Genomic DNA, 56,420 nt, shown 5'->3' on the forward strand with positions numbered 1-56,420 from the left:
GGCCGCGCGCCGTCGGGCCGGCGGCCGAGCAGGCCGATGCGCGCATGCGTGCCGCCCACGTCCGCGGCGAGCAGCAGCGGCTCCTGCGCCGCGTCGCGCGCCGCCGTCTCTCCGTGCCCGGCCAGATCCGCCACACCCATGCCCGTGTTCTCCCCCGTCACGCGCCTGCATGACCATCGAATGACGGCGGCATATGGCCATAGCATGACAACGTTGTCAACACGACTTTTTGAGGTCGCCGCAAAATCCGGCGAACGGCCATGGAAGGCCGCCCGGGCAAGGCCGGCCGGACCACGCACCAAGCCTTATTCAACAAGGCTTGCACCCTCAATGATCCACACCAGGTGGCGGCGCCTTGTGCATGCTGCGATGCCGCACCGGAGCCGCCCTACCGGTTCCCGCCGCAGACCTTATCGAAAGTTCTTTGCAGAAAAAATTGACAACGTTATGCCTCCCGCTCCATAAAGCCGCCACGGGGAGTGCCGGCAGCGGCACCAGGGATCACATCACGCGGGGAGCTTGACCATGTCATCCACGACGCTCGCCACCGGTACGTCGCGCACGGCCCTCGGGCCGATGCTGATCATCGGCCTGCTGTTCTTCATCTTCGGCTTCGTTACTTGGCTCAACGGGCCGCTGATCACCTTCGTCAAGCTCGCCTTCCAGGTCTCGGACACCTACGCCTTCCTGGTGCCGTTCGCGTTCTACCTCTCCTACTTCTTCCTCGCCCTGCCGGCCTCGGCGGTGCTGCGCCGCACGGGCATGAAGAAGGGCATGGGACTGGGCCTGTTCGTGATGGCGATCGGCGCGGTGATGTTCGGCCAGTTCGCCACCATGCGCCTGTTCGGCGGCACCCTGGTCGGGCTGTTCGTGATCGGCGCGGGCCTCGCGCTGCTGCAGACCGCCTCCAACCCGTACATCAGCATCGTCGGGCCGATCGAGAGCGCGGCGCAGCGCATCGCCTTCATGGGCATCTGCAACAAGGCCGCCGGCATCCTCGCCCCGCTGGTGGTCGGCGCGCTGGTGTTGCGCGGCATCGGCGACCTCGACCAGCAGGTGAAGGCGGCGGCGACGCCGCAGGCGCGCGAGGCCCTGCTCGACGCCTTCGCGGCCAAGGTGCACGTGCCCTACCTCGCCATGGCCGGGCTGCTGGCGCTGCTCGCGGCGTGGGTGGTGCGCTCCTCGCTGCCGGAGGTGAAGCCGGCCGGCGACAACCGCGAGGAGACCATCGGCCACCGCGACGGCAGCCTCTTCTCGTTCCCGCACGTGTGGCTGGGCGCGCTGTGCATCTTCGTCTACGTGGGCGTGGAGGTGATGGCGGGCGACGCCATCGGCACCTACGGCGCCGGCTTCGACCTGCCGCTGGACCAGACCAAGCTGTTCACCGCCTTCACCCTGGCCGCGATGCTGGTGGGCTACGTGGCCGGCCTGATCCTGATCCCACGCTTCGTCTCGCAGCAGCGCTACCTCGCCATCTCGGCGGTGCTCGGCGTGCTGTTCACGCTGGGCGCCTACGTCACCCACGGCTACGTGTCGGTGGGCTTCGTAGCGGCGCTGGGCTTCGCCAACGCGATGATGTGGCCGGCGATCTTCCCGCTCGGCATCCACGGCCTGGGCCGGCACACCGAGGCGGGCTCGGCGCTGCTGATCATGGGCATCGCCGGCGGCGCGATCATCCCGCAGCTGTTCGTGCACCTGAAGCAGCACCTGGACTTCCAACTGGTGTTCGCGCTGCTGATGGTGCCCTGCTACCTGTACATCCTCTACTACGGCCTGCGCGGGCATCGCGCGGGCACCGCGCGCGCGTGACCGATGCCGGCTGTGACCTTACGACACACTGCCCTCTCCCCCGGCCGGCCGGCTACGATGGCCGGTCGAGTCACCGGAGTGCCTGCCGTTGCAAGCTGTCACCATCAAGGAGGTCGCCCAGCGCGCGGGCGTGTCGCTGAAAACCGTGTCGCGCGTGATCAACCGCGAGGCCTCGGTACGGCAGGACACGCGCGAGAAGGTGCAGCGCGCGATCGACGCGCTGGGCTACCGCCCCAACCTCTCCGCGCGCAGCCTGCGCAGCACGCACTCCTACGCGATCGGCCTGGTCTACGACAACCCGAACGCGCACTACGTGATCAGCATGCAGGACGGCGTGCTCTCGGCCTGCCGCGAGCGCGGCTACGGTTTGCAGATCCATCCCTGCGATTCGGATTCGCCCACGCTGGCGCAGGAGCTGGTGGCGCTGGTGCGCCGTTCGCGCCTGGCCGGGCTGGTGCTGGCGCCACCGATGTCCGAGCAGGCGGAACTGATCGCCGCGCTGAAGGCGCAGAAGATCGCCTTCGTGCGCATCATCGCCGCGCGCACCGACCCGGAGGACGGCTCGCCCTGCGTGTGGGTGGACGACCGCGACGCGGCCTACGCCATCACCGAGCACTTGATCCAGCTCGGCCACGCGCGCATCGGCTTCCTGTGGGGCGACCCGCACCACCGCTCCAGCCCCGAGCGCTACCAGGGCTACGCCGATGCGCTGAAGGACTACGGCCTGCCGCTCAACAAGAAGCTGGTGCTGCCCGGCCGCTACGCCTTCGACGACGGCTTCCGCGGCGCGCGCAAGCTGCTGGCGCTGAAGGAGCCGCCCACCGCCATCTTCGGCAGCAACGACGAGATCGCCGCCGGCGTGCTGGCCGCGGCGCGCTCGGCGGGGCTGGACGTGCCGTGGGATCTCTCCATCGCCGGCTTCGAGGACAACCCGTTCTCCAAGCAGGCCTGGCCCGCGCTGACCACCGCGCGCCAGTCCACCAGCGAGATCGGCCGCCACGCCGCGCTGCGCCTGATCACCGCGCTGCATCAGCCCGAGGACGGCTCGGCGCCGATCGCCAACGAAGGCTTCGTGCCGGAGCTGGTGGTGCGCGGCTCCACCGCGCCGCCGCGCAAGGGCTGAGCGGCGGCGCGCCGCGCGCCGCGTCCCTCGCCCGACATCTCCTCGCCGTACCGACCCGCCGCGCCGCTGCGCGGCAGCGCCGGCGCGCGCCCTTTGCCATCCCCCGCCCCCTAGCCGGGCCCAGGCCTCGCGCCGGCCCGCGGACCTTGCCATGACCGAACCCAGCAGCACCCTGATGTACCAGGAGGCGCACGCCAGCGCCGAGGTGATCACCCGCCAGCTCGAAGCCAACGCGCCCATCGCCGCCGCGCTCGGCGAGCGCCTGCGCGCCAGGCCGCCGCGCTTCATCGTCACCTGCGCGCGCGGCAGTTCCGACCACGCGGCGGCCTACGCCAAGTACGTGTTCGAGACGCACCTGGGCCTCGTCACCGCCTCCGCCTCGCCGTCGGTGGCCTCGATCTACGACAGCCGGCTGCAGCTGGAAGACGCGCTGTTCGTGGCGATCTCGCAGTCCGGCAAGAGCCCGGACCTGCTGCGCAGCGCGCAGGCGGCGAAGGAGGCCGGCGCCCACGTCGTGGCCCTGGTCAACGTGGAAGATTCGCCCCTGGCCGCGCTGGCCGACACCGTGCTGCCGCTGCGCGCCGGCCCCGAGCGCAGCGTGGCGGCGACCAAGAGCTACCTCGCCACGCTGGCGGCGATCCTCCAGCTCACCGCGCACTGGCGCGGCGACGACGCCGTGCACGCCACGCTGGCGCAGCTGCCCGAAGCGCTGCGCCAGGGCTGGGACGCCGACTGGCGTTCGCTCGGCGAGGGCCTGCGCGGCGCGCACAACCTGTTCGTGGTGGGCCGCGGCTATGGCTTGGGCGCGGCGCTGGAGGCCGCGCTCAAGCTCAAGGAAACCTGCGGCCTGCACGCCGAGGCGTTCAGCGCCGCGGAGGTGAAGCACGGCCCGATGGCGCTGATCGGCGAAGGCTTCCCGGTGCTGTTCTTCGCCCAGGACGACGGCACGCTGGACAACACGCTGAAGGTGGCCGAGGAGTTCCGCGCCCGCGGCGCCCGCGTGTGGGTGGCCGCGCCCGGCGTCGACGGCGTGGACGCGCTGCCGCTGGCCGCCGGCCTCGCGCCGGTGGCGACGCCGCTGCTGGCGGTGCAGAGCTTCTACCGCGTCGCCAATGCACTGGCGCTAGCGCGCGGCTACGATCCGGACGTGCCGCCCAGCCTCAACAAGGTCACGGAGACGATGTAATGAGCGAGACGCTGCGCGCCCTGGTCAATGCGCGCGTGATGACCGACGCCGGCCTGCGCCGCGACCTCGCCGTGCTGGTGCGCGGCGCGCGCATCGAGGCGCTGGCCGCGGGCGACGACGCGCGCCTGGCCGGCGCCCCGGTGCACGATCTCGGCGGGCGCCTGCTGCTGCCCGGCTTCATCGACGTGCAGGTCAACGGCGGCGGCGGCCTGCTGTTCAACGACGCGCCCACGGTGGCGACGCTGCGCGGCATCGCCGCCGCCCACCGCCGCTACGGCACCACCGGCCTGCTGCCCACGCTGATCACCGACACCGCGCAAGCCATGCACGCGGCGCTGGAGGCGGTGGACGCGGCGATCGAGGCCGGCGTGCCCGGCGTGCTCGGCATCCATCTCGAAGGGCCGTTCCTCGCGCCCGCGCGCAAGGGCATCCACGACGCTCGGCTGTTCCGCCAGCCGAGCGCCGAGGAGATCGCCGACATCGCCCGCCGCCACCGCGGCGTGGTGATGCTCACGCTCGCGCCCGAGCAGGTGCCGCTGGCGGCCATCCGCAGCCTGGCCGAGGCCGGCGTGATCGTCTGCGCCGGCCACACCGCCGCCGACTACGCCACCACCCGCGCCGCGCTGGACGCCGGCGTGCGCGGCTTCACCCACCTCTACAACGCCATGACCCCGCTGGGCAGCCGCGAGCCCGGCGTGGTCGGCGCCGCGCTGGACGACGAGGCGAGCTGGTGCGGCCTGATCGTGGACGGCCACCACGTGCACCCGGCCAGCCTGCGCGTGGCGATCGCCGCCAAGGCGCGCGGCAAGAGCGTGCTGGTCACCGACGCGATGCCGCCGGTGGGCAGCGCGCGCGCCGACTACGTGCTCAACGGCCAGACCATCGTGGCGCGCGAGGGCATCTGCCAGAACGAGGCCGGCGTGCTCGCCGGCTCCGCGCTCGACATGGCGACCGGCCTGCGCAACCTGGTGCAGCGAGTCGGCCTGCCGCTGGAGGAAGCCTCGCGCATGGCCAGCGCCTACCCCGCCGCATGGCTCGGCCTGGCGGCCACGCACGGGCGCATCGCGCCGGGGCTGCAGGCGGACTTCGCGGTGCTGGACGACGGGCTGGTGGTGCGCGAGACGTGGATCGGCGGCGTGGCGTATCCGGCGGGTTGAAGGGCTTCGCGTCGCGGCGACGGGTGCGAGCAATCGGTCCCTCGATGCGGAAAGCAGACGAAGCCCGCCCGCCCCAAGCCACCGCAACCTGCTCCCTCTCCGCGTGCCCCGACGGAGAGAGGAGGCAAAGCTCGACACGCCTTGGCCTCGCTGAATCCGCGCACGGCTTTCCCACTGCCACCAAACCGCAAACTCCGTCGGCCACCATGGCGAGCTGCTCACGCCCCGATCGAGGTCGCCCATGCCCATCCGCCCCCGCCTGCCGCGCCGCGCCGTCGCCGCGCTGCTGCTCACGCTCGCCGCTGCCACGCCGGCCCTCGCCGCCAAGCGGGTGATCGTATTCGTGTGGGACGGCATGCACCCGGACGCGATCAGCGCGGAGGACACGCCCAACCTGCTCGCACTCTCCCGGCGCGGCGTCACCTTCGAAGACAACCACGCCACCTACCCCACCTTCACCATGGCGAATGCGTCGAGCTTCGCCACCGGCGCGTTCCCGGGGCCGCTCGGCTTCTACGGCAACCGCTTCTGGGCACCGCACGGGGAAGGGCTGGACGCCAAGGGCGGCGCGGTGGATTTCCGCCAGCCGGTGTACACCGAGGACTACGCCCTGCTGCGCGACCTCGACGCGCACGAGGACGGCCACGCCCTGCTGGAACTCCCCACGCTGTTCGCCGCCGCGCACAAGGCGGGCCTCAGCACCGCGCTGGTCGGCAAGTCCGGCCCGGCCTTCCTGCAGGACTACCGGCTCGCCAACGACGGCCGCGGCGAGGGCGTGCTGCTGGACGAGAACACCGCGCTGCCGCGGTCCTTCGCCAGGGCGCTGCAGCAGGCCGGCTACCCGCTGCCGGCCCGCGTCGTGCACACCTATGGCGCGGGCCTGATCAGCCTGCGCGAGGACAACGGCGAACCCACCGCGCAGGGCAAGGCCGCGTGGCTCAAGGACGGCGTGAGTTCCGACGCCACCGCCGCCGGCGACACCACGCCCGAGGCGGCCAACGCCTGGATGATGAAGGTGTACCTGGACGAGGTGCTGCCCAAGCGCCGGCCCGACCTCAGCATCGTGTGGCTGCGCAACCCCGACACCACCGAGCACGTCTACGGCGTGGGCTCGCCCGAGTTCCACCGCGCACTGCAGGCGCAGGACGCGCTGCTCGGCGAACTGCAAGCCAAGCTCGAGGCGCTCGGCATGGCCGGCGACACCGACCTGGTCGTGGTCTCCGACCATGCCCACAGCAACGTGGCCGGCCCGCGCGACCTGTTCCCGCTGCGCCAGATCAACGACGGCCGCGTGGCCGGCGTGGATCCCGAATGGGGCTACTCCGTCTCCGGCGGCGTGCGCCTGGCCGACGAACTCACCCGCGCCGGCTTCGCCGCCTTCGACGGCTTCGGCTGCATCTATGCGCCGGTGATGAGCGGCCTGCGCGCCGACGGCAGCCCGCTCCGCCCCACCCGCTACGACGACGACGGCCGCCTCTGCGGCAAACCCGGCCCCTACACCACGCCAGGCTACAAGGTGCCCGACGAACTGCCCAGGGGCGCGCTGGTGATCGCCCCCAACGGCGGCACCGAATACCTCTACCAGCCCGAGCACGACGCGGCCACGGTGAAGCGCGCGGTGCGTTACCTGCAATCGCGCGAATACGTGGGCGCGATCTTCGTGGCGCGCCGCTACGGCAAGCTTCCCGGCACGCTGCCGGCGGAGGACGTGCACCTGGAGAACGCCGCGCGCGGGCCGGACATCATCCTGAGCTACGCCTGGGACGCGGACGCGCTGATCCAGGGCTTCCGCGGCACCGAGTACGAGAGCCTCTCGAACGAGCGCGGCCAGCACGGCAGCTTCAGCCCCATCGACGTGCACAACACCCTGCTCGCCGCCGGCCCGGGCTTCCGCGGCGGCTTCCGCGACCCGCTGCCCAGCGGCAACGTGGACGTGGCGCCCACCGTCGCCGCCCTGCTCGGCCTGCCGCTGCCCACCGCACAGGGCCGCGTGCTGCGCGAGGCGCTGCGCGGCGAGGCCGGCCGCGCGCTGGACGCCTACCGCGTGGCGCCGGCGGCGCTGCGCCCGCGCGAGGCGGCGGCGGGGCTGCGCACGCAGCGCCTCGACGGCAGCGCCCTGCCCGCCACGCGCTACAGCTTCCGCGTGCAGCTCAAGCGCCTCACCGTCGAGGGCAGGACCTACACCTACTTCGACTACGCCGCACCGGAGCGGCACTGAGCCACCGGCGCGCCAGAGCGGCACGTCCAGGCCCGCTCATCGGGCAAGGGCGGCTGCGCACCGCCACCCGGCCCCGTGTAAGGAGCGCGCTCGCGCGCGACCGCCACGTTGCCGCGTCATCGCTGCGTAGGCTTTTCGCGCACAAGGTGCGCTCCTACTGGAACACGTGCAGGTGGCCGAAGATCCAGGCGTGGTAGGAATCGAGCAGCCCCGGCACCGGGCAGCCGGTGTAGCGGCCGTCGCAGCGCTCGCGCAGCGCGTCGGCGGCGGAGAAGTACGGGTCGGCCGGCAGCCCCGCCGCCTGCAGCACCATGCCGGGCAGGTAGGCGATGTCGAGCGCGGGGTAGGTCGGCAGCGGCGCGCCGGCGAAGTTGCTCTTCACCATGTAGTAGGTGAGGTAGTGCTGCAGCGGCTGCAGCGCCGGCGGCCAGGTGCGCGGCAGGCTGCGGATGCGCCCGTCGAAGGACGGCTGGTGGTCGCCGAAGTGCACCAGCACGGTGGGCTGGCCGCGGTCGAGGAAGTCGTGTTCCAGCTGCTGCATGCCGCGGTCGGAGGCGCGCAGCTGGGCCAGGTAGGTGCTCACGTTGAGTTCGGTCTGCGCCGGCAGGCCGGGCACGATGCCGCGGTTGAACGGCGGCGGCAGGTTCTCCAGCGGGTCGAGGTCGTGCGGGCCGTGCTGGTTGATGGTGAGCACCATCAGGAATACCGGCTGGCCAGGCTTCTTCACCTTGTCGTAGACGCGCTTGGCGGCGGCGAACATCTGCGCGTCGCTCTCCTCCCACGGGTCGAGGCCCAACTCGTCGGCGTCGTGGAACTGGCTGAAGCCGTAGGCGGTGTAGGCGTTGCGGCCATTCAAGAAGGCGCCGTTGGTGGGATACACCGCCACCGTGAGGTAGCCCAGCCGCTCCAGCTGCTGCGCCAGCGCGTCGCGCATGCGCGGTGCCAGCACGTAGGGCGCGTACATGCCGCCGGGGCCGAAGACGTCCTGCGGCAGGCCGGTGAGCGCGGCGAACTCGCTCACCCAGGTGCCGCCGCCGAAGGTATGCACGCGCAGCACGCCGTGGCCGCGCGTGCGCGCGTCCGGCTCGAACAGGTGCGGCGCGCGGCACTCGGGCAGGCCCTGGCACATGGCGAAGTTGGAGGGGTCGAAGGTGCTTTCCTCCAGCACCTCGACGATGTCCGGGTACGGGGCCGTGGCCACGCTGGCGCGGCCTGGGGCGGTGGCCGCCCAGTCGCGCTCGGCCTGCGCGGCACCGGCGAGCGGCGGCAGCCGCACGCCCGAGTCGTAGAAGTAGACGAAGAAGTTGGTGAGCAGCGCATCGTCGGAGAACTTCTCCCACGCGCTGCGCGCATACACGCGCCCGTACGGCCCCGCTGGCAGCAGGCACAGCCAGAACGCCAGCGCGCACAGCGCCACGCCGCCCAGGCGCAGGCCGAACGTGCGGCCCCGCCGCGCCCCGGTGAACAGGCGCCGGTCCAGCCACCAGGTCAACCCCAGCAGCAGCGGCACGCTCAGGCATACGGCCAGCCCCAGGCCGTACAGGTGCGGGTAGCGGCGCAGCGTCTCCAGCAGGCTGCTGTGCGTGTAGTAGACGAAGTCCTGCGGCATCAGCCCCGAGTCGAGGTATTGCAGCTTGAGCGCGGAGACGAAGCGCAGCCCGAGGAAGGCGCCGCCGCTCGCCACCAGCGTCAGCGCCGGACGGCCGGTGACGAACAGCAGCACGCCGCTGGTGCACAGCATCAGGCTCAGCACGAAGGCGCGCTGCAAGGGCTGCGGCTCGCTCCAGGCGGAGAAGGCGACACAAAGTACGAAGACGGCCAGCGCGCAGGCCAGCACTACGGCGCGCGGGCGCACGGAACGGAACGGACGAAACGACATGAAGACTGCTAGCCCCCTGAGGCCGGCGCGAAAGGGTGCGCCATCTTAGAGCCTGCCAGCCGTCGCGGCGCTTTCGCTCGCCAACGCCATGCAGCGCCACCGCATCGCCTGCCGCGCCGGCCCGCGGCATCGGATCGCCACGACGATCTGCTAGGGTGCCCGCCATTGTTTTGCGCACCGATGGAACGCCGATGTCCCTCCGCCTCGCCCCGCTGGCCCTCGCCGCCGCCCTGCTCGCCGGCTGCGCCGGCCAGACCTTCCGGCCCGGCCAGCTGCCCGACGGCGCGCGCGCCGACGTGGCGATCCTGGAAACCACCGACGTGCACGCCAACGTGCTCAGCTACGACTACTTCAAGCAGAAGGCCGACGCCTCGCTGGGCTACGAGCGCACCGCCACCCTGATCCGCCGCGCCCGCGCGGAGTTTCCCAACACCGTGCTGCTGGACAGCGGCGACACCATCCAGGGCACCGTGCTGGCCGACTGGCAGGCCAGGGTGAAGCCGGTCGGCTGCGGCGAGGAGCTGGCCATCTACAAGGCCATGGACGCGCTCGGCTACGACGGCGGCACCGCCGGCAACCACGAGTTCAACTACGGCCTGCCGTTCCTCTCCCAGGTCACCGGCACGCCGATGAACGTGGACGGCGGCGTCGCGCAGCGCTGCGCCGGACCGCATTTCCCGCTGGTGCTGGCCAACGTGTACAGCGCCCGCGACGGCCAGCCGATCTTCCCGCCGTGGACGGTGATCACCAAGACCGTCGCGGCCTACACGCCCGACGGCAGCAAGCTCGAAGTGCCGCTGAAGATCGGCCTGATCGGCTTCACCCCGCCGCCGATCCTGCAGTGGGACCGGCAGAACCTCGCCGGCAAGGTCACCGTGAGCGGCGTGGTGGAGGCGGCGAAACGCTACCTGCCGCCGCTTCAGGCCCAGCACCCGGACCTGATCGTGGCCGTGCTGCACGGCGGCCTCGACACCCACCCCTACGACGGCGGCATGGAGAACGGCGGCTGGTACCTCGCCGGCCTGCCCGGCATCGACGCGCTGCTGCTCGGCCACGCCCACACCGAATTCCCCGGCCCGCACTACGCCGGCCTGAAGGACGTGGACGCCACGCGCGGCTTCGTGCGCGGCACGCCGGCGGTGATGGGCGGCTTCTTCGGCAAGGACCTCGGCGTGATCAAGCTGGCGCTGGAACGCCACGGCGGCCGCTGGACGGTGGACAAGGCCGACACCCACAGCGAGGTGCGCCCGATCTGCCCGAAGAAGAACGACTGCGTACCGGCCGACCCCGCCATCGCGCCGCTGGTGGCCCCGGCGCACCGGGCGGCGATGGCCTATGTCGACACGCCCATCGGCGAGAGCGCGCTGCGCCTGTCCAGCTACTTCGCCGACGAAGGCGACAGCAGCGCGCTGGCCGCCGTCAACGCGGCGCAGGCCGACTACGTGCGGCGCGAGTTGCCCAAGTTCCACCCGGAGCTGGCCGGCATGCCGGTGCTCTCGGCCGCCGCCGCCTTCCGCACCGGCTTCGGCGGCCCGGAGGACTACACCGACGTGCCGCCCGGCCCGCTCACCCTGCGCAACGCGGCCGACCTGTACTTCTATCCGAACACGCTGAGCGCGGTGAAGGTGGACGGCGCCGGGCTCCGCGCCTGGCTGGAGAAGGCCGCCGAGCGCTTCAACCGCCTCGACCCCGCGCAGGCCGGCGAGCAGCCGCTGATCGGCAAGGACCTGCCCGGCTACAACTTCGACCAGTTGCAAGGCGCGGGCCTGGCCTACGTGATCGACCCCAGCCGGCCGGCCGGTGCGCGCATCACCGCGCTCACCTGGCAGGGCCGGCCGGTGCCGGCGGCGCAGACCTTCGTGGTCGCCACCAACAACTACCGCGCCAGCGGCGGCGGCAACTTCCCGGGCCTCGACGGCCGCAACGTCGTGCTGGCCGCGCCCGACGGCGCGCGCGAGATCCTGGCCGCCTGGCTCAAGCGCCAGGGCCGCCTCGACGCCGCCGCCCTGCCCCCGCGCGCCTGGCGCTTCGCGCCGCTGAAGACCCGCGGCCCGGTGGTCTTCACCAGCGCCAGCGGCAAGCAGGCCATCGCCCGCGCGGCCGGCCTCGAAGGCATCCGCCAGCTGCGTGACCACGGCGACGGCACCGCCACCTACGCGATCGACCTTTCGCGCTGAGCCTCGCCAGGGCCGGCCGGGGCATCCTCGGGCGGCCCCGAAAAAAATTTTCCGGCGGAGGTAGGGGGGTAGGCGGGGTCCCGCGTTTTACTGGTCAGGGAGATGCGTACCGCATCCGTTTTTACCGGGTCGATCCCTGCTCGACCCGGGCCCCGTGCCAGGACGTGCCGGACCAAAGCCTTCCGCAAGGATGCGGAAGCACCCACTTCCATGTCCGCGTTACATGCCGTTACGTTATCGTGGCAGCATCTAGACCGGGCAGCACACGGCGGTAGTGCAATGGAATGGGGTACGGCCGAGCGCGACGACTCCGCGCTCCCATCGAGCAACCAGCGGGAATTCGAAGCGTTCGTGCGCGGGCAACGCGAGACGCTGGTGGGCTTTCTGCGCCGGCGCTTGCCCTCGGAAGACGATGCCCAGGACATCGCGCAGGAAAGCCTGGTGCGCCTGATGCGCTACCGCGGCCAGCCGCCGGAAGCGTGGACGGCGCTGCTGTACCGCATCGCGCTCAATGCCATCAACGACCGCGCGCGCCGCGCCCTCACGCACCACGACGCGCGCCACGTCAGCCTCGACGACGGCATGGCCGAACTGATGTCGCCGGAGCCGACGCAGGAGCAGCGGCTGGCCACGCAACAGCAACTGGCCCTGCTGCAACGCGCCCTGCTGGCCTTGCCGACGCGCTGCCGCGAGGTGTACCTGCTGAACCGTATCGAAGGCCTGAGCTACACGGAAATCGCCCGCCACTGCGGCATCAGCGTAAAGGCGGTGGAAAAGCACATCGGCAAGGCGCTCGCACTGTTGCGGCGGAGCCTGGCCGCCACGGACACGGAGACGTCACGGCCATGAATGCCCCCTCGCTCGATACCTCACCCCGCCTTCCCGATAGCGCCGAAGCCTGGCTGGCGCGCCTGCATGCGCCCGATTGCAGCACGCAGGACCGCGCCGCCTTCGAACACTGGCACGCCGCCAGCCCCGAGCACGCGCGGGCCTACGCCGAGGTCGAGCGCCTGCATGCCAGTGCCGCCCTGCTGGCCGGCGATCCCCTGCTGCGCGCCGCGGCGCGCGCGGCCGCCCGCCGCGGCGCACGGCGGCGCCGGCTCGCCTGGCTGGTGCCCTCGGCGGCGGTCGCCGCCGGCGCGTTGCTGGCGCTCGGCCTGCTGCAGCGCCCGCGCGATCCCGCGCCGGTCGCGCAGCATTTCGCCAGCGGTACCGAGGTGCTCGAGGTCGCCCTCGGCGACGGCACGCAGCTCAAGCTCGACGCCGACGCCGCGCTGACGGTGCGCCTCGGCACGGACCGGCGCGAGGTGCAGTTGGAACGCGGCCGCGCCGAATTCCACGTGGCCCACGACGCGCGGCGGCCGTTCGCGGTGCAGGCCGGCACCAGCCTGGTCCGCGACCTCGGCACCGTGTTCCAGGTCAGCCGCGCCAGCGACGGCGTCACCGTGGGCCTGCTCGAAGGCCAGGTAGCGGTCAGCGGCGGCCAGGGCGGGCAGGCCTGGAGCCGCCCGCTGCAACCGGCGCAGCAGCTGCACGTCGACCCGCACGGCAAGGCCGGCGCCGTGGCGCCGCTGGATCTGGCCGCCGCGCAAGGCTGGCCCGCGGGCGAGCTGGTGTTCCGCGAGCGCGCGCTGGGCGACCTGGTCGAAGACATGAACCGCTATGCCTCGACCAAGCTGCGCCTGGGCGATGCGTCCCTGTCCACGATCCGCGTCAGCGGCAGCTTCCATGCCGGCGACCAGGAGGCCCTGGCGCGCGCGCTGGAACACGGCTGGCAACTGCGCGCGGTGCGCACCGATCCGGCCATCATCCTGCTCTTGCCACCCCATACCGCAGGACGGCGCTGACGACACGTGCCGGCAGGGGGGCGCTTCAGGCACGCAAGGATTCAACCGGGACGGAACCGCCGGACCTGGCTTGGCCTATGCCTGCTCGCCCTCTGCCTCGGCGCCCGCGCCGCCACGCCCGCCGGCGAACGCCCGTACCACATCGCCGCCGGCAGCCTGGACGAGGCGCTGCGCGCCTTCGCCCGCCAGAGCGGCGTGCAGCTGCTGTACGCGCCGGCCCTGACCGCCGCGCGCCGCACCGCCGGCCTGGACGGCCGCTTCGACGCCCCGCACGCCCTGGCGCGGCTGCTGCGCGACAGCGGCCTGCGCGCCGAGGCGGTCGACGGCGGCACCTTCGTGCTCGAGCACGCGCCGGCGCCGGCGCCGGCCGGCGCCACGCCGCTGCCCGCGATCCCCGCCCCGACGGCGCCCACCGAACTCGGGCCGGTGGAGGTCACCGGCACGCATCTGCGCCGCACCCGCCTGGAAGCGGCCGGCCAGCTCAGCGTGATCGACCGCGGGCAGATCGAGCGCAGCGGCTACCAGACGCTGTACGACCTGCTGCGCACGCAGCCGGGCATCCGCGTCAGCAACGCGCCGGTGGCGATCAGCGACGGGCCGCTCTACCTGCGCAACGGCCTCTCGGGCGCCACCGGCGCGGCGGCGGTGGACCTGCGCGGGCTGGGCTCCTCCGCCACGCTGTTCCTGGTCGACGGCCAGCGCCTGGTCAGCTACGGCATGGCGCAGGGCGAGTTCGGCGTGGTGCCCGACCTCAACAGCATCCCGCTGGCGCTGATCGAGCGCATCGAGATCCTGCGCGACGGCGCCTCGGCGGTGTACGGCTCCGACGCCATGGCCGGCGTGGTCAACATCATCCTGCGCAAGCGCTTCGACGGCGTGGAGGTGAGCGGCAACAGCGGCATCTCCGAGCGCGGCGACGCCGCCCAACGGCGCGCCTCGGCCACCTTCGGCGGCGCCCTCGGCCGCGGCCACGCGCTGCTCAGCGTGGACTACTTCCAGCGCGACCCGCTGCTCGGCCGGCAGCGCGGCTGGGCCACCTCCGGCTACGACCAGGGCAACGGCATCTACTACCTGAACGAAGGTCAGATCAAATACGCCAGCGGGGTGGGCTGCCGCCACTTCCGCCAGGACGACGCCTGCGACACCAACCCGTACACCTGGAGCAGCCTGCAGACCGGGCTGCTCAGCCGCTCGCTGCTCGGCCACCTCGACCAGCCGCTGGGCAACACGGTGCAGTTCGACCTCGACCTGCGCTGGACCGGCCTGCGCCAGCGCCAGCAGGCGGCGCCGCCCGCCGAGCAGCTGCTGGTCACCACGCCGGGCGGCGTGAGGCCACTGCTGTACTCCTTCGATGACATCGGCCCGGTGCAGGACCGCATCGCCTCGCGCACCGGCCAGCTCACGCTGGGCCTGCGCAACACCGCGGGCGACTGGCACTGGCAGGTGCGCCTCGACGGCCAGCGCAACCGCAGCGACGAATACCTGCGCGGACCGCTGCGCAACGACGTGATGAACGCGGCCCTGCGCAGCGGCGCCTACCAGCTCGGCGTCGACGACAACCCGCCCGCGCTGCTGGCCGCGCTGGCGCCGCCCCTGCGGCGCCACGGCGATGCCGGCCAGACCGGCTTCAACGCCCACCTCGACGGGCCGCTGGCCACCTGGCCCGCCGGCGACGTGCTGCTGGCGGCGGGGGTGGAGAGCTACCGCGAGTGGATCAGCGACCACCCCGACCCGCTGCTGGTCGGCAACCAGGTGTTCCAGTTCCAGCCGCCCTACACCCGCCGCGGCAGCCGCCGCATCTCGGCCGCCTACGGCGAACTGGAACTGCCGCTCGCCAACCGGCTCAGCGCCAACCTGGCGGCGCGCGTCGACCACAGCAGCGGCTACGGCAGCGCCGTCTCGCCGCGGCTGGGCCTCAAATGGGACCTCGCCGACAGCTTCAGCCTGCGCGGCACCTGGACGCGCGGCTACCGCGCCCCGACGCTGCCGGAACTGAGCCGGCCGCTGGCGCCCTCGGCCAACAACTTCCTGCTGGTGACGCCGACCGCCCTGCTGCCCTGCCACGTCGGCATCCCCAACGGGTATGGCTCCGTGCTGTGCCTGCTGCGGCTGGACAGCAGCGGCAATCCGTCGCTGCGCCCGGAGACCTCGCACAGCTTCACCGTCGGCGCGGTGTGGGCGCCGCTGCCCTCGCTCGGCATCACCCTCGACCTGTACCAGGTACGGCGCAGCAACGAGATCACCCAGCTGCCGCTGTCCTATGCGCTGACCCACCCCCAGGCGTTCCCGCAGCTGTTCGTGCGCGATGCGAACGGCGTGCTGGTCGCGCTGCGCCAGCAGCCGGTCAACCTCGGCCATACCGTGCTGCGCACCATCGACTTCGACCTGCGCTACCGCCTGGGCACCGCCCGCTACGGCAGCTACACCTTCAACCTCGGCTTCGACTGGCTGGCCGCGCTGCGCCAGCGCATCGTCCCCGGCGAACCGGAGTCGTCCTACGCCGGCTACGCCGACCAGCCGCGCCTCACCGCCCTGGCCGGCGCGGTGTGGAACTACCGCCGCTGGAGCGTCGCCGCCAACCTGCGCTACACCGGCGGCTACACCTACGCCGCCTATGCCGACAGCATCCTCACCTGCCCGACCGTGCAGAAGCAGCACGGCCACTGCAGCACGCCGGGCTTCGTGCTGCTCGACCTCGACCTGGGCTATGCGGCCAATGCGCACTGGTCCTTCGGCTTCAACGTGCACAACGCGCTCGACCACCGCCCGGTCTACTACGCCAACTCCACCGTGCCCTACAGCCCCGCCTTCGACGACATCGCCGGCCGCTACTTCCTGCTCAGCTTCCGCTACCGGCATTAGAGCCTGTCAACGTCTTGCCGTTGACGTGGCTTGGCGCCTCTCCCTGCTTGCAGGGGGAGGCGGGGAGGGGGTGAAGTCTGGCCTCGAGGCAAGGGTTTACTCTTCCCCAACCCTCCCCTGCACGCAGGGGAGGGTACAGGTGAGACTTTGAACAGGCTCTTGGAGCCTGGACTTCGCTCCGGGTTGACAAGCCCCGCCGCGCCTGCTTATCGTCGGCGTCTATGTCGCCGCATTCGCCAGCCCGCATGCCTTTCGCCCCGGTTCTCGCCGGGCGGCTGCCGTTGGCCGCCGACATGGCTCTCACCCTCGCGACCACCACCATTTCCATTACCACCACGACTCCGTCGGGGTGGGTGTCGGTGCGCGACTAGGTTTCACGAACGCAACGGCCCGCCCTCGACGAGGCGGGCCGGCCTGCGACTCCCCGGTACCGCCAGCGAGCAAGGGCCTCAACTCGGAGGCTCCACATGGACATCGCTGCATCGCCCCTCGCCGAACCGCCGCTGCGGCGCCGGCCCTCGCTGGCCGCCGCTCCCGCCGCGGCGCCGGTCCGCCGCCTCGCGGTGGGCCTGGTCGGCCCGGGCCGCGTCGGCGGCGCCCTGCTCGAGCAGCTGCGCCAGGCGCAGGAACGGCTCGCCCGCGATGGCGGGCTGGAGCTGCTGCTCTGCGGCGTGGCCGCCAGCCGCCGCATGTGGCTGGACTGCGACGACCCCGAACTCAACGCCCGCCACGACGGCGCCCAGACCTGGCGCCCCACCGACCTCGACGCCTTCGCCGCCCACGTGCGCGGCAGCGACGGCCGCCACGCCCTGCTGATCGACTGCAGCGCCAGCGACTCGGTGGCCGCGCACTACCCCCGCTGGCTCGCCGCCGGCGTGCACGTGGTGACGCCCAACAAGCTCGCCGCCAGCGGCCCGCTGGCGCGCTGGCAGGCGATCCGCGCCGCCCGCGCCGGCGGCGGCCGGCTACGCTACGAGGCCACGGTGTGCGCCGGGCTGCCGGTGGTGCAGACGCTGCGCGACCTGCTCGACACCGGCGACGAGTTGCTCGGCATCGAGGGCATGTTCTCCGGCACCCTGGCCTGGCTGTGCAACCGCCACGACGGTGCCCAGCCCTTCTCCGCCCTGCTGCGCGAGGCGCATGCGCTGGGCTACACCGAGCCCGACCCGCGCGACGACCTTTCCGGCATCGACGTGGCGCGCAAGCTGGTGATCCTGGCCCGCGAGGCCGGCCTGCCGCTGTCGCTGGACGACGTGGACGTGGACAGCCTGGTGCCGCCCGCGCTCGCCGGCCTGCCGCTGGAAGCGTGCATGGCGCGCCTGGACGAGTTCGACGCGCCCATGGCCGCCCACCTCGCCGAGGCCCGCGCCCACGGCGGCGTGCTGCGCCACGTGGCGCGCCTGGACCGCGACGGCCGCGCCAGCGTGAAGCTGGCCGTGCTGCCGGCCAGCCACGCCTTCGCGCACACCCGCCTCACCGACAACGTGGTGCAGTTCACCACGCGCCGCTATTGTGACAACCCCCTCCTGGTGCAAGGGCCCGGCGCGGGCCCCGACGTCACCGCCGCCGGCGTGTTCGCCGATCTGCTGCGCATCGCCGAAGCGCTGGAACCCAACGCATGAATGCCCAATGGCTGGAACCCCTACGCATGACCCAACCGCACGCCGCCCAGCGCGCCCTGGCCTTCGCCCCTGCCGGCGTGGGCAACGTGGGCGTGGGCTTCGACATCCTCGGCCACGGCCTGGCCGGCGCCGGCGATCGCGCCGAGGTGCGCCGCATCGCCGAGCCGGTGGTGCGCATCGCCGGCATCCACGGCACCGTGGTCGACCTGCCCACCGACCCCACCCACAACACCGCCGGCGCCGCGCTGCTGGCGCTGCGCAAGGCGCTGGGCCTGAGCCACGGCTTCGAGCTGGTGCTGCACAAGGGCATCGCGCTCGGCTCCGGCATGGCCGGCTCGGCCGCCTCCTGCGTGGCCGCGCTGGTGGCCGCCAACGCACTGCTGCCCACGCCGCTCGCGCTGGAGGATCTCTACAGCTTCGCCCTCGACGGCGAGGCGGTGGCCAGCGGCGGCCGCCACGGCGACAACATCGGGCCGATGCTGCTCGGCGGGCTGGTGCTTTCCACCGCCACGCGGCTGGTGCCGATTCCCGTGCCGGCGCACTGGCATTGCGCGCTGGTGCACCCGCACTGCGTGCTGGAGACGCGCCAGGCGCGCGCCGCGCTGGCCGGCCACTACCAGCTCGGGGAATTCGTGGCGCAGAGCGCCAACCTCGCGCTGGTGCTGGCCGGCTGCTACCGCGGCGAGGCCGCGCTGGTGCGCGAGGGCCTGAAGGACGTGCTGGTGGAACCGCGCCGCGCCCCGCTGGTGCCGCAGTTCGCCCAGGTGAAGCAGGCCGCGCTCGACCACGGCGCGCTCGGCGCCAGCATCTCCGGCGCCGGCCCCAGCGTGTTCGGCTGGTTCGAGCATGCGGCCGAAGCCCGCGCCGCCGCCGAAGCGATGCGTGCCGCCTTCGCCGCGGGCGGGCTGGACAGCGACGTCTTCGTCTCCCCCATCGCCGGCCCCGCCGCGCACCTGCTCGAAGTGGACGGCCGCGAGGTGCGCGCATGAGCGCGGCCGTGCGTTACCTGAGCACCCGCGGCGGCGCGCCCGCGGCAGGCCTGTCGCAGGCGATCGCCGCCGGCCTCGCGCCCGACGGCGGTCTCTACGTGCCCGAGCAGCTGCCGCAGCACGATCCGGCCGCGTTCGCTCCCGCCGGCTCCCTCGCCGACACCGCCGCCACGCTGCTGGCGCCGTTCTTCGCCGGCGACCCGCTGGCCGCCGAGCTGCCGGCGATCTGCGCCGAGGCGTTGGACTTCCCGGTACCGCTGCGCCCGCTGACGCGCCCCGACGCGCAGGTGCTGGAGCTGTTCCACGGCCCCACCGCCGCCTTCAAGGACGTCGGCGCGCGCTTCCTCGCCGCCTGCATGCGCCGGCTGCCGCGCGCGGACGGCCGCCCGCTCACCATCCTGGTCGCCACCTCCGGCGACACCGGCGCCGCGGTGGGCGCCGCCTTCCACCACCAGCCGGGCGTGGAGGTGGTGATCCTCTACCCCGACGGCCGCGTGTCGCCGCGCCAGGCGCACCAGCTCGGCAGCTTCGGCGACAACGTGCAGGCGCTGGCCGTGGCCGGCCGCTTCGACGACTGCCAGCGCATGGTGAAGGCCGCGCTCAACGACGCCGCGCTGCAGGCCGGGCGTCCGCTCAGCTCCGCCAACAGCATCAGCCTCGGCCGCCTGCTGCCGCAGATGAGCTACTACGCGCACGCCGCGCTCGGTTGGTGGCGCGAGCACGGCACGCCGCTCGACTTCATCGTGCCCACCGGCAACCTCGGCAACGCGCTGGCCGCCGTGTGGGTGCGCGCGATGGGCCTGCCGGTGGGCCGCGTGATGCTCGCCTGCAACGCCAACGCCACCCTGCCGGAATTCTTCGCCGGCCAGGACTACGCCCCGCGCGAGGCGCTGGCCACCATCGCCAACGCCATGGACGTGGGCGCGCCGAGCAACTTCGAGCGCCTGCGCTGGACCTACCCCGACGCCACCGAACTGCGCCGGGTGCTGAGCGCCCGGAGCGTGGACGACGCCACCATCCGCGCCACCGTGCTGCGCCACGCCGCCGACGAGGGTGAGCTGTTCTGCCCGCACACCGCCACCGCGCTCCACCTGCTCGACCAACTGCCGCCACGCACCGACGGCGGCGCCTGGGCGGTGGTCGCCACCGCCCACCCGGCCAAGTTCGAGACCGTGCTGGAACCACTGCTCGGCCGTCCGGTGCCGGTGCCGCCATCGCTGGCGGCGATGCTGGCCCGCCCCGCCCGGGCCGCGCCGCTGGCGGCCGAAGACGAGGCCTTGCGCACGTGGCTGCGCGCGCCGGCGGAGCGGCTCAGCCTCAGCGCCTGAGGCTCGGCGCGGCGGCACGCCCCGCTTCCTCGCCGGGCCTGATTGGCACCGCGTCCAGTCAACCTTCATGCACGACGCGCTGCGGCGCCCGTGCCCGCGAAGACCTCGGCAATGGCCGCGACCGGCCTGCGCAAGAGGGTCTCGTTGATGGTTATCTGCAATTCGCCGTGCTGGATCGGGCCGATCACGATGCCGGCCTCCTTCAGCCGCGCCGCCAACCCCTGCTGGACGCGCCCGTCCAGTTTCAGGAAGGCGATGTTGGTGCCGTGCGGCACGCGGCGGACCTCGATGCCGGGCACCTTGTCCAGCAGGTCAAGCAACGCCGTTCCCGCCTGCCGGGCCCTGGCGAACCGCGCCTCGAAACCGTCGAGGGAGGCCGACGCAATCAGCGCGGCCATCCAGCCATGGAAAATCGTGCCGCCCAGGATGTGCCGCAGGTCGCGCGCCTTGGCGGCGAACGAGGCGTCGCCAGCGAGGAGGGCGCCGAAAGGCGCGCCGAGATACTTGTAGAGCGACACGTAGACCGTGTCGAAGCAGGCGCCATAGCGGCGCAGGTCGAAGCCCGCGCCATCGCTCATCAGGAGGAGTCGCGCGCCGTCGAGGTGCATCCCGGCCCCGTTCTGCCTGGCGAGCGCCGAGATTTTCCTCACGGTATCGAGCGGCAGGGCCGCGCCATCGAGCCGCCGGACCGGGCTTTCCAGCGAAATCGCGCCGATCTCGACCGGATAGGCATCCTCGGTGGTCTGCTGGAACGCCTCGGCGACGGCCCGGTACAGATCGTCCGTCACGCCGCCCTCGAGCGGCACGGGGTTGATCCCGCTCAGGATGGAAACGGCATCGCTTTCATCCCGGTAGACATGGCTCTCCTGCTGCAATAGGAGATGCCTGCGCTCCCCGCACAGCAGGCGGATGGCGACCTGATTCGCCATCGTGCCGGTGGGAAAGAAGACCGCGGCCTGCTTGCCGACCCGCCCGGCGAACTGCGCCTCGAGCCTCTCGACGGCACCTTCGGCCAGATAGAAATCGCCGACATCGGTTTGTGCGGCCAGGAGCTTCCCGAGTTCGACCGGGTAATGGCCGATCCGGACGGGCACGTTGTCGCCGATCAGGGCGACCAGTCGATCGAAAGCCGCCGGGTCCGACGTGGGCGAGTCCGCCGCATGAGCCAGCCGCAAGGGAAAGCCGGCGGCGGACAGGGACAACGAGGCGAGAGGAATCGAACGGATGAACTCACGACGGCTCACCATGGCGCTCGCCTCCATTCTCCGACGGGAGAACGGATGCTAGAGGCCGCACCCGCAGCCCCGCAGTGCCAGGAGTCATGGGGCTACGTGACCGCCATGCCATTCTGCCCGATGGCCGGGGACGCCGCATGCCCCGGTCCCCGGCCTGGCCCCATCGCCGACGCCAGCCCGAAACCGGCGGACGGCCGGCCGTTTACGCCAGCAGATCGAGGATCGCCTCGGTGGAGCGCACCCGACCCAGCCGCGGGAAGATGTGCGCCAGCGCGAAGCCATGCTGCTCCGCATTCGCCGCGCTCATCGCGTCCTCGGCGAACACCACGCCGTAGCCGTGTTCCCACGCGGCACGGGCGGTGGATTCCACGCCGATGTTGGTGGAGATGCCGCCCAGCACGATCTGCGCGACGCCCCGGCGGCGCAGTTGCAGGTCGAGCTCGGTGCCGTAGAAGGCGCCCCACTGGCGCTTGGTGATGTGGATGTCGCGCTCGCCCGCCGCCAGCTCGTCGGCGTAGTCCCACCAGTTCGCCGGCAGGCCGTCGGGCGGCAATGCCGCGGGGCGGTCCACCGGCTGCTTGAGCGCATCGCCGAAGCCGGCCGACCAGCCCACCCGCACCAGCACCACCGGCGCGCCGGCCTCGCGAAAGCGGGCGGCCAGGCGGCCGGCGCGGGCGAACACGTCGGCGGCGGCATGCGGACCGCCGGCGAAGGGTGCGATACCCTTCTGCAGGTCGATCAGCACCAGCGCGGTGTCGCGTGCATCGAGCTTTTCCACGTCTTTCTCCGTTTTCTGGAAAGTGAGCCCACCCTCGCTTTGGAGTTTATGAGGATGTCCTCGCAAAACACAAGCGCCGCCCGGCGCGTTCCGCAGCGCCGGCGCGGTCACGAGCGCGTCGCCGCCCTGCTCGACGCCGCCGACGCCTGCTTCGCCGAGAGCGGCTACGACGCCGCCACCATGACCGCCATCGCCGCCCGCGCAGGCGCCGCGATCGGCTCGCTGTACCAGTTCTTCCCGACCAAGGAGGCGGTGGCCGAGGCGCTGCTGGCGCAGCACACGCAGACCCTGCTCGCCCGCCTCGCCGCGCTGCGCGGGCGCCTGGCCGGCGGCGATCTCGACCAGGTCGCCGCCGGGCTGGTGGGCTTTCTGGCCGATTTCCGCCGCCGCCATCCGGCCTACGTGGTGCTGCTCGAATCGACCGGCTTCGCCGACCGGCGCGGCGACGCCATCCGCCAGCAGCTGCGCGCGGAACTCTCGGCCCTGCTGGCCGAGCACCTGCCGGCGCACCCCGCCCCCGTCCTGCGCGCCGCGACCCTGGTGGTGCAGCAGCTGATGAAGGCCGCCGTGGCCCTGCAGGCGCAGGCCCCCGCCGCCGACCGCCGCGTCGCGCGGGCCGAACTGGAACGGGCGTTGCGGCTCTACCTGCACGACCTCGCGCACCGCCCCGCTGGGGACTGACGGCGGCGGCGCGCGGCAATCCGGACGGCCAGACGTCCATACGCGGGCGACTGCACGGCATGCACGCGATTTCAGACGAAACTGTTGACAGGCCCGAACGACCTGCTTTACGGTCGATGGCATGTCGCATCGCACCAGCCAGCGCCGCATCGCCGAAAGCAGCCGTCTCCTGACGGTCGCCGGCCTGCGCTCGCTGCGCGGCACCCTCCTTCTTGCCCTCGTACTCGTACTCCTTATTACCAACGGAGGTGCGGGCTGAGGCGTATCCAGGTGTAGCTGAAAAACACCCAGATAACCCGAAGAACCCCGCACCCGGAAACGGATGCGGGGTTTCTTTTTGCCTCGTCAACGCACCCAACGGAGCCAGACATGAACCGAGAAACCCCGCCCCAGCACGACGTAGCCGCCGCCGACGACGCGGCCGGCCACGTACGCATCTTCGACACCACCCTGCGCGACGGCGAGCAGGCGCCCGGCTTCTCGATGGACCGGCGCGCCAAGCTGCGCATGGCGCAGGCGCTCGAGGCGCTGGGCGTGGACGTGCTCGAAGCGGGCTTCCCGCAGGCCTCCCCGGACGATTTCGCCGCCGTGGCGGAGATCGCCCGCACTCTGAAGACCACCACCGTGTGCGGCCTGGCGCGCTGCCAGCGCGGCGACATCGAGTCCGCCGGCCGGGCCCTGGAAGAGGCGCATCGCTCGCGCATCCACGTGTTCCTGTCCACCAGCCCGCTGCACCGCGAGCACAAGCTGCGCATGAGCAAGCAGCAGGTGATCGACACCGCCGTGACCGGCGTCGAGCTGGCGCGCGGGCTGTGCCACGAGGTGGAGTTCTCGGCCGAGGACGCGCTGCGCACTGAGCCCGAATTCCTGGTCGAGGTGTTCAGCGCCGCCGTGGCCGCCGGCGCCACCACGCTGAACGCCCCGGACACGGTGGGCTACACCACCCCGGCCGAGATCGCCGAGCTGTTCGCCTACCTGCGCCGCCACGTCGCGGGCGCGGACAAGGTGGTGTTCTCCAGCCACTGCCACGACGACCTGGGGCTGGCGGTGGCCAACAGCCTGGCCGCGGTGGGCGCCGGCGCGCGCCAGGTGGAGTGCACCATCAACGGCATCGGCGAGCGCGCGGGCAACGCGGCGCTGGAGGAGATCGTGATGGCGCTGAAGGTGCGCGGCGCCTACTTCAACGCCGACACCCGCATCGACACCCGCAAGCTCTACCCCACCTCGCGCCTGCTGACCCAGCTGACCGGCCAGGCGGTGCCGCGCAACAAGGCCATCGTGGGCGAGAACGCCTTCGCGCACGAGTCGGGCATCCACCAGCACGGCATGCTCAAGCACCGCGGCACCTACGAGATCATGCGCCCGCAGGACGTGGGCATCGGCGAGACGCGCCTGGTGCTGGGCAAGCACTCCGGCCGCGCCGCGCTGCGCGCGCGCCTGGAAACGCTGGGCCACACGCCCGACGAGACGGCCATGGACGGCATCTTCGCCCGCTTCAAGGCGCTGGCCGACAAGAAGCGCGAAGTGCACGACGAGGACCTGGAAGCGCTGGCCCTGGGCCTGGACCCGGAAGCCACCGGCCCGTGGCGAATCGTGCAGCTGACCACCAACACCCACCTGGGCGGCGCCTCCGCCTCGGTCGCACTGGCCCACGCCGACGGCCGCGAGGCCGCCGAGGCGGCGCTGGGCGACGGCCCGGTGGACGCGGTGCTGCGCGCCATCGAGCGCGCCACCGGCCACCCGCTGGAGCTGACCGATTTCAACGTGCGCGCCATGAGCGCCGGCGGCGACGCCCAGGGCCAGGCCCGCCTCGCCGTGCAGCACGACGGCCGCAGCTGGAACGGCCACGCCGCCAGCACCGACATCGTCGAGGCCACCGCGCAGGCCGCGCTGGCCATCGTCAACCGCATCGAGCGCCAGACGCCCGCCGCCGGCGCCTCCCCACGCGACACGCAACCCTTCGAGACCCAAGGAGCCTCCGCATGAGCAACACGCCCTTCCTCTGGCACAACGGCCGCATCAAGCCCTGGGCCGAGGCCACCGTGCACGTGAGCGCGCACGCGCTGCACTACGGCTCCTCGGTGTTCGAGGGCGAGCGCGTGTACGCCACCCCGCGCGGCCCGGCCTACTTCCGCCTGGCCGAGCACACCCGCCGGCTGTTCGAGTCGGCCAAGGTGTACGAGATCGCCATCCCCTACACCGAGGCGGAGATCAACGCCGCCTGCCTGGAAGTGATCCGCGCCAACAAGATGGCCTCCGCCTACGTGCGCCCGATCGTGTTCCGCGGCGCCGGCGGCCTGGGCGTGCTGGCGAAGGAAGGCTCGCCGGTGGACGTGACCATCATGGCGCTGGAATGGGGCGCCTACCTCGGCGAGGCGGCCGAGCGCGGCGCCGACGTGTGCGTGTCCTCCTGGAACCGCGCCGCACCCAACACCTTCCCGAGCTGGGCCAAGGCCGGCGGCAATTACCTCTCCAGCCAGCTGATCGGGCAGGAGGCGCGCCGCGGCGGCTACGACGAGGGCATCGCGCTGGGCTACAACGGCCTGCTGAGCGAGGGCGCCGGCGAGAACCTGTTCCTGGTCAAGCGCGGCAAGCTGCTGACCCCGACCTCCAGCGCCGGCATCCTGGCCGGCATCACCCGCGACACGGTGATCGAGCTGGCCCATGACTTGGGGTTGCCGGTGGAGGAGCGCGACCTGCCGCGCGAGGCGCTGTACACCGCCGACGAGGTGTTCATGACCGGCACCGCCGCCGAGATCACCCCGGTGCGCTCGGTGGACCGCAAGAGCGTGGGCAACGGCCAGCCCGGCCCGATCACCCGCGCACTGCGCGAGGCCTTCTTCGGCCTGTTCGACGGCCGCACCCGCGACCGCTGGGGCTGGTTGACGCCGGTATCGACGGCGGTCGTCCATGACCGCGAAGGTTCACCCTATGCGGAGGCTTCGGCATGACGGCCCCACGCACCATGACCCCACGCACACTCTTTGAAAAACTGTGGGACGCGCACCAGGTCGCGCCCGAGACGCCCGACACGCCGGCGATCCTGTACATCGACCTGCACCTGGTGCACGAGGTCACCTCGCCGCAGGCCTTCGACGAGCTGCGCACGCGCGGCCTCAAGCTGCGCCGCACCGACCGCACCCTGGCCACGCTGGACCACTCCACCCCCACCCTGCCCGCCGGCCCCGACGGCGAGCGCCCCTACGCCACCCCGGCGGCGAAGGCGCAGGTGGCGCAACTGGAAACCAACTGCCGCGAGTTCGGTGTCGAACTGCACGGCTGGGACAGCGCCGACCGCGGCATCGTGCACGTGATCGGCCCGGAGCTGGGCGCCACCCGCCCCGGCATGACCATCGTCTGCGGCGACAGCCACACCTCCACCCATGGTGCCTTCGGCGCGCTGGCCTTCGGCATCGGCACCACCGAGGTGGGCCATGTGATGGCCACGCAGTGCCTGCTGCAGAGGAAGCCCAAGACGCTGGCGATCCGCGTCGACGGCGCGCTGCCGGCCGGCGTGGGCGCCAAGGACCTGGTGCTGCACATCATCGGCCAGATCGGCGTCGACGGCGGCACCGGCCACGTCATCGAGTACCTGGGGCCGGCCGTCGAGGCGCTGTCGATGGAAGAGCGCATGACGGTGTGCAACATGTCGATCGAGGCCGGCGCCCGCGCGGGCCTGATCGCCCCGGACGAAACCACCTTCGCCTGGCTGAAGGGCCGCCCGCGCGCGCCGCAGGGCCAGGCGTGGGACGCGGCGGTGGCCGCTTGGCAGACGCTCAAGAGCGACGAGGGCGCGCGCTACGACCGCGAGGTGCGCATCGACGCCAGCCAGATCCGCCCCACCGTCACCTACGGCACCCATCCCGGCATGGCGATCGCCCTGGACGCGCCGGTGCCCGCCGCCCGCAACGCGGTGGAGCAGCGCGCGCTGGACTACATGCAGAGCGAGGCCGGCCGCCCGATGCAGGGCACGCCGGTGGACGTGGTGTTCGTCGGCAGCTGCACCAACTCGCGCCTGAGCGACCTGCGCGAGGCCGCGCGCGTGCTGCGCGGCCGCCACGTGGCCGCGGGCGTGCGCATGCTGGTGGTGCCCGGCTCCGAGGCGGTGCGCCGCGACGCCGAGGCCGAGGGCCTGCACGAGGTGTTCCGCGCCGCCGGCGCCGAATGGCGCGTGCCGGGCTGCTCCATGTGCATCGCCATGAACGGCGACCTGGCGCAGCCGGGCCAGTTGGTGGTGTCCACCTCCAACCGCAATTTCGAAGGCCGCCAGGGCAAGGGCGCGCGCACCGTGCTGGCGAGCCCCGCCACCGCCGCCGCCTCCGCCGTGGCCGGCCGCATCGCCGACCCGCGCGCGTACCTGACGGAGGCCGCCGCATGAAGCCCGTGACCCGCATCCATTCGCGCACCGCCGTGCTGGCGGACGAGAACATCGACACCGACCGCATCATCCCGGCGCGCTTCCTCACCACCACCAGCCGCGAAGGGCTGGGCAAGCTGTGCTTCAACGACTGGCGCTACCTGCCCGACGGCGCGGACAACCCCGACTTCCCGCTCAACCGGCCCGAAGCGGCGGGCTGCGCCATCGTGGTGGCCGGGCGCAACTTCGGCTGCGGCTCCTCGCGCGAGCATGCGCCATGGGCGCTGCTCGACTTTGGGCTCCAGGCGGTGCTGTGCAGCGAGATCGCGGACATCTTCCGCAACAACGCGCTGAAGAACGGCCTGCTGGCGATCGTGGTGGACCCGGCCGAGCACCGCTGGCTGCTCGACCACCCCGGCGTGGAGCTGGCCATCGACGTCGCCGGCCAGTTCGTCGAGCTGCCCGACGGCGGCCGCATCAAGTTCCAGCTGGAGCCGTTCGCGCGGCACTGCCTGCTGGAAGGCGTCGACCAGCTCGGCTTCCTGCTGCAGCGCGCCGACGCCATCACCCAATACGAACACCAGCATGAGGAGAAGGCGGCATGAAAGCCCGCATCGTCACCCTGCCCGGCGATGGCGTCGGCCCGGAAGTCACCGCCGTCGCGGTCGCCGTGCTGAAGGCCGTGGCCCAGCGCTTCGAGCACACGTTCCAGTTCGACGAACAGCCGATCGGCGGCATCGCCATCGACACCCACGGCGAGCCGCTGCCGCCGGCCACGCTGGAAGCCTGCCGGGGCGCCGACGCGGTGCTGCTGGGCGCGGTGGGCGGCCCGAAGTGGTCCGACCCCAACGCGCCGGTGCGCCCCGAGCAGGGCCTGCTGGCCCTGCGCGCCGCGCTCGGCGTCTACGCCAACCTGCGCCCGCTGCAGGTGCACCCGGCGCTGGCGGCGCTGTCGCCGCTCAAGAACGAGAAGCTCAAGCACGTGGACGTGCTGTTCGTGCGCGAGCTGACCGGCGGCGCCTACTTCGGCGCCAAGACCCGCACCAGCGATGCCGCCACCGACGAGTGCAAGTACACCGTGGCCGAGATCGAGCGCGTGGCGCGCCGCGCCTTCGAGCTGGCGCGCGGGCGCCGCGGGCACGTCACCTCAGTGGACAAGGCCAACGTGCTGGAGACCTCGCGCCTGTGGCGCAACACCGTCACCCGCATCGCCGCCGAATACCCGGACGTGAAACTGGAGCACCAGCTGGTCGATTCGATGGCGATGCTGCTCCTGACCCAGCCGGGCCGCTACGACGTGGTGGTCACCGAGAACCTGTTCGGCGACATCCTCACCGACGAGGCCGCCGCGCTGGCCGGCTCGCTGGGCCTCTTGCCCTCCGCCTCGCTGGGCGAGGGCAAGGCCGGGCTGTACGAGCCCATCCACGGCTCGGCGCCGGACATCGCGGGGCAAGGCGTGGCCAACCCGGTCGGCACCCTCCTCTCCGCCGCCCTGCTGCTGCGCCACTCGCTGGGTCTGGACGACGAGGCCGCGGCGGTCGAGGCCGCGGTGGAGGAAGTGCTGCGCGAAGGCCCGCACACCCGCGACCTGGGCGGCGACGCCGGCACCGCGGCGGTGCGCGACGCCGTGCTGCACGCACTGGCGATGCAGGCGCACCGCAGCAACGTCTACGTCGAGGGGGCCCGCGTCCATGGCTGAGCGGGCGCCCCGGCGCAGCGACCTGATCAAGGCGGGGCCGGACCGCGCGCCGGCCCGCGCCATGCTGCGCGCCACCGGCCTGGACGACGACGCCATCGCCAGGCCCCTGGTGGCGGTGGTGCACACCTGGTCCAACGTCTCCCCGTGCAACCTCAACCTGCGCGAGCTGGCCGAACAGGTGGCCGCGGGCGTGCGCGCGGCCGGCGGCACGCCGGTGGAGTTCAACACGATTGCCGTGACCGATGGGATCGCCATGGGCACGCCGGGCATGCGCGCCTCGCTGATCAGCCGCGAGGTGATCGCCGACTCGATCGAGCTGGCGGTGGACGGCCACTGCCTGGACGCGATGGTGGTGCTGTGCGGCTGCGACAAGACCATCCCCGCCGCCGCGATGGCGCTGGCGCGGCTGGACATCCCGGGCGTGGCGCTCTACGGCGGCACCATCGCGCACGGCATGCACGACGGCCACCCGATCACCATCCAGCAGGTGTTCGAGGCGGTGGGCGCGCACGGCGCGGGCAAGATCGGCGACGCGGAACTGGCCGCGGTGGAGCGCGACGCCTGCCCCGGCGCCGGCGCCTGCGGCGGCCAGTTCACCGCCAACACCATGGCGATGGTGCTCTCCACCCTGGGCCTGTCGCCGCTGGGCTTCAACGACATCCCCGCCACCCACCCGGCCAAGGGCCACGCGGCCTACCGCTGCGGCGAGCTGGCGATGGAATGCCTGAACGCGGACCGCCGGCCGAGCCAGCTGCTCTCGCGCACCGCCTTCCGCAACGCCGCGCGCATGGTGGCGGCCACCGCCGGCTCCACCAACGCCGTGCTGCACCTGCTGGCGATCGCCCGCGAGGCGGGCGTGGAATGGTCGCTGGAAGACTTCCAGCCCGCCTCCGAGCACACCCCGGTGATCGCGGACCTCTTGCCCGGCGGCCGCTACACCGCGGTGGAGCTGTTCGGCGCCGGCGGCAGCGCGCGCGTGGCGCAGGAGCTGATCGCCGCCGGCATGCTGGAGGACACGCCCACCGTCACCGGCAAGAGCCTGTTCGAGGAAGCCGCCGCCGCGCCGCGCGCCGCCGCGCAGGATGTGGTGCATCCGGTCGGCGACCCGCTCAAGCCGCGCGGCGGCTACTCCATCCTCTACGGCAACCTCGCGCCGGAGGGCTGCATCCTCAAGCTCGCCGGCAAGGGCGCCACCCACTTCGAAGGCCGCGCCCGCGTGTTCGAGAGCGAGGAGCAGGCGTTCGCCGCGGTGCAGGCCGGCCGCATCGGCAAGGGCGACGTAGTGGTGATCCGCAACGAAGGCCCCGCCGGCGGCCCCGGCATGCGCGAGATGCTCGGCGTCACCGCCGCGCTGATCGGCCGCGGCCTGGGCGACGAGGTGGCGCTGATCACCGACGGGCGCTTCTCCGGCGCCACCCATGGCTTCATGGTCGGCCACATCGCGCCGGAGGCGGCGCGCGGCGGCCCGATCGCCCTGCTGGAGGAAGGCGACCGCATCGTGATCGACGCGGCCGGCCGGCAGCTCGCCACCGACGCCGACCTCGACGCGCGACGCGGGCACTGGCAGCCGCCGGCACCCAAGGTCACCCACGGCGCGCTGGCCAAGTACGCGCGCCTGGTCGGCTCGGCCTCCGACGGCGCCACCACCCAACCGTCCGCCTCAACCCATACAGCCGTCCAGACGGCCAACATCACCACCCCCACGACCGCCAAGGTCATCGCAGGAGTCACCGTATGAGCACCAACACTTCCCCCCTCGCCAACGCCCGCATCGCGGTGCTCGGCTACGGCAGCCAGGGCCGCGCCCACGCCCTCAACCTGCGCGATTCCGGCCTCGACGTGGTCGTCGGCCTGCGCCCCGGCGGCCCGACCTGGCAGAAGGCCGAGGCCGACGGCTTCGTGGTCAAGACGCCCGCCGAGGCGGTGAAGGACGCCGACCTGGTCGCCGTGCTCACCCCCGACATGGTGCAGAAGCAACTCTACAACGAGGTGCTGGCGCCGCACATGAAGCAGGGCGCCTGCCTGCTGTTCGCGCACGGCCTCAACGTGCACTTCGGCATGATCGCCCCGCGCGCGGACCTGGACGTGGTGCTGGTGGCGCCCAAGGGCCCCGGCGCACTGGTGCGCCGCGAGTACGAGATCGGCCGCGGCGTGCCCTGCATCTGGGCGGTGTACCAGGACCAGAGCGGCAAGGCCAAGGACTACGCGCTGGCCTACGCCGCGGGCCTGGGCGGCGCGCGCGCCAACCTGATCGAGACCACCTTCAAGGAAGAGACCGAGACCGACCTCTTCGGCGAGCAGGCGGTGCTGTGCGGCGGCGCCAGCTCGCTGGTGCAGGCCGGCTTCGAGACCCTGGTGGAGGCGGGCTACCAGCCGGAGATCGCCTACTACGAGGTGCTGCACGAACTGAAGCTGATCGTGGACCTGTTCTACGAGGGCGGCATCACCCGCATGCTGGAGTTCGTCTCCGAGACCGCCCAGTACGGCGACTACGTGAGCGGCCCGCGCGTGATCGACGCCGGCGTGAAGGCGCGCATGAAGGAGGTCCTCAAGGACATCCAGGACGGCACCTTCACCAAGAACTGGGTGGCCGAGTACGAGGCCGGCCTGCCGAACTACAAGAAGTTCAAGCAGGCGGACCTCGACCACCCGATCGAGGCCGTGGGCAAGCAGCTGCGCGCCAAGATGGTGTGGCTGCAGGCCGACGCCGCCCAGGCCGACGCCGCGCCGCTGAAGAAGGCCGGTTGACGGTCGCCGTCCGCGTCCCCGGAGCGGGGCGCGGACGGCCCGCTTTGCAGCAAGCCGCTTGAAGCGAAGCACTGGATCTTCTCCAAGCACACCCGGCGCGGGGCAACGCCCGCGCGCCGGACGATTTCCAAGGAACCCCATGTCGTGAACGCACAGCTGACGGAACCCAAGACGAAACCCGCCCCGGCGCCCGCCGGCGCCACCCGCCACCCGCTCGCCGGCCACGCCCTGAGCGGCGCCGAGGTGGTGGTGCAGGTGTTCGCCGACGAGGGCGTGGAGGTGCTGTTCGGCTACTCCGGCGGCGCCATCCTGCCGGTATACGACGCGGTGTTCCGCCACAACGCCACACACGCCGGCGCGGACGGCCGCGAGCCGATGCCGCTGATCGTGCCGGCCAACGAGCAGGGCGCCGGCTTCATGGCGGCGGGCTACGCACGCGCCTCCGGCAAGGTCGGCGTGGCGGTGGTCACCTCCGGCCCCGGCGCCACCAACATGGTCACGCCGGTGCGCGACTCGATGGCCGACTCGATCCCGATGGTGGTGGTGTGCGGCCAGGTGCCCACCGGCGCCATCGGCAGCGACGCCTTCCAGGAGGCGCCGATCAGCAACATCATGAGCGCCTGCGCCAAGCACGTGTTCCTGGTCACCGAGCCCGAGCGGCTGGAGGCCACCCTGCGCACCGCCTTCACCCTGGCCCGCAGCGGCCGGCCGGGGCCGGTGGTGGTGGACATCCCCAAGGACGTGCAGAACGCGGCGCTGGCCTTCGCCGGCGAGGGCGAGCTGCCCCTGCCCGGCTACCGCGCGCGCCTCGCCGCGGTGGAGCGCGGCGCGCTCACCGACGAGGACTGCGCGGCCTTCTTCGCGGCGCTCAAGCAGGCCAGGCGCCCGCTGATCTACGCCGGCGGCGGCGTGATCGCGGCCGGTGCGGCCGAGGCGCTGCGCGACTTCGTGGACGCCTTCGGCCTGCCGGTGACCACCACCCTGATGGGCCTGGGCGCCTTCGACACCACCGACCCGCTGGCGCTGCACATGCTCGGCATGCACGGCACCGCCTACGCCAACTACGCGGTGGAGGACTGCGACTTCCTGCTGGCGCTGGGCGCGCGCTTCGACGACCGTGTGGCCGGCCTGCCGGAAGCCTTCGCGCCGCTGGCGCGCTTCATCGCCCAGGTGGACATCGACCCGGCCGAGGTAGGCAAGGTGAAGCCCGTGCAGTGGCACCACGTGGGCCCGCTCAAGCGCGCGCTGGAACGGCTCGCCGCCTACGGCCGCGCGCACGGCGTGGCGCTGGAACTGGGCGACTGGCACGCCCACGTGGCCGCGCTCAAGCGCGACCACGCGATGAACTACGACCGCGACAGCGCGCTGATCCAGCCCTACGCGGTGCTGGAGGAGATCGACCGCCTCACCGGCGGCCGCGCGGTGATCAGCACGGGCGTGGGCCAGCACCAGATGTGGGCGGCGCAGTACCTGAACTTCCGCGCGCCGCGGCAGTGGCTCACCTCCGGCTCCATGGGCACCATGGGCTTCGGCCTGCCGGCGGCGATCGGCGCGCAGTTCGCCCGCCCCGACGCGCTGGTGATCGACGTGGACGGCGACGCCAGCATCCGCATGAACATCGGCGAGCTGGAAACCGTCACCACCTACGGCCTGCCGCTCAAGGTGCTGGTGCTCAACAACGTGGGCGACGGCATGGTGCGGCAGTGGCAGAAGCTGTTCTTCAAGGGCCGCTTCATGGCCTCGGACAAGAGCCTGCACCGCAAGGACTTCATCAAGGCCGCCGAGGCCGACGGCTTCGCCTGGGCGCGCCGGCTGGAGCGCAAGGAGGACCTGGCCGCCACCGTGGCCGACTTCCTCGCCTTCGAGGGCCCGGCCTTCCTCGAGGTGATGATCGACCCCGACGCCGGCGTCTACCCGATGGTGGGCCCGGGCGCGAGCTACGCGCAGATGATCACCGGCGAGCACATCGCCTCGCGCAGCGCGCCGGTGCCGACCGACGCCGGCCCGGCGGCGATGTTCTGAGGCCGTCCATGACGATGAGTACAGCCATGAAACACACCCTCTCCATCCTGCTGCAGAACGAGGCCGGCGCGCTGGTGCGCGTGGCCGGGCTGTTCGCCGCGCGCGGGCACAACATCGACGCGCTCAGCGTGGTCGCCACCGACGACCCGGCCGTCTCCCGCCTCACCCTGGTGGTGCACGGCGACGACGCGCGGCTGGCGCAGATCCTCAGCCAGACGCGCCGCCTGGTCGACGTGCTGACGGTGGAGCACACCGCCACCGACGAGGCCACGTGAACGCGCGACTGGCCGACGACGACACCGCCACCGCGCCGCCCGGCGCGGCCGAGCTGCTGCGCCGCGCGCAGGCCGCGCCGGTGTACGAGGTCGCGGCCGAGTCGCCGCTGGAAGCCGCGCCGCTGCTCGCCGCGCGGCTGGGCCGCCCGGTGCTGCTCAAGCGCGAGGACCGCCAGCAGGTGTTCTCCTTCAAGCTGCGCGGCGCCTACGCGAAGATGGCCGCGCTGGACGCCGCCCAGCGCGAGCGCGGCGTGGTGGCCGCCTCCGCCGGCAATCACGCGCAGGGCGTGGCGCTGGCCGCGGCGAAGCTCGGCATCCGCGCCCGCATCGTGATGCCGGTGACGGCGCCGCAGGTGAAGGTGGACGCGGTGCGCCGCTTCGGCGGCGCGAGGGTCGAGGTGGTGCTGGCCGGCGACTCCTACAGCGAGGCGCAGGCCGCCGCCGCGCGCATCGAGGCCGAGCGCGGCGCGGTGTTCGTGCACCCCTTCGACGACCCCGACGTGATCGCCGGCCAGGCCACCGTGGCGCTGGAACTGCTGCGCCAGCACCCGGGGCCGCTGGAGGCCGTGTTCGTGCCGGTGGGCGGCGGCGGCCTGATCGCCGGCATGGCGGCGGTGCTCAAGACGCTGCGGCCGGAAGTGAAGGTGATCGGCGTGGAGACCGTCGACGCCGACGCCATGGCGCGCTCGCTGGAAGCGGGCGCGCGCGTGACGCTGGAAGAAGTGGGCCTGTTCGCCGACGGCACCGCGGTGAAGCAGGTGGGCGCGCTCAGCTTCGCGCTGTGCCGCGCCCACGTGGACGCCATGCTGCGGGTGGACACCGATGCGCTGTGCGCCGCCATGCGCGACCTCTACCAGGAGACGCGCAGCGTACCCGAGCCCTCCGGCGCGCTGGCGCTGGCCGGCCTCAAGCAGTACGCCGCGGCGCACCCGGGCGGCGGCGCGCTGGCCGCGGTGGTCTCCGGCGCCAACATGAACTTCGACCGCCTGCGCTTCGTGGCCGAGCGCGCCGAGGTAGGCGAGCAGCGCGAGGCGGTGTTCGCCGTCACCATTCCCGAGCAGCGCGGCAGCTTCCGCCGCTTCTGCGCCGTGCTCGGCCAGCGCGCGATCACCGAGTTCAACTACCGCATCGCCGACGCGCAGCAGGCGCACCTCTTCGTCGGCGTGCAGACCACCGACGCGGCCGAGCGCGAGGCGCTGATCGCCGCCTTGCGCGCGCACGACTTCGCCGTGCTGGATTTGACCGGCGACGAGCTGGCCAAGCTGCACCTGCGCCACCTGGTCGGCGGCCGCTCGCCGCTGGCGCAGGACGAGTTGCTCTACCGCTTCGAATTCCCCGAGCGCCCCGGCGCGCTGGTGCGCTTCCTCGATGACCTGCACCCGGACTGGAACGTGAGCCTGTTCCACTACCGCAACCACGGCGCCGACACCGGCCGCATCCTGGTCGGCCTGCAGGTGCCGCCGGCCGAGCGCGCGTTGTTCCAGCGCTTCCTCGACACCCTGGGCTACCCCTACCGCGACGAGAGCGAGCACCCGGCCTACCGGCTGCTGCTGTGCCAGAACTAGCGGCGCCAAAAGGAGCACGCTTTCTCCCTCTCCCCGGCGGGGAGAGGGTGCAGAGCCGGGCCCGGGCGCGCCGCGCGCGTCAGAACAGGTCCACGCTGCCCGCTGCCACGCTGTCGCCCAGCACGCCCTCGGCGATCAGGCGGCGGTAGTGGCACACGCGGTTGCGGCCGCTGTTCTTGGCGTAGTAGAGCGCCTTGTCGGCGCGGTCGAGCACGGTGGCCGGGTAGTCCTGCGGCTCCACGCCCACGTAGCCGATGCTGACGGTGACGCAGCCGATCTGCGGGAACACGTAGGAGGCCACGCGCGTGCGGAAGCGCTCCAGCGCAGCATGCGCCGCGGCCTCGTCGGCGGCCAGCAGCAGCACCACGAATTCCTCGCCGCCGAAGCGGAACAGCACGTCGTCCTGGCGGAAGCAGGCGCGCATCTTCTGCGCGATCAGCAGGATCACCTCGTCGCCGTAGAGGTGGCCGTAGGTGTCGTTGATGCGCTTGAAGTGGTCGATGTCCAGCAGCGCCAGCCACAGCGTGCCGCGCCGTGCCAGGCGCGCCTCCGGGGCCGGCGGCAGGCAGCGGGGGCCGATGAGGCCGCGGGCGGCGCGGCCGAGCTGGCGCTGCAGCTGCCGCTCGAAGGTGCGCCGGTTGTACAGGCCGGTGAGCTTGTCGCGCTCGCTCTCGTTGATCAGGCCGATGTAGTTGGCGTAGATGCGCGCGAAGCCGTCCACCACCAGCAGCAGCGCGTCCAGCGGATGCGCGCTTTCCAGCAGCAGCGCGCCGATCGCCGCGCCGTCGCGGTGGATCGGCACCAGCAGGCGGTAGTCGCCGTCGGGGCCGCGCGTGGCGCGGGTCGTGAGCTGGCCCACGCCCTGCCGCAGCAGCTGCAGCAGCGGGTCTTCCTCGTCGGGCTCCACTGCGGCGATGGCGTGGCCGCCGTCCTGCCCGTAGTCGCAGCGCACCAGGCTCTCCGGCCCGCTGTGCTCGCTCGCCCGCTTGTACAGCGACACGCGCCGCGCGCCGGCCAGCTCGGCGAGCGTGAGGGTGAGGCTGTGGTCCAGCGCGTCGATGTCGCGGTGGTGGGTGAACTGCGCCACCGAGTCGAGCAGCAGGTACTGCGGCAGCTCGTCGTGGCCGTCCGCCGCCGGCTTGCCGGCGGGTACGGTCGCGCGCTCGTCCAGCGGGCGGACAGGATCGGTGGTCACGGCAACTCCCATGCGTTGCGGCGGGCTTCGGGCGGCGCGCCGGACAAGGCGGCGCCGATGCGGTCGCTTCAGGGTGTTCTATCGGCCGTGCGGGGCGGGACTTTAGCGGCGCGGTTCAATCCTCGACCACGTCGAGCTCGAACACGTGGTTGTCGTAGTCGTCGAAATAGAGCGCGCTGTCGCCGCGCGCATAGACGTAGCCGAGCCCCATCGCCTCCAGCCGCCGCGCGCAGGCGCGCTGCTCGTGCCGGCTCACCGCGAAGGCGATGTGGTCGCCGTTGCGCGTGGCCGGCGGCTCGCCCGCCACCAGGATCAGGCAGATGCCGCCGCCGAGCTGCACCTCGGTGTCGTGGTCGCCGGTGCCGCTGTGCACCACCGCGTCGTCGAACACGCGGGCGAACAGCTGCCCGCTGCGGGCGGGGTCGCGCACCACCAGCGCGATGTGGTCGAGGGCCTTGGGCATGGCAAGGGACCGGCGACGTGGCGGGAGTGCCGGGCGCATGATTGCACCGGCCGCGTCGCCGTGCCGCGACGGCGATCGCGCCATGCCGCCATGGTCGCCGCGCTAAACTGGCCACCATGGCGCCTTCCTCCCGCAACCGGCCGCATCGTCGGCGTACTCCCGTGGCCAGCCCGGCCGTTCGCCCGCGCGCGGCCCGCCCGCCGGCGGCGCCGGCCACCCAGCCCGCCGACAGCTCCGGCCGCGCCGGCCGCGTGCTCGACGCGCTGCTGCGCGCGCTGCCCGCACGCCATCGCGCCAAGGCCCGCGACTACCTGGTGCTGACCCGCATGGACCGCCCGGTGGGCGCGCTGCTGCTGCTGTGGCCGACCTGGTGGGCGCTGTGGCTGGCGGCCGGCGACTTCCCGCCGTGGGGGCCGCTGGTGATCTTCACCCTCGGCGTGTTCGCCATGCGCGCGGCCGGCTGCGCCATCAACGACTACGCCGACCGCAAGCTCGACCCGCAGGTGGCGCGCACCGCCGGGCGGCCGATCGCCGCGGGGCGGGTGACGCCGCGCGAGGCGCTGGTGGTGTTCGCCGCGCTGCTCGCCTTCGCCTTCGTGCTGGTGCTGTTCACCAACCGGCTCACCATCGAGCTCTCCTTCGCCGGCGCCGCGCTGGCCGCGGCCTACCCCTTCACCAAGCGCTACACCTACCTGCCGCAGGTGGTGCTGGGCGCGGCCTTCGGCTGGGCCATCCCGATGGCCTTCGCGGCGGTGTCGAACACGGTGCCGCCGCTGGGCTGGCTGCTGTTCATCGCCAACATCCTGTGGTCGGTGGTGTACGACACCATGTACGCGATGGTGGACCGCGAGGACGACCTCAAGGCCGGCGCCAAGTCCACCGCCATCCTGTTCGGCGACGCGGACCTGCCCATCCTCGGCATCCTCGCCGCCACCTTCCTGTTGGCAATGCTGTTCGCCGGCCAGCGCGCCCAGCTCGGCTGGCCGTACTGGCTCAGCGTAGCCGGCGCCGCCGCGATGTTCGGCTGGCAGCTGTGGTCGATCCGCCACCGCGCGCGCGAGGCCTGCCTGGCCGCGTTCCGCCACAACAACTGGGTCGGCCTGGTGCTGTGGGCGGGCATCGTGGTGGCGCTGGCGGTGCGCTGAGGCGCCGTCCCCTGCCTCACGGATTCGGCCGTCCAGACGCCTGCGGCCGCTCCCGCCCCGACGCATGCGTCACTGGCGTGACGGCGCTGTCGATGCCGGCCATCCTCGAGGGCATTCGCGCCGGCCATGTCTTCATCGACACCGAGGGCAGCCGCGACCGCCTGCTGGAGCTGGAGGCCGGGCTTGGCGCGCAGCACGCCACGATGGGCGACGCCCTGCGCGCCGGAGCGGGCGAGCGCGTGCACGTCACCGTGCACGCGGCCCACGTCGCCGGCGCGCGGCTTGCGCTGTGGCTGGACGGCCGGCCGCTGGCGGCGGCCATCGACACGCGCCTCGACGGCGAGGACGTGCGGCGCGGCTTCGACTGGACCGGCGACGGCCGCCCGCACTGGCTGCGCGCGGAGGTGCTCGATGCCGTAGGCAAGCCGCTGCTGATCGGCAACCCGGTCTACGTGAACCCGCTGCGCTGATCGCCAACCGTGGCGGCCATGCGTCATGCAGAACCTGTAAGGAGCGCACCTTGCGCGCGCGACAAGCCCACGCAGCGGTGTCGCCGCCACGCCCCGGTCGCGCACAAAGCGCGCTCCTACGGAAGACGCCCGACCCTCTCGCCGATACATCACCGCAACGCCCAGACTTGTGGAGCGCGCCTCGCGCGCGACAAGCCTACGCAGCGGCGTCGCCGTCGCTCCCCGGTCGCGCGCAAGGCGCGCTCCTACAAAAAACGCCGGATCATCTCGACGGCGCAATGCCTACGGCTTGTAGCCGCGCTCCAGCAGCCACAGCTTCACGAACTTGCGCCGCACGTACTCGATGCGCACCAGCGCATAGAGCAACCCGCGCCAGCCATCGAGGAAGCCGCCGCGCAGCACGTAGCCGCGCACGAAGCGCCACGCCGGGTTGAGCAGGATCTTGCCCAGCGTGGCGCGCTTGCCGGCCGCGTGCAGGTGCTCGGCCATCATCTGTGCGTAGCGCTCCTGCTTGGCGAGCTGCTCGGACAGCGAGCGATAGGGGTGGTGTTCGAGGTCGCCGGCGAGCGGCTTCACCGGCCCGTCCACGCTCACCGCCTCGTGGATCTCGCGCCCGCCGCGCCAGCCGCCGCGGCGGCGGTCGAACAGGCGCAGCACGCGGTCCGGGTAGGCGTTGCCGTGGCGCAGGAAGCGGCCGAAGTATTCGCTCAGCCGCGCGCAGCGGTAGCCGGCCGCACCCTCGAAGCCGCCGGCGCAGGCCGCCTCGATGCTGGCGCGCAGCGCCGGCGTCACGCGCTCGTCCGCGTCCAGGCACAGCACCCAGTCGTGCCGCGCCTGCGCCACCGCGAACGCCTTCTGGCTGCGGAAGCCCTCGAAGGCCCGCGGGATCACCCGCGCGCCCGCCACCGCCGCGCGCGCGGCGGTGTCGTCGGTGGAGCCGGAGTCGACCACCACCACGTCCTCGCAGAAGGCGAGCGAGGCGAGGCAGGCGTCGATGCGGTCGGCCTCGTTGAAGGTGATGATGCAGGCGGAGATCGGCAGGCGATTCATCGGCGGGTGGGAAGCGGAAGGGGCGCCGGCCGGCACGCATGGGCGCGCACGGCTCGGGACGAGCGCAGCAGTGTACGTCACGCCAGCCGGTGCCGCGGCATGAGCCGGCAGGCGCGCGATCCGCCTGCCGTTCTCGATGGCGGCACGCACTGGCCGACGATGGGTGGTTGGTGGTTGGCGGCAGTGTGGCGGCTGCAGTTCCGCTTCTTCCTGCGCCGAGACGCCGGGGCGCGTCGCGCACCTTCTGTTGCCATCCGCAGCTTTCCGGTCCGTGGCGCCGGCCCGGCCCGGTGCCTGCTGCATAATGCCGGTTTGCCCCCTCCCGACGCCACGATGCACGCCTGCCTGCTGTTCGCCACCGAGTTGTACGCCCTGCCGATCCTGCGCCCGCTGGCCGCCGCCGCGGCGCGCCAGGGCCTGCGCGTGGGCTGGGTGGTGCCCGAGGCAGTCGCCGCCTATCTGCACGCGGACGAGCCCCGGCTGCGCTCGCTGCGCGAAGTGAAGCGGCTCGCGCCCGACGCCGTGTTCTGCGCCGCCAACTGGGTGGCGCCGGCGCTGCCCGGCGCCAAGGTGCAGGTGTTCCACGGCTTCAACGCCGAGAAGCGCGAGCCCGACCGCGGCCACTTCCGCCTGCGCGGCTTCTTCGATCTCTACTGCACGCAGGGACCGTCCACCACCGCGCCGTTCCGCGAGCTGGCCGCGCAGCACCGCTACTTCGCGGTGGAGGAAACCGGCTGGCCCAAGCTCGACCCGCTGTTCGCCGGCGACGGTGTGGCCGCCGCCGCGCTGCGTCCCGGCGATGCGCGGCCGGTGGCGATGTACGCCTCTACCTTCACCGAATCCTTGAGCTCCGCCCGCGCGATGCTGGAGCCGCTGCGCGAACTCACCGCGCGCGCCGACCGCTACTGGCTGCTCACGCTGCACCCCAAGTGCGACCCGGCGCTGATCGCCGCCTACCGCGAGCTGGAAGGCCCGCACGCGCGCTTCCTTGAATCGGACCGCCTGCTCGACATGCTGCGCGCCGCCGACGTGATGGTGTGCGACACCTCCTCCGCCATCGACGAGTTCGCGGTGCAGTTGAAACCCGTGGTGACGATCCGCAACCGCCGCCCCAAGCCCTTCATGCTCGACGTGCAGGGCCCGGCCGAGGTGGACGCCGCCATCGACCGCGCCCTGGCCCGCCCCGACGCCCTGATGGTCGCCCTGCGCGCCCACGCCGACGCCATCCACCCGCTGCGCGACGGCCACGCCAGCGAGCGCGTGCTCGCCGCCACGCAGACGCTGCTCGACGGCGGCTACGGCAAGCTCGCGCGCAAGCCGCTCAACCTGTGGCGGCGCTGGCAGGCGCGGGGGGAGCTGCGGGCGCTGCTGCCGGGTTGAGTGGTTCGCGCGCTTCCGAAGCAAACTGACCTCTTCGGCTCGTAGACATCTTCATCTGTGCAAAGAAGCACTGCGAGAGCACACGCTCTGCTTCCTCTCCCCGCTGGGGAGAGGACCGAGGTGAGGGGCGGGTGCTCGCCGGAACGCTCGCTCGAAGCGAGGCCATCGCAGCCGTGCCCCTCACCCCAACCCTCTCCTCGCTCCTCAAAGCCGGCGCCATCCATGGCGCCTCCCCGCGTGCCCCGGCGGGGAGAGGGAGCAGTTTGCGGCGAGCTTTGAGCGTGCGCGCTCTGCATTCTTCCCACCCAAGCACCGGCCAAAACCATCCCGCGCAGGACTACCGCCCGCCCCCCGGCACCGGCGCCCGCGCCAGCGCCCACACGTCCACCCGCGCCACGCCCGCGCGCCGGAGCACGCGCGCGCACTCGGCCAGCGTGGCGCCGGTGGTCAGCACGTCGTCCAGCAACGCCACGTGCGCGGGGAGCGCCAAGCCCTCGCGCAGGGCGAAGGCGCCGCGCACGTTGCGGCGGCGCGCGAGGGCGTCGAGTTCGGTCTGCGCCGCGGTGATGCGCACGCGGCGCAAGGCGTCGGCCTGCGCGGGCACGCCGAACGCCTGCGCCAGCGGCCGCGCCAGTTCCAGCGCCTGGTTGTAGCCGCGCTCGCGCAGGCGGCGCGCGTGCAGCGGCACCGGCAGGATCAGCTGCGGCAGGTCGATGGGGCGAGGCGCCTCGCGCCACAGCGCGGCCAGCGTGCGGCCCGATGCGAGGTCGCCGCCGAACTTGTAGCGGCGCTCCAGCCGATCCAGCGGCCAGGCGTAGCGGAACGGCGCCCAGGCCGCCGCCCACGGCGGCGCATGGCGCTGGCAGCGGCCGCACAACACGGCCGGCGTCGGCAAGGGCAAGGCGCAACGCGCACAGCAGCTGGCGTTGCGCGGCAACTCGGCGGCGCAGGCCGCGCACAGGTCGAGGCCTTCCGCGCCGGCGGCGCCGCACAGCAGGCAGCGCCATGGCAGCAACCAGGCGTGGAGCCGGGAGAGGCTGCGGCGCAGCGCGTCCTTGCGCATGGGCGGCGGGGGTCAGTCTTGCGGCGGCTTGAACAGCGCCGCGTCGAGGATCGACCACAGATGGATGATCCAGCCCAGCCAGACGATCCACAGCACGGCGGCGAGCACGAACATCACGATCGCCTTCAGCAGCCGTCCCTGCACCAGCTGGCCGAGACCGGGAATGAAGAAGCTGCAAATGGCGGCGAGCACGTTGCCGCCGCTGCCCTGACCTGCGCTCATGGACCCGCTCCGTGGAAGTGTGGAGAGCCGATGGTAGCGGCTCGGCATCCTTCGTATCGCGTCAACCATTCGCCATGAACTCAAGTTGACACGATGACAGGGCGCTTCCACACTGCGCGGCGTTCGCATCGCACCCTGGAGCCACCCCATGTCCGCCGCCGCCCTCCGCCACGACTGGACGCGCGAGGAAGTCGCCGCGCTGTTCGCACTGCCGTTCAACGAGCTGCTGCACCGCGCGCACTCGGTGCACCGCGCGCACCACGATCCGAATGCGGTGCAGGTCTCCACCCTGCTCTCGATCAAGACCGGCGGCTGCCCGGAGGACTGCGCCTACTGTCCCCAGGCGCAGCGCTACCAGACCGGCGTGCAGGCCGAGAAGCTGATGAGCGTGGAGGTCGTGGTGGCGCGCGCGCAGGCGGCCAAGGACGCCGGCGCCAGCCGCTTCTGCATGGGCGCCGCCTGGCGCGCCCCGAAGGACCGCGACGTGGCCAAGGTGGCCGAGATCGTCGGCGCGGTGAAGGCGCTGGGCCTGGAAACCTGCGCCACGCTGGGCATGCTGACCGGCGAGCAGGCCGCCACGCTCAAGGGCGCGGGGCTGGACTACTACAACCACAACCTGGACACCGCGCCGGAGTTCTACGGCGAGATCATCCACACCCGCGGGTTCCAGGACCGCCTGGACACGCTGGAACACGTGCGCGGGGCGGGCCTGAAGACCTGCTGCGGCGGCATCGTGGGCATGGGCGAGACGCGCGCGCAGCGCGCCGGCCTGCTGCAGACGCTGGCCAACCTGCCCGAGCACCCCGAGTCGGTGCCGGTGAACCAGCTGGTGCAGGTGCCCGGCACGCCGCTGCACGGCACCAAGGCGCTGGACCCGTTCGAGTTCGTGCGCACCATCGCGGTGGCGCGCATCCTGATGCCGGCCTCGATGGTGCGCCTCTCCGCCGGCCGCCAGCAGATGGACGACGCGGTGCAGGCGCTGTGCTTCTTCGCCGGCGCCAACTCGATCTTCTACGGCGAGAAGCTGCTCACCACCGGCAACCCGGACGTGGAAGCCGACCGCGCGCTGTTCCGCCGCCTGGACCTGCATGCGCTGGAAGTGGAAGCCGAGCCGGGCACGGTGCACGCGGACATCCTGGAACCCTGCGCGGCTTAGAGCCTGTTCAAAGCCTCTCCCACCTGCACCCTCCCCTGCGTGCAGGGGGAGGAGCCAAGCCGCGTCAACGGCAAGACTTTGAACAAGCTCTTAGGCCGCCGGGCTCCTGCAGGCGCGCCCCCTGCCGCACCGCAGACCTGCCGCAACCCGCACGACTTCACGATGCGCCCCGACCTTCTTGCACGTCTGGACGTCCAGACGGCCCATCGACGGGAAACCGGCCTCTGGCGCCACGCGCAGGCCAGCGAGACCGCGGACAGCCCCTGGCTGGTGCGCGACGGCCGCCGCCTGCTCGGCTTCTGCAGCAACGACTACCTGGGCCTGGCCCGGCATCCCGACCTGGCCGCGGCGCTCAAGCGCGGCGCCGACGAGGCCGGCGTGGGCAGCACCGCCTCGGCGCTGGTCTGCGGGCACCACCGCGAACACGCCGCGCTGGAGGAGGAGCTGGCCGCCTGGACCGGCCGCGAGCGCGCCCTGCTGTTCTCCACCGGCTACATGGCCAACCTCGGCGTGACGCAGGCGCTGCTCGCGCGCGGCGACGCCAGCGTGCAGGACAAGCTCAACCACGCGAGCCTGCTCGACGCCGCCGCGCTCGCCGGCGCGGAGCTCAAGCGCTACCCGCACGCCGACGTGGCCGGCGCGCGGCGCCAGCTGGCGAGCCGCCCGCAGGCAGCCGCGCTGCTCGCCACCGACGGCGTGTTCAGCATGGACGGCGACGTGGCGCCACTGGCCGGCCTCGCCGCGCTCGCCGCCGAGGAAGGCGCGCTGCTGCTGGTGGACGACGCCCACGGCCTCGGCGTGCTCGGCCCGCAAGGCGCCGGCTGCGTGGCCGAAGCCGGCCTCGATGCGCGCCAGGTGCCGCTGCTGGTGGGCACGCTGGGCAAGGCGCTGGGCACCGCCGGCGCCTTCGTCGCCGGGCCGGCCGCGCTGATCGAGGGCATCGCCCAGTTCGCGCGCAGCCACGTCTACACCACCGCCCCGCCGCCCGCGCTGGCCGCCGCCACGCGCGCGGCGCTGCGCCTGGCCCGCGACGACGAAGCACGACGCCAGCACCTGCACGCGCTGATCGCCCGCTTCCGCCGCGGCGCCGCCCAGCTCGGCCTGCCGCTCTCGCCCTCGCGCACGCCGATCCAGCCGCTCCTGCTCGGCGACACGGCGGCGGCGCTGGCCGCCGCGCAGGCGCTGGAGGCACGCGGCCTGCTGGTCACCGCGATCCGCCCGCCCACCGTGCCGGCCGGCACCGCGCGGCTGCGCATCACACTCTCCGCCGCGCACGACGAAGACCAGGTGGACCGGCTGCTCGCCGCGCTCGGCGAGGTGGTGCGTGCCTAGCCCGCGGGCCCCCGCGGTCCGCGGCCTATAATGGCGCGACCTGCGCGGCAGGCCCGCGCCGCACGGGGACGTGCCGGCGGGCATGAACCGGCCCGGCCCCGCGCTCCATCCCTCCCCTCGCCGGGCGACGGCGGCCAGTCCGGCGCCGCCCCCATGTCCACGCCACCGTTGCCAAGCCTCCCCATGTCGATCCAGAACCTCGCCGCCTACAAGTTCGTGCAGCTCGACGACCTGCCCGCGCTGCGCGCGCGCATCGCCGAACGCTGCGCGGCGCTGGCGCTCAAGGGCACCATCCTGCTCGCGCCGGAGGGCATCAACCTGTTCCTCGCCGGCCCGCGCGCGGCGACCGGGGCGTTCATGGACTGGCTGCGGCAGGACCCGCGCTTCGCCGGCCTCGCGCCCAAGGTCTCGCTGTCCGACGCGGCACCGTTCGGGCGCATGCGGGTGCGGCTCAAGCGGGAGATCATCACCATGCGCCACGCGACGATCCGCCCCGAGGGCGGCCGCGCGCCGGCGGTGGACGCGGCCACGCTGCGGCGCTGGCTGGACGCGGGCCGCGACGACGCCGGCCGCGAGGTGCTGCTGCTGGACACCCGCAACGACTACGAGACGGACGTGGGCCTGTTCGAGGGCGCGGTGGACTATCGCCTGCGCCGCTTCACCGAGTTCCCCGCCGCCGTGGCCGCCGACCGCGCGCGCTACGTGGGCAAGACGGTGGTGTCCTACTGCACCGGCGGCATCCGCTGCGAGAAGGCGGTGCTGCACATGCAGGCCCTGGGCATCGAGCACGTCTTCCAGCTCGACGGCGGCATCCTCAAGTACCTGGAGGACACCGACGGCGCGCACTGGCGCGGCGACTGCTTCGTGTTCGACGGGCGCGGGGCGGTGGATGCGCGGCTGGCGCCCGCGGCGTCGCCCCCGCCGTCGGCGGAGCCCGCCGCACAGGCCGCCTGCGCCGATGGCGCGGAGACGGCGGCATGAGCCTGTTCATCGACAGGCTCGGCCACGGCCCGCAGCCGTTGGTGCTGATCCACGGCTGGGCCATGCACGGCGGCGTGTTCGCGCCGCTGGTGGAGGCGCTGGCCGCGCGCTGCACGCTGTACGTGGTGGACCTGCCCGGCCACGGCCGCTCGCGCGGCAGCCGCCTGCCGCTGGAGCCGCGCGCCTGCGCCGCGGCCATCGCCGCCGCCACGCCGCCGGCGGTGTGGCTGGGCTGGTCGCTGGGCGGGCTGGTGGCGCTCACCGGTGCCTTGGAGCAGGCCGACAGCGTGCAAGGGCTCGCCATGCTCTGCGCCACGCCGAAGTTCGTGCGCGGCGAGGACTGGCCCTACGGCAACGACGACGCGCTGGTGCGCCAGCTCGCCGCCGACCTCGAGAACGACTACCGCGCCACGCTGGAACGCTTCCTGGCGCTGGAGGCGATGGGCAGCGCCGACCCGCGCGCCGAACTGCGCCGCCTGCGCGAGGACGCCTTCGCCTACGGCGAGCCGGACCCGCGCGTCCTGCAGGAAGGCCTGCGCCTGCTCGAACGCAGCGACCTGCGCGCGCGCCTGCCGGAACTCACCGTGCCCAACGCCTGGCTGGCCGGCCGCCGCGACCGCCTCACCCATCCGGAGGCGATGCGCTGGTCGGCGGCGCGGTCCAGCGGCGATTTCCACGAGATCGCCCACGCCGGCCACGCGCCCTTCATCGGCCACGCCGACGCGCTGGCCGAGGCCCTCGCCCCCCTGCTGGAGCGCGTCGCCGCATGAGCGACTTCCACCTCGACCGCGCCAGCGTGCGTCGCCACTTCGGTCGCGCCGCCGCCAGCTACGAGCAGCACGACGCCCTGCAGCGCGAAGTGCAGCAAACCCTGCTCGGACGTCTGGACTTCTATTTGCATACGCCCGCCGTGGTGCTCGACGTCGGCGCCGGCCCCGGCCGCGGCACCGCGCTGCTGCGCAAGCGCTACCCCAAGGCGCAGGTGATCGCGCTCGACCTCGCGCTGCCGATGCTCAAGGCGGCCGGCCGCCATGCCGGCTGGTTGAAGCCCTTCCAGCGCGTGTGCGCCGAGGCCACCGCGCTGCCGCTGCCCGACCACAGCGTGGACGTGCTGCACTCCAACCTGTGCTTCCAGTGGATCGACGACCTCGCCGCGCTGTTCGGCGAATGCGCGCGCGTGCTCAAGCCCGGCGGCTTCCTGGTGTTCTCCACCTTCGGCCCCGACACGCTGCGCGAGCTGCGCGCGGCCTGGGCGGCGGCCGACCAGCACTCGCACGTGGGCCGCTTCCTCGACATGCACGACGTGGGCGACGCGCTGATCGCCGCCGGCCTGCGCGACCCGGTGCTGGACGTGGACCGCTACACGCTCACCTACAGCGAGCCGCGCGCGCTGCTCAAGGAACTCAAGGGCCTGGGCGCCACCCACGCGGACGGCGCGCGCGAACGCGGCCTCACCGGCAAGTCGCACTACCGACGCATGCTGGCGGCCTACGAGGGCATGCGCGTGGACGGGCGCATCCCGGCTACCTGGGAAGTGGTGACCGCGCATGCCTGGGGCCCGCCGCCGGGGCAGTCGCGGCGCGGCGCGGGCGGGGAGATCGCGAGCTTCCCGCTGGACAGCCTGCGCGGCTCGCGCCGGCGCTGAGGCCCGCTGCCTGCGCCCTCCCCTGCAGGCCTGATCAGCGTCGAATCTCGGCCATGGCCCGTGCCCGGGCAAAGGCTGCCGATGCCGCGACGTGAAGCCCCTCTCCCGCCGGGAGAGACGAGGGTTCGGGCGGAGCGCGGGAGTGATGGCTTGCGCTCCGCCCGAACCCTCATCCGCCTGCCGGCACCTTCTCCCGAGGGGAGAAGGGCTTCGACTTGAGACAGTGAGGCCAACGCAAGGCACCCGCAAAGGCCCGCCGAGATTCGACGCCAAGCCGACCCGGCAAGCCGGGGAGGCGTTATGCGGCACCCGCGGCAAGCGTTTGAACACGGCCCGAAGGCGCGCGCTCCCGCGGCGGCCGGCTTCCCATGCACGCACTCATGCCCCGCTGCCGCCGTAGCGGTTGAGTGGCAGGCGCAGGTAGCGCACGCCATCGCCCTCCACCGGCGGCAGGCGGCCGCCGCGGAGGTTCACCTGCAACGCCGGCAGCAGCAGCTGCGGCACCGGCAGCGTGGCGTCGCGCGCGGTGCGCAGGGCGACGAAGGCGGCCCCGGTGGCGCCCTGCCCCACGTGCACGTTGCCCTGCCGCTGCGCGGCGATGCGGGTCTCAGGCATGGGGCCGCGCGTGGCGGGCGGGTAGTCGTGGCAGAGGAACAGGCGCGTGTCCTCCGGCAGGGCGAGGATCTTCTGGATCGAGGCATACAGCTGCGCGGCGTCGCCGCCGGGGAAATCGCAGCGCGCCGTGCCGGTGTCGGGCGCCAGCAGGGTGTCGCCCACGAAGGCCGCGTCGCCGATCAGGTAGGTGAGGCCCTCGTCGGTGTGGCCGGGCGTGGCCATCGCGCGGATGGCCATCGCGCCGACGTGCAGCACGTCGCCGTCCGCGAGCAGCCGGTCGAACTGGCGCCCGTCCGGCACGAACTCCTCGCCCAGGCCGAACAGCGCCTTGCCGCGCGCCTGCGTGCGGGTGATGCCCGCGCCGATGGCCAGCCGCGCGCCCAGGGCCTCGCGCAGGTGGTCGCCCGCGCTGAAGTGGTCGGCATGCACGTGCGTCTCCAGCACCCAGGCCACGGTGAGGCGGTGCTCGCGCACGTAGGCCAGCACCGCGTCCACCGCGGCGGTGCCCACCCGCGCGGCGGCCGGCTCGTAGTCCAGCACGGGGTCGATCACCACCGCGGCGCGGCCTTCGTGCACCACGTAGGTGAAGGTATGGGTATCGGCGTGGAAGAACGCCTGGACCTCGTGATGTGGACGGCGGGACGGGGACATGGCCTGGCGCGATAACCCGGGTGTTCCCGATTAGGCCCGCCCGCCCCCGAAGTCAAGCCGGCCGGACGGGACAGACCGCGCTCAATCGGCCAGCGGCGCGGCCGCCGCCAAATCCGCCGGCGGCTTGCGCGCGCCAAGCACGGCGCCGATCGAGGCCGCGATGATCGCGGCGATCGCCAGCCACTGGAGCAGGCTCAGCCGCTCGTCGAGGAACAGCAGACCCAGCACCGCGCCGAGCGCGGGCTCGATGCTCAGCAGGATGCCCACGGTGCGCGCCGGCAGCCGCGTCAGCGCGATCATCTCCAGCGAATAGGGCAGCGCGGAACTCAACACCGCCACGCCGAGCGCGAACGGCAGCGCGGCCGGCGCGAACAGCGCGGCGCCGGCATGCGCCACGCCCACCGGCACCGCCACCAGCGCGCCGATGGCCGAGCCCAGCGCCACCGCATCGCCGCCGAACGCGGCGCCGGCGCGGCGGCCGAGCAGGATGTAGGCGGCCCAGCCCACCGCGGCGCCCATCGCATACAGCACGCCGACGGGATCGAGCGCCTGGGCGTGCCCGCGCCACGGCAGCAGCAGGGCCAGCCCGGCCATCACCAGTGCCACCCACAGCACATCCAGCGCGCGACGCGAGCCGAACAGCGCAATCGCCAGCGGCCCGACGAATTCCAGCGCCACCGCGATGCCGAGCGGGATGGTGCGCAGCGCCATGTAGAAGGAAAGGTTCATCAGCCCGAGGGTGAGGCCGTAGCCCCACAGCGCGCCCCAGCCCTGCCGCCCCGCGAGGCGCCGCCACGGCCGCCGCAGCAGCCACAGGATCAGGGCGCCCAGCCCCAGGCGCATCGCGGTGGCGCCCTGCGCGCCCACCAGCGGGAACAGCTGCTTGGCCAGCGCGGCGCCGCACTGGAACGAGAGCATGCCCAGCAGCAGCGTGCCGACCGGCAGCAGGGACGAGGCGGCGCGCTGGGACATGGACGGGGCGACCATTGCGGGCAGGGCGGGCCATCATGCCTGCTAGCCCCGGCAAAACCCAGCGCGCGGCGCCCCCTGCGCGGCCGCTGTTGGCATCCGCCGGCAACAAGTGCCGCACGGCTCGCAGAAGACCGGGACAGGCCTCTAGACTCGACCGCTTCGCGCCTGGATTCGCTTGCCGATGCACCGACTCGCCGCCTTCTCCCGCTTCGTCGGCAACACCTTCATGCTGTGGGTGCTGCTGGCCGCGCTGGCGGGCTACCTCGCCCCCGCCGCGTTCACGCCGCTCACGCCATGGATCGGGCCGCTGCTCGGCGTGGTGATGTTCGGCATGGGCCTCACCCTCACCGCGGCCGATTTCGTCGAGCTGCGCCGCCGCCCGTGGGACGTGGCGCTGGGCACGCTCGGCCATTTCGTGATCATGCCGGGGCTGGCCTGGTTGCTGGTCAAGCTGTTCACCCTGCCGACCGAGCTGGCGGTGGGCGTGCTGATCGTGGGCTGCTGCCCCAGCGGCACCGCCTCCAACGTGATGACCTACCTCGCCCACGGCGACGTGGCGCTGTCGGTGGCGATCGCCTCGGTCAGCACCCTGCTGGCGCCGGTGTTCACGCCGTTCCTGCTGTGGCTGCTCGGGCACAGCTGGGTGCAGGTGGGGGCCGGCGGGCTGGTGCTGTCCATCCTCGGCATCGTGATCGTGCCGGTGGTGCTGGGCGCGCTGTGCCGGCGCCTGCTGCGCGCGCGGGTCGAGGCCTGCCTGGACGCGCTGCCGCTGGTGTCGGTGGCGACCATCGTGGTGCTGGTGGCCGCGGTGGTGGCGGCCAGCCACGCACGCCTGGCCAGCGCCGGCTTCACCATCCTCGGCGTGGTGATGCTGCACAACCTGCTCGGCCTCGCGCTCGGCTACGGCTTCGGCCGCCTGTGCGGCATGCCGGTGGCCAAGCGCAAGTCGCTGGCGCTGGAAGTGGGCATGCAGAACTCCGGCCTCGGCGCCGCGCTGGCGGTGGCGCACTTCAGCCCGCTGGCGGCGGTGCCCAGCGCGATCTTCTCGGTGTGGCACAACGTGAGCGGGCCGCTCGCGGCCACGCTGTTCCGGCGCCTGGGCCGGTCCGAGCCGCCGGCCTCGCCCTGAGAGGCGCGGGCAGCTCCCCAGGGGACTGCCACCGAGCGCACTTTGCGAGGCACGGCTCCGGCCGGCCACGCCGCCGAACGGATCATTGCCGATGCGCCAGCCTGCGGCCCGGGTGATGCGGCCCGCCGGCGCGTCAGGTCGCGGGCGGGAACCACACGGTCTGGATCTTGCCCTGGCGCACCTCGTAGACGGCGACCGCCGCCGGCTTGTCCGGCGCGTCCAGCCGGCGCTCCTGGTCGATCACCAGCGGGCCGTTGACGATGCGCTTGACGATGTCCACCCCGAAGCCCTTTGGCTTGGTGGCGAGGAAGGCGAAGGTCTGCTTGAGGGCGGGAATGCCCTTGACCACCGGGCGCTTGCCGGTGAGGTCGACGAGGCTCGCATCGTCGGCGTAGCACGCCGCGAACGCCTCGATGTCGTGGGCGTTGTAGGCGGCCACCTGGGCCGCCACCACCTGCTCCGGCGTGGCGCCCGCGCCGCCGCAGGCCGCCATGGCCTGCCAGGGCAAGGCCGCCAGGGCGAAGGCACAGCCGATGCCACGGAACGTCGTCGTCATGCGGATCTCCGGTCGGCGCATCGAAGGGCTCCAACCTAGCGCTATGCGACTGGCCGGCAAAGATGACTTCCGCCACGGATGCCCGCGTCGCGGCACCTTCGACAACCGCCACAGGGAACGCGGCCGATCACGGCCGCCTGCCGGCACACCGCCGGGCGATGCCGGCGGCGCGGCGCTCAGCCCGCCGGCTCGGCGGCGGCGCCGGACCGCGCGGCACGCCCGGCCTCCAGCCGCTCGCGCCAGCACAGGAAGGGCCGCTCCACGCCGTAGTGGAGCAGCGCGCCGCCGAGCAGCACCGCCGCCGCATAGACCGCGAAGGCGAGCACGCCCCTGCCCTCCAGCCACGGCCCCAGCGCGCCATGCACCAGGTGCATCACGCCCTTGTGGCAGAGGTAGAGGCTGTAGGACACCGCCGCGATCCAGCCCGCGCCCGGCACGCGCACCCGGCCCAGCCAGGCCGTGCGCCCCGCGCCCGCCAGCACCAGCAGGGCCAGACCCGCCGCCAGCAGCGGGTAGCCCACCACGGTGGGCAGGAAATCCAGCCGGTTGCGGAACAGCCACAGCGCCACGGCGGTCACGCCCAGGCCCAGCAGGGAAAGCGGGTTGGCATGCGCCTGCCAGCGCGCCCACCACGCGGACCGGTACGCCTTCGCCGCCGCCAGCGCCACGCCGGCCAACAGGCCGTCCAGGCGTGTCCAGGTGGGGTAGTAGATGTCCTCGACGAAGCGCACGCCATAGCCCACGCCGTCCACCTCGCGCAGCGGCGCCATGGCATGCAGCCACACGTAGCCGCGCACCGCCATGCCCGCCGCCACCGCCAGCGAACACATGGCGAGGAAGCGCGCCAGCGACGGCCGCCGCGTCAGCCACCAGGCCAGCCACGGGAACAGCAGGTAGAAGTGCTCCTCCACGCACAGCGACCAGGCATGCGAGAAGGCCGGGTTGTGGCGGTAGTCGATCAGGAGGTTGAGGGTGAAGCTCAGGAACTGCCACGGCGCCTCCAGGCCCGGCGCCTCGCGGAACGCGGGCCACACGTACAGCGCCAGCACCGCCCAGAACGCCGGCAGCACGCGGAAGGCGCGGCGCAGGTAGAACTCGCCCAAGCCCAGCGGCTCGCCGCGGGCGAGCCGGCCCAGCACCTGCGAACCGATCAGGTAGCCGCTGAGCACGAAGAACAGATCGACCCCGATCCAGCCGTTGCCCTGCAACCACGCGAAGCGCTCGCCCAGGCCGCCGACCACGAAGGCATGGAACAACATCACCCAGACGATGGCGATCGCGCGCAGCAGGTCGAGGCCGGGGAGTCGGCGCATGGGAATCCTTCCAGGGAGGTCGCCGCATCACCCTGACGCGGCGGCGGCCCACTATAGCGAGCACGGAATGATCCGTGCCCTTGGCTATCGGCCCGCTTCCCGGCAAGGGGCGCCGCCGCAGCGGTTCAGGCCGGTTTCATCGACCTGACGCGCACCCGCACGGCAATCACCGTGGCGGCGTGATGCGCATCACGCTCGCGTGTCCGCCGCCTAGACCTGGCGATGCCGGAAGCAGCCGGTGAGGTGGTCGTTGACCATCCCGGTGGCCTGCATGAAGGCGTAGCAGATGGTGCTGCCGACGAAGCGGAAGCCGCGCTTCTTCAGCTCCCGGCTCATGCGGTCGGACAGCGGCGTGGTGGCGGGCACCTCGCTGCGGTCCTTCCAGCGGTGGCGAACCGGCACGCCGTCGACGAAGGACCACAGGTAGGCATCCAGGCTGCCGTGGGTGCCGATCACGGCCTGCACGACGCGGGCGTTGTCGCGCATGGCGCCCATCTTCAGGCGGTTGCGGATCAGGCCGGGGTCGGCGAGCAGCCCTTCCAGCTCGGCGTCGTCCATCGCCGCCACGCGGGCGATGTCGAAGTCGTGGAAGGCCTCGCGGTAGCGCGCGCGCTTGGCCAGCACGGTGCGCCAGGAGAGCCCCGCCTGGGCGCCCTCCAGGCACAGGAACTCGAACAGCGCCCGGTCCTCGTGCAGCGGCACGCCCCACTCGGTGTCGTGGTAGTCGCGCATCAGCGCGTCGCCGTTGGCGGCCCAGAAGCAGCGCTGCATGGGGCATCTCGTGGTCGGGGCCGAGCACTGTAGCGCAGCCCGGCGGGCGGGGCTGAAATTGCCATGAAAGGCAGCCCGGCGCAGACTGCCCGCTTCGCCGCAACCGCGACCCGCGCTATCTCCCCATGCAGTGGTGGTCCGACCTGGTCGACCTGCTCAGCCGGCACGCGGTGCTGCCGCTGCTGGTGTGGCTGCACCTCGACAAGCTGGCGGGCGACCCGCGCGAGATCGCCGAGTCGGTGATGATCGCGATGCTGCAGATCGCCATCATCGCCGGCATCTTCCGGCCGCTGGAGAGCCTGGTGCCGGCCGAGCGCTGGAGCGACCGCAGGCTCACCCGCGTGGACATGCAGTACACGCTGATGATGCTGCTCGGCATCTTCCCGCTGTTCTCCTACCTGGTGCTCACGCCGATCAGCCACTACTTCGGCGGCGCGGACACGGGGCCCGACGACAGCGCCAGCCAGTCCCCGCTGGGCATCGTGCACTGGTTCCCGGTGCTCGGGCACCACCCGCTGGCGCTGTTCCTCGTCTACTACGTCATCTACGACCTGGTGTACTACTGGATGCACCGCGTGCAGCACGCGCTGCCCTGGTGGTGGGCGCTGCACTCCATGCACCACAGCCAGCGCCAGATGAGCTGCTGGACCAACGACCGCGGCAGCCTGGTGGACGGCTTCATCCAGTCGATGGTGCTGGCGGTGGTGGGCCTGGCGATCGGCGTGGCGCCCACCGAGTTCGCCTGGCTGATGCTGCTGGGCGAACTGGTGCAGAACTTCTCGCACGCCAACGTGCGCATCGGCTTCGGCCGGCTGTTCGGACGGCTGTTCGTGGACCCGAAGTTCCACCGCCTGCACCACATGGTGGTGGACCCGGCGCGGCCGGGCCTGCACAACTGCAACTTCGGCCAGGTGTTCTCGATCTGGGACGTGGTCTTCGGCACCGCGCTGTACGGCGAGCCGGTGCGCCCCACCGGCGTGGGCGACCCGGTGGTGGACGCGGACAACCGGCACGGCCTGGTCGGCCTGCACTGGGCCGCGTTCAGGCGCTTCTGGGGCGCGGTGCGGCGGCCGGCGGGGTGGAAGTTCGGCGAGGTGTCCTTCGGCGAGGGCTACCGGCCGGTGCCGGTGGAGCACGGCCCGCCGCCGCCCGCCGCGGCCGCGACGGCTGCGCGACAGGAAGCCGCGACGGCCGAATGAGCCGCGGCGGTTATCATCGCCACCCCTTCACGCAAAGCACGCAGGCCCGCCATGACGGTCAAGGACAGCAACGGCAACGCCCTCGCCGACGGCGACTCGGTGCAGGTGATCAAGGACCTCAAGGTCAAGGGCTCCTCGCAGACGCTCAAGCGCGGCAGCGTGTTCAAGTCCATCCGCGTGGACGAGGACAACCCGGAGGAGATCGAGTGCCGCGACGGCCGCTCCACGCTGGTGCTGAAGACCTGCTTCGTCAAGAAGGTCTGACGCGGAGCCGCAACGCCGCCCCAGCCTGCGCCGTGTAGGAGCGCGCCTTGCGCGCGACCGCCCACGCAGCGGGAAGGCCGGTGACACGGCGCATCCGGGCGCCCGGCTACCAGGGCAGCGCGTCCAGGTCCACGTTGCCGCCGGTGAGCACCAGCCCCACGCGCTGTCCGGCGAAGCGCCCGCGCGCCTTCAGCACCGCCGCCAGCACGGTGGCGCTGGAGACTTCCACCACCAGCTTCAGCTCCCGCCACAGCAGGCGCATCGCCGCGATGCACTCCGCGTCGGTGACGGTGGTGATGGCGATGCCGTGCGCGCGCAGCGCCGCGAAGTTGGGCACGCCGAGCGTGCCGCGCAGGCCGTCGCACAAGGTATCCGGCACGAAGTCGGTGACGCGCTCGCCGCGCGCCAGCGAGCGCGCCGCCTCGTCCGCGCCCGCGGGCTCCGCGCCGTGCACCGCCAGCGCCGGCTGCACGCCGTGGCCGGCGATGGCCACGCCCGCGATCAGCCCGCCGCCGCCCACCGGCGCCACCACCGCCTCCAGCGGCCCGGCCTGCGCCAGCAGTTCCAGCGCCAGCGTGCCCTGCCCGGCGATCACCCGCGCGTCGGCATAGGGGTGCACCAGCACCGCGCCGGTGGCGGCCTGGACCTCGGCCGCCTTGGCCTCGCGTGCGGCGGTGGTCGGCGCGCAGCGGTGCAGGATCGCCCCGGCGCGCTCGATCGCGTCGAGCTTGGCCTGCACCGCGCCCTCGGGCACCACCACGTGGGCGGCGATGCCGCGCGTGGCCGCGGCCAGCGCCAGCGCGTTGCCGTGGTTGCCGGAGGAGTGCGTGACCACGCCGCGCGCCGCCTCCGCCGCCGACAGCGACCACACCGCGTTGCAGGCGCCGCGGAACTTGAAGGCGCCGCCGCGTTGCAGGTTCTCGCACTTGAAATGGAGTGCCGCCCCGGCCAGCGCATCCAGCGCCGCGCTGCGCAGCACCGGCGTCACCACGGCGTAGGGGGCGATGCGCGCGGCGGCGTCGCGGACGTCCTCGAGGCCGGGTAGCGCCGCGCCGCCCAGGTCCGTCGCGCGTGTCTTCGCCTCGTTCATGGCGTGAGGATCTCCACGCCGCAGCGGAAGCGCCGCTCGGCGCCGGGTTCGAGCCGGATCGCGTCCGCGCAGTCGGGCCGGTTGAAGGCGTCGCTCCAGCTCTCCATCGGTTCCAGCGCCACCGAGCGGCGCACGTCGCGGCTTACCGTGTCGGCGGTGAAGGCCAGCATCACGCCGCGCTCCTGCCACACCGCGATGGCG

At 72.8% G+C, this 56,420-nt stretch carries 50 protein-coding genes (2 of these 50 running past the window's edge); 34 read left to right on the top strand and 16 right to left on the bottom strand.

What is annotated here, in order from left to right:
- Positions 1–140: the beginning of a glucokinase gene (gene glk / locus ACH65_RS00855; protein ID WP_082190067.1), read on the bottom strand. It extends 913 nt beyond the left edge of the window; 140 of the gene's 1,053 nt are visible here — the first part of the coding sequence; its start codon is at positions 138–140; its stop codon lies off the left edge, out of view.
- Positions 141–525: 385 nt separating this feature from the next.
- On the opposite strand from glk, the gene ACH65_RS00860 reads away from it, so the two are divergent.
- The 5 genes from ACH65_RS00860 to ACH65_RS00880 all read left to right on the top strand — a co-directional run bounded on the left by ACH65_RS00860 (position 526) and on the right by ACH65_RS00880 (position 7,493).
- Positions 526–1,809, top strand: a complete 1,284-nt coding sequence (locus tag ACH65_RS00860) for a sugar MFS transporter (RefSeq protein ID WP_049620663.1) — start codon at positions 526–528, stop codon at positions 1,807–1,809.
- 88 nt (positions 1,810–1,897) lie between these two features.
- The gene (locus ACH65_RS00865) at positions 1,898–2,932 is read left to right on the top strand and encodes a LacI family DNA-binding transcriptional regulator (RefSeq protein WP_049620664.1); all 1,035 of its coding nucleotides are present in this window, start codon (positions 1,898–1,900) and stop codon (positions 2,930–2,932) included.
- A gap of 151 nt (positions 2,933–3,083) precedes the next feature.
- Positions 3,084–4,118: an SIS domain-containing protein gene (locus tag ACH65_RS00870; RefSeq protein ID WP_049620665.1), complete on the top strand. Its 1,035-nt coding sequence runs from the start codon at positions 3,084–3,086 to the stop codon at positions 4,116–4,118.
- A complete protein-coding gene (gene nagA / locus ACH65_RS00875; RefSeq protein ID WP_049620666.1) occupies positions 4,118–5,275 on the top strand; it encodes an N-acetylglucosamine-6-phosphate deacetylase in 1,158 nt (385 codons plus the stop codon). The genes ACH65_RS00870 and nagA overlap by 1 nt, the downstream gene beginning before the upstream one ends.
- A gap of 241 nt (positions 5,276–5,516) precedes the next feature.
- Positions 5,517–7,493: an alkaline phosphatase family protein gene (locus tag ACH65_RS00880; RefSeq protein WP_049620667.1), complete on the top strand. Its 1,977-nt coding sequence runs from the start codon at positions 5,517–5,519 to the stop codon at positions 7,491–7,493.
- Between the two features lie 154 nt (positions 7,494–7,647).
- On the opposite strand, the gene ACH65_RS00885 is transcribed toward ACH65_RS00880, so the two are convergent.
- Positions 7,648–9,372 carry a sulfatase-like hydrolase/transferase gene (locus tag ACH65_RS00885; protein ID WP_049620668.1) on the bottom strand — a complete coding sequence of 575 codons (1,725 nt, stop codon included), beginning with the start codon at positions 9,370–9,372 and terminating at the stop codon, positions 7,648–7,650.
- Positions 9,373–9,563: 191 nt separating this feature from the next.
- On the opposite strand from ACH65_RS00885, the gene ACH65_RS00890 reads away from it, so the two are divergent.
- The 7 genes from ACH65_RS00890 (at position 9,564) to thrC (ending at position 20,197) form a co-directional block, all read left to right on the top strand.
- On the top strand, positions 9,564–11,549 hold the full coding sequence (locus ACH65_RS00890; protein ID WP_049620669.1) for a bifunctional 2',3'-cyclic-nucleotide 2'-phosphodiesterase/3'-nucleotidase: 1,986 nt from the start codon (positions 9,564–9,566) through the stop codon (positions 11,547–11,549).
- 210 nt (positions 11,550–11,759) lie between these two features.
- On the top strand, positions 11,760–12,398 hold the full coding sequence (locus tag ACH65_RS00895) for an RNA polymerase sigma factor (RefSeq protein ID WP_237561404.1): 639 nt from the start codon (positions 11,760–11,762) through the stop codon (positions 12,396–12,398).
- Positions 12,395–13,396: a FecR family protein gene (locus tag ACH65_RS00900; RefSeq protein ID WP_049620670.1), complete on the top strand. Its 1,002-nt coding sequence runs from the start codon at positions 12,395–12,397 to the stop codon at positions 13,394–13,396. The genes ACH65_RS00895 and ACH65_RS00900 overlap by 4 nt, the downstream gene beginning before the upstream one ends.
- Positions 13,397–13,402: 6 nt before the next feature.
- Positions 13,403–16,258: a TonB-dependent receptor gene (locus ACH65_RS00905; protein WP_082190069.1), complete on the top strand. Its 2,856-nt coding sequence runs from the start codon at positions 13,403–13,405 to the stop codon at positions 16,256–16,258.
- Between the two features lie 467 nt (positions 16,259–16,725).
- A complete protein-coding gene (locus ACH65_RS00910) occupies positions 16,726–17,880 on the top strand; it encodes a homoserine dehydrogenase family protein (protein ID WP_082190070.1) in 1,155 nt (384 codons plus the stop codon).
- Positions 17,877–18,869 (top strand): homoserine kinase, encoded by a 993-nt coding sequence (locus tag ACH65_RS00915; RefSeq protein ID WP_049620672.1) that lies wholly within the window; start codon positions 17,877–17,879, stop codon positions 18,867–18,869. Before ACH65_RS00910 ends, ACH65_RS00915 begins: the two co-directional genes overlap by 4 nt.
- Positions 18,866–20,197: a threonine synthase gene (gene thrC / locus ACH65_RS00920; protein ID WP_082190071.1), complete on the top strand. Its 1,332-nt coding sequence runs from the start codon at positions 18,866–18,868 to the stop codon at positions 20,195–20,197. The genes ACH65_RS00915 and thrC overlap by 4 nt, the downstream gene beginning before the upstream one ends.
- 65 nt (positions 20,198–20,262) lie before the next feature.
- Here the strand turns inward: thrC and ACH65_RS00925 are convergent, their stop codons facing one another.
- Together ACH65_RS00925 and ACH65_RS00930 are read right to left on the bottom strand one after the other, a co-directional pair.
- On the bottom strand, positions 20,263–21,444 hold the full coding sequence (locus ACH65_RS00925; RefSeq protein ID WP_049620673.1) for a threonine aldolase family protein: 1,182 nt from the start codon (positions 21,442–21,444) through the stop codon (positions 20,263–20,265).
- A gap of 190 nt (positions 21,445–21,634) precedes the next feature.
- Positions 21,635–22,210, bottom strand: a complete 576-nt coding sequence (locus ACH65_RS00930) for a hydrolase (protein WP_049620674.1) — start codon at positions 22,208–22,210, stop codon at positions 21,635–21,637.
- 54 nt (positions 22,211–22,264) lie between these two features.
- On the opposite strand from ACH65_RS00930, the gene ACH65_RS20215 reads away from it, so the two are divergent.
- From ACH65_RS20215 to ilvA, 11 genes are all read left to right on the top strand, one after another.
- Positions 22,265–22,891 carry a TetR family transcriptional regulator gene (locus ACH65_RS20215; protein WP_053096105.1) on the top strand — a complete coding sequence of 209 codons (627 nt, stop codon included), beginning with the start codon at positions 22,265–22,267 and terminating at the stop codon, positions 22,889–22,891.
- 369 nt (positions 22,892–23,260) lie between these two features.
- Positions 23,261–24,877: a 2-isopropylmalate synthase gene (locus tag ACH65_RS00940; RefSeq protein ID WP_049620675.1), complete on the top strand. Its 1,617-nt coding sequence runs from the start codon at positions 23,261–23,263 to the stop codon at positions 24,875–24,877.
- Positions 24,874–25,842, top strand: coding sequence for a branched-chain amino acid transaminase (locus ACH65_RS00945; RefSeq protein ID WP_049620676.1), 969 nt, complete (start codon positions 24,874–24,876; stop codon positions 25,840–25,842). The genes ACH65_RS00940 and ACH65_RS00945 overlap by 4 nt, the downstream gene beginning before the upstream one ends.
- Before the next feature lie 14 nt (positions 25,843–25,856).
- On the top strand, positions 25,857–27,269 hold the full coding sequence (gene leuC / locus ACH65_RS00950) for a 3-isopropylmalate dehydratase large subunit (RefSeq protein WP_049620736.1): 1,413 nt from the start codon (positions 25,857–25,859) through the stop codon (positions 27,267–27,269).
- Positions 27,266–27,853 carry a 3-isopropylmalate dehydratase small subunit gene (gene leuD / locus ACH65_RS00955; RefSeq protein ID WP_049620677.1) on the top strand — a complete coding sequence of 196 codons (588 nt, stop codon included), beginning with the start codon at positions 27,266–27,268 and terminating at the stop codon, positions 27,851–27,853. The genes leuC and leuD overlap by 4 nt, the downstream gene beginning before the upstream one ends.
- Positions 27,850–28,947 carry a 3-isopropylmalate dehydrogenase gene (leuB, locus tag ACH65_RS00960; RefSeq protein WP_049620678.1) on the top strand — a complete coding sequence of 366 codons (1,098 nt, stop codon included), beginning with the start codon at positions 27,850–27,852 and terminating at the stop codon, positions 28,945–28,947. Before leuD ends, leuB begins: the two co-directional genes overlap by 4 nt.
- Positions 28,940–30,685, top strand: a complete 1,746-nt coding sequence (ilvD, locus tag ACH65_RS00965; RefSeq protein ID WP_049620679.1) for a dihydroxy-acid dehydratase — start codon at positions 28,940–28,942, stop codon at positions 30,683–30,685. The genes leuB and ilvD overlap by 8 nt, the downstream gene beginning before the upstream one ends.
- The gene (gene ilvC / locus ACH65_RS00970) at positions 30,682–31,695 is read left to right on the top strand and encodes a ketol-acid reductoisomerase (protein ID WP_049620680.1); all 1,014 of its coding nucleotides are present in this window, start codon (positions 30,682–30,684) and stop codon (positions 31,693–31,695) included. The genes ilvD and ilvC overlap by 4 nt, the downstream gene beginning before the upstream one ends.
- A 144-nt stretch (positions 31,696–31,839) precedes the next feature.
- Entirely contained in the window at positions 31,840–33,717 is a 1,878-nt protein-coding gene (gene ilvB / locus ACH65_RS00975) for a biosynthetic-type acetolactate synthase large subunit (protein ID WP_425478244.1), read from the top strand.
- A 26-nt stretch (positions 33,718–33,743) separates the two neighbouring features.
- Positions 33,744–33,992, top strand: coding sequence for an acetolactate synthase small subunit (gene ilvN / locus ACH65_RS00980; protein WP_049620681.1), 249 nt, complete (start codon positions 33,744–33,746; stop codon positions 33,990–33,992).
- Positions 33,989–35,557 (top strand): threonine ammonia-lyase, biosynthetic, encoded by a 1,569-nt coding sequence (gene ilvA, locus ACH65_RS00985; RefSeq protein ID WP_082190073.1) that lies wholly within the window; start codon positions 33,989–33,991, stop codon positions 35,555–35,557. The genes ilvN and ilvA overlap by 4 nt, the downstream gene beginning before the upstream one ends.
- 79 nt (positions 35,558–35,636) lie before the next feature.
- Here the strand turns inward: ilvA and ACH65_RS00990 are convergent, their stop codons facing one another.
- Both ACH65_RS00990 and ACH65_RS00995 read right to left on the bottom strand, forming a co-directional pair.
- Positions 35,637–36,752 carry a GGDEF domain-containing protein gene (locus ACH65_RS00990; protein ID WP_237561405.1) on the bottom strand — a complete coding sequence of 372 codons (1,116 nt, stop codon included), beginning with the start codon at positions 36,750–36,752 and terminating at the stop codon, positions 35,637–35,639.
- Between the two features lie 115 nt (positions 36,753–36,867).
- On the bottom strand, positions 36,868–37,215 hold the full coding sequence (locus ACH65_RS00995) for a VOC family protein (RefSeq protein WP_049620683.1): 348 nt from the start codon (positions 37,213–37,215) through the stop codon (positions 36,868–36,870).
- Positions 37,216–37,466: 251 nt separating this feature from the next.
- Here ACH65_RS00995 and ubiA point away from each other — a divergent pair, with 251 nt between their 5' ends.
- Complete coding sequence (ubiA, locus tag ACH65_RS01000) at positions 37,467–38,360, top strand: 4-hydroxybenzoate octaprenyltransferase (protein ID WP_049620739.1); 894 nt, start codon at positions 37,467–37,469, stop codon at positions 38,358–38,360.
- Between the two features lie 92 nt (positions 38,361–38,452).
- A complete protein-coding gene (locus ACH65_RS01005; protein WP_049620684.1) occupies positions 38,453–38,830 on the top strand; it encodes a CehA/McbA family metallohydrolase domain-containing protein in 378 nt (125 codons plus the stop codon).
- A gap of 282 nt (positions 38,831–39,112) precedes the next feature.
- On the opposite strand, the gene ACH65_RS01010 is transcribed toward ACH65_RS01005, so the two are convergent.
- Positions 39,113–39,880, bottom strand: coding sequence for a glycosyltransferase family 2 protein (locus ACH65_RS01010; protein ID WP_153242416.1), 768 nt, complete (start codon positions 39,878–39,880; stop codon positions 39,113–39,115).
- A gap of 333 nt (positions 39,881–40,213) precedes the next feature.
- Here ACH65_RS01010 and ACH65_RS01015 point away from each other — a divergent pair, with 333 nt between their 5' ends.
- Entirely contained in the window at positions 40,214–41,260 is a 1,047-nt protein-coding gene (locus ACH65_RS01015) for a CDP-glycerol glycerophosphotransferase family protein (RefSeq protein WP_049620685.1), read from the top strand.
- Positions 41,261–41,597: 337 nt separating this feature from the next.
- Here ACH65_RS01015 and ACH65_RS01020 read toward each other — a convergent pair whose 3' ends face one another.
- Entirely contained in the window at positions 41,598–42,323 is a 726-nt protein-coding gene (locus ACH65_RS01020) for a ComF family protein (protein ID WP_049620686.1), read from the bottom strand.
- Between the two features lie 12 nt (positions 42,324–42,335).
- A complete protein-coding gene (locus ACH65_RS01025; protein ID WP_049620687.1) occupies positions 42,336–42,545 on the bottom strand; it encodes a hypothetical protein in 210 nt (69 codons plus the stop codon).
- Between the two features lie 148 nt (positions 42,546–42,693).
- On the opposite strand from ACH65_RS01025, the gene bioB reads away from it, so the two are divergent.
- The 5 genes from bioB to bioC all read left to right on the top strand — a co-directional run bounded on the left by bioB (position 42,694) and on the right by bioC (position 47,659).
- Entirely contained in the window at positions 42,694–43,701 is a 1,008-nt protein-coding gene (bioB, locus tag ACH65_RS01030) for a biotin synthase BioB (protein WP_049620688.1), read from the top strand.
- 162 nt (positions 43,702–43,863) lie between these two features.
- Positions 43,864–45,033 (top strand): 8-amino-7-oxononanoate synthase, encoded by a 1,170-nt coding sequence (gene bioF, locus ACH65_RS01035; protein ID WP_049620689.1) that lies wholly within the window; start codon positions 43,864–43,866, stop codon positions 45,031–45,033.
- Between the two features lie 183 nt (positions 45,034–45,216).
- The gene (locus tag ACH65_RS01040; RefSeq protein WP_049620690.1) at positions 45,217–46,014 is read left to right on the top strand and encodes a sulfurtransferase; all 798 of its coding nucleotides are present in this window, start codon (positions 45,217–45,219) and stop codon (positions 46,012–46,014) included.
- A complete protein-coding gene (gene bioH / locus ACH65_RS01045; protein WP_049620691.1) occupies positions 46,011–46,784 on the top strand; it encodes a pimeloyl-ACP methyl ester esterase BioH in 774 nt (257 codons plus the stop codon). Before ACH65_RS01040 ends, bioH begins: the two co-directional genes overlap by 4 nt.
- Positions 46,781–47,659, top strand: a complete 879-nt coding sequence (bioC, locus tag ACH65_RS01050) for a malonyl-ACP O-methyltransferase BioC (RefSeq protein WP_049620692.1) — start codon at positions 46,781–46,783, stop codon at positions 47,657–47,659. Before bioH ends, bioC begins: the two co-directional genes overlap by 4 nt.
- A 378-nt stretch (positions 47,660–48,037) precedes the next feature.
- On the opposite strand, the gene ACH65_RS01055 is transcribed toward bioC, so the two are convergent.
- Both ACH65_RS01055 and ACH65_RS01060 read right to left on the bottom strand, forming a co-directional pair.
- On the bottom strand, positions 48,038–48,925 hold the full coding sequence (locus ACH65_RS01055) for an MBL fold metallo-hydrolase (protein ID WP_049620693.1): 888 nt from the start codon (positions 48,923–48,925) through the stop codon (positions 48,038–48,040).
- 81 nt (positions 48,926–49,006) lie between these two features.
- Entirely contained in the window at positions 49,007–49,897 is an 891-nt protein-coding gene (locus tag ACH65_RS01060) for an EamA family transporter (RefSeq protein ID WP_049620694.1), read from the bottom strand.
- Between the two features lie 181 nt (positions 49,898–50,078).
- Between ACH65_RS01060 and ACH65_RS01065 the strand changes: the two genes are divergently transcribed.
- Positions 50,079–51,026: a bile acid:sodium symporter family protein gene (locus ACH65_RS01065; protein ID WP_049620695.1), complete on the top strand. Its 948-nt coding sequence runs from the start codon at positions 50,079–50,081 to the stop codon at positions 51,024–51,026.
- Positions 51,027–51,159: 133 nt separating this feature from the next.
- Here ACH65_RS01065 and ACH65_RS01070 read toward each other — a convergent pair whose 3' ends face one another.
- The 3 genes from ACH65_RS01070 to ACH65_RS01080 all read right to left on the bottom strand — a co-directional run bounded on the left by ACH65_RS01070 (position 51,160) and on the right by ACH65_RS01080 (position 53,666).
- Positions 51,160–51,582 (bottom strand): nuclear transport factor 2 family protein, encoded by a 423-nt coding sequence (locus tag ACH65_RS01070; protein WP_049620696.1) that lies wholly within the window; start codon positions 51,580–51,582, stop codon positions 51,160–51,162.
- 176 nt (positions 51,583–51,758) lie between these two features.
- Positions 51,759–52,895: an acyltransferase family protein gene (locus ACH65_RS01075; RefSeq protein WP_049620697.1), complete on the bottom strand. Its 1,137-nt coding sequence runs from the start codon at positions 52,893–52,895 to the stop codon at positions 51,759–51,761.
- Between the two features lie 210 nt (positions 52,896–53,105).
- Positions 53,106–53,666: a DNA-3-methyladenine glycosylase I gene (locus ACH65_RS01080; protein ID WP_049620698.1), complete on the bottom strand. Its 561-nt coding sequence runs from the start codon at positions 53,664–53,666 to the stop codon at positions 53,106–53,108.
- 125 nt (positions 53,667–53,791) lie between these two features.
- Here ACH65_RS01080 and ACH65_RS01085 point away from each other — a divergent pair, with 125 nt between their 5' ends.
- Both ACH65_RS01085 and ACH65_RS01090 read left to right on the top strand, forming a co-directional pair.
- Positions 53,792–54,865 carry a sterol desaturase family protein gene (locus tag ACH65_RS01085; RefSeq protein ID WP_049620699.1) on the top strand — a complete coding sequence of 358 codons (1,074 nt, stop codon included), beginning with the start codon at positions 53,792–53,794 and terminating at the stop codon, positions 54,863–54,865.
- A gap of 51 nt (positions 54,866–54,916) precedes the next feature.
- On the top strand, positions 54,917–55,129 hold the full coding sequence (locus tag ACH65_RS01090) for an alkylphosphonate utilization protein (RefSeq protein ID WP_049620700.1): 213 nt from the start codon (positions 54,917–54,919) through the stop codon (positions 55,127–55,129).
- Between the two features lie 106 nt (positions 55,130–55,235).
- On the opposite strand, the gene ACH65_RS01095 is transcribed toward ACH65_RS01090, so the two are convergent.
- Positions 55,236–56,219, bottom strand: a complete 984-nt coding sequence (locus ACH65_RS01095) for a pyridoxal-phosphate dependent enzyme (RefSeq protein WP_049620701.1) — start codon at positions 56,217–56,219, stop codon at positions 55,236–55,238.
- A protein-coding gene (locus tag ACH65_RS01100; protein ID WP_049620702.1) for an aldose 1-epimerase crosses the window boundary here: on the bottom strand, positions 56,216–56,420 show its final stretch. It continues 800 nt past the right edge of the window; 205 of the gene's 1,005 nt are visible here — the last part of the coding sequence; its start codon lies off the right edge, out of view; it ends in the stop codon at positions 56,216–56,218. Before ACH65_RS01100 ends, ACH65_RS01095 begins: the two co-directional genes overlap by 4 nt.

This window comes from Frateuria defendens (assembly GCF_001182895.1).
Lineage (GTDB): Bacteria > Pseudomonadota > Gammaproteobacteria > Xanthomonadales > Rhodanobacteraceae > Frateuria_B > Frateuria_B defendens.

Excerpts from the sequence above, each read along its gene's own strand:
- ACH65_RS00995 (WP_049620683.1), bottom strand. The coding sequence starts at position 37,215 with ATGCCCAAGGCCCTCGACCACATCGCGCTGGTGGTGCGCGACCCCGCC.
- ACH65_RS00945 (WP_049620676.1), top strand. The coding sequence starts at position 24,874 with ATGAGCAACACGCCCTTCCTCTGGCACAACGGCCGCATCAAGCCCTGG.
- ACH65_RS01080 (WP_049620698.1), bottom strand. The coding sequence starts at position 53,666 with ATGCAGCGCTGCTTCTGGGCCGCCAACGGCGACGCGCTGATGCGCGAC.
- ACH65_RS01075 (WP_049620697.1), bottom strand. The coding sequence starts at position 52,895 with ATGCGCCGACTCCCCGGCCTCGACCTGCTGCGCGCGATCGCCATCGTC.
- ACH65_RS01040 (WP_049620690.1), top strand. The coding sequence starts at position 45,217 with ATGTCGATCCAGAACCTCGCCGCCTACAAGTTCGTGCAGCTCGACGAC.
- ACH65_RS00940 (WP_049620675.1), top strand. The coding sequence starts at position 23,261 with ATGAACCGAGAAACCCCGCCCCAGCACGACGTAGCCGCCGCCGACGAC.
- ACH65_RS01005 (WP_049620684.1), top strand. The coding sequence starts at position 38,453 with ATGCCGGCCATCCTCGAGGGCATTCGCGCCGGCCATGTCTTCATCGAC.
- ACH65_RS01095 (WP_049620701.1), bottom strand. The coding sequence starts at position 56,219 with ATGAACGAGGCGAAGACACGCGCGACGGACCTGGGCGGCGCGGCGCTA.
- ACH65_RS00895 (WP_237561404.1), top strand. The coding sequence starts at position 11,760 with ATGTCCGCGTTACATGCCGTTACGTTATCGTGGCAGCATCTAGACCGG.
- ACH65_RS00890 (WP_049620669.1), top strand. The coding sequence starts at position 9,564 with ATGTCCCTCCGCCTCGCCCCGCTGGCCCTCGCCGCCGCCCTGCTCGCC.
- ACH65_RS00925 (WP_049620673.1), bottom strand. The coding sequence starts at position 21,444 with ATGGTGAGCCGTCGTGAGTTCATCCGTTCGATTCCTCTCGCCTCGTTG.
- ACH65_RS01060 (WP_049620694.1), bottom strand. The coding sequence starts at position 49,897 with ATGTCCCAGCGCGCCGCCTCGTCCCTGCTGCCGGTCGGCACGCTGCTG.
- ACH65_RS01055 (WP_049620693.1), bottom strand. The coding sequence starts at position 48,925 with ATGTCCCCGTCCCGCCGTCCACATCACGAGGTCCAGGCGTTCTTCCAC.
- ACH65_RS00910 (WP_082190070.1), top strand. The coding sequence starts at position 16,726 with ATGGACATCGCTGCATCGCCCCTCGCCGAACCGCCGCTGCGGCGCCGG.
- nagA (WP_049620666.1), top strand. The coding sequence starts at position 4,118 with ATGAGCGAGACGCTGCGCGCCCTGGTCAATGCGCGCGTGATGACCGAC.
- ilvD (WP_049620679.1), top strand. The coding sequence starts at position 28,940 with ATGGCTGAGCGGGCGCCCCGGCGCAGCGACCTGATCAAGGCGGGGCCG.
- ACH65_RS01015 (WP_049620685.1), top strand. The coding sequence starts at position 40,214 with ATGCACGCCTGCCTGCTGTTCGCCACCGAGTTGTACGCCCTGCCGATC.
- bioH (WP_049620691.1), top strand. The coding sequence starts at position 46,011 with ATGAGCCTGTTCATCGACAGGCTCGGCCACGGCCCGCAGCCGTTGGTG.
- leuD (WP_049620677.1), top strand. The coding sequence starts at position 27,266 with ATGAAGCCCGTGACCCGCATCCATTCGCGCACCGCCGTGCTGGCGGAC.
- leuB (WP_049620678.1), top strand. The coding sequence starts at position 27,850 with ATGAAAGCCCGCATCGTCACCCTGCCCGGCGATGGCGTCGGCCCGGAA.
- ACH65_RS01070 (WP_049620696.1), bottom strand. The coding sequence starts at position 51,582 with ATGACGACGACGTTCCGTGGCATCGGCTGTGCCTTCGCCCTGGCGGCC.
- ACH65_RS01085 (WP_049620699.1), top strand. The coding sequence starts at position 53,792 with ATGCAGTGGTGGTCCGACCTGGTCGACCTGCTCAGCCGGCACGCGGTG.
- ACH65_RS00880 (WP_049620667.1), top strand. The coding sequence starts at position 5,517 with ATGCCCATCCGCCCCCGCCTGCCGCGCCGCGCCGTCGCCGCGCTGCTG.
- ACH65_RS01010 (WP_153242416.1), bottom strand. The coding sequence starts at position 39,880 with ATGAATCGCCTGCCGATCTCCGCCTGCATCATCACCTTCAACGAGGCC.
- ACH65_RS20215 (WP_053096105.1), top strand. The coding sequence starts at position 22,265 with ATGTCCTCGCAAAACACAAGCGCCGCCCGGCGCGTTCCGCAGCGCCGG.
- bioB (WP_049620688.1), top strand. The coding sequence starts at position 42,694 with ATGTCCGCCGCCGCCCTCCGCCACGACTGGACGCGCGAGGAAGTCGCC.
- ACH65_RS00860 (WP_049620663.1), top strand. The coding sequence starts at position 526 with ATGTCATCCACGACGCTCGCCACCGGTACGTCGCGCACGGCCCTCGGG.
- ACH65_RS01065 (WP_049620695.1), top strand. The coding sequence starts at position 50,079 with ATGCACCGACTCGCCGCCTTCTCCCGCTTCGTCGGCAACACCTTCATG.
- leuC (WP_049620736.1), top strand. The coding sequence starts at position 25,857 with ATGACCCCACGCACACTCTTTGAAAAACTGTGGGACGCGCACCAGGTC.
- ACH65_RS00870 (WP_049620665.1), top strand. The coding sequence starts at position 3,084 with ATGACCGAACCCAGCAGCACCCTGATGTACCAGGAGGCGCACGCCAGC.
- thrC (WP_082190071.1), top strand. The coding sequence starts at position 18,866 with ATGAGCGCGGCCGTGCGTTACCTGAGCACCCGCGGCGGCGCGCCCGCG.
- ACH65_RS01090 (WP_049620700.1), top strand. The coding sequence starts at position 54,917 with ATGACGGTCAAGGACAGCAACGGCAACGCCCTCGCCGACGGCGACTCG.
- ACH65_RS00915 (WP_049620672.1), top strand. The coding sequence starts at position 17,877 with ATGAATGCCCAATGGCTGGAACCCCTACGCATGACCCAACCGCACGCC.
- bioC (WP_049620692.1), top strand. The coding sequence starts at position 46,781 with ATGAGCGACTTCCACCTCGACCGCGCCAGCGTGCGTCGCCACTTCGGT.
- bioF (WP_049620689.1), top strand. The coding sequence starts at position 43,864 with ATGCGCCCCGACCTTCTTGCACGTCTGGACGTCCAGACGGCCCATCGA.
- ACH65_RS00885 (WP_049620668.1), bottom strand. The coding sequence starts at position 9,372 with ATGTCGTTTCGTCCGTTCCGTTCCGTGCGCCCGCGCGCCGTAGTGCTG.
- ACH65_RS01020 (WP_049620686.1), bottom strand. The coding sequence starts at position 42,323 with ATGCGCAAGGACGCGCTGCGCCGCAGCCTCTCCCGGCTCCACGCCTGG.
- ACH65_RS01025 (WP_049620687.1), bottom strand. The coding sequence starts at position 42,545 with ATGAGCGCAGGTCAGGGCAGCGGCGGCAACGTGCTCGCCGCCATTTGC.
- ilvN (WP_049620681.1), top strand. The coding sequence starts at position 33,744 with ATGAAACACACCCTCTCCATCCTGCTGCAGAACGAGGCCGGCGCGCTG.
- ACH65_RS00900 (WP_049620670.1), top strand. The coding sequence starts at position 12,395 with ATGAATGCCCCCTCGCTCGATACCTCACCCCGCCTTCCCGATAGCGCC.
- ilvC (WP_049620680.1), top strand. The coding sequence starts at position 30,682 with ATGAGCACCAACACTTCCCCCCTCGCCAACGCCCGCATCGCGGTGCTC.